The organism is Pseudomonas sp. UF-293, from assembly GCF_058245595.1.
The window spans coordinates 1-57671 of sequence record NZ_JBSICA010000026.1; the positions used below are offsets into that span (position 1 = coordinate 1).

The 57671-nt window shown below is 59.5% G+C and carries 45 protein-coding genes, 3 tRNA genes and 1 riboswitch; of the genes, 15 read left to right on the forward strand and 33 right to left on the reverse strand.

Annotated features, from left to right (window positions below; all coding sequences use genetic code 11):
- Positions 1 to 246 precede the first annotated feature (246 nt).
- The 4 genes from flgE to flgB are packed head-to-tail and all read right to left on the reverse strand — an operon-like array spanning position 247 to position 3211.
- On the reverse strand, positions 247 to 1581 hold the full coding sequence (gene flgE / locus AC4IHP_RS21920; protein ID WP_056788088.1) for a flagellar hook protein FlgE: 1335 nt from the start codon (positions 1579 to 1581) through the stop codon (positions 247 to 249).
- Positions 1582 to 1612: 31 nt separating this feature from the next.
- Complete coding sequence (gene flgD / locus AC4IHP_RS21925; protein ID WP_460120834.1) at positions 1613 to 2338, reverse strand: flagellar hook assembly protein FlgD; 726 nt, start codon at positions 2336 to 2338, stop codon at positions 1613 to 1615.
- Positions 2339 to 2353: 15 nt separating this feature from the next.
- Positions 2354 to 2797, reverse strand: a complete 444-nt coding sequence (gene flgC / locus AC4IHP_RS21930) for a flagellar basal body rod protein FlgC (protein ID WP_016773614.1) — start codon at positions 2795 to 2797, stop codon at positions 2354 to 2356.
- A 3-nt stretch (positions 2798 to 2800) separates the two neighbouring features.
- The gene (flgB, locus tag AC4IHP_RS21935; protein WP_016773613.1) at positions 2801 to 3211 is read right to left on the reverse strand and encodes a flagellar basal body rod protein FlgB; all 411 of its coding nucleotides are present in this window, start codon (positions 3209 to 3211) and stop codon (positions 2801 to 2803) included.
- A 15-nt stretch (positions 3212 to 3226) separates the two neighbouring features.
- Here flgB and AC4IHP_RS21940 point away from each other — a divergent pair, with 15 nt between their 5' ends.
- Entirely contained in the window at positions 3227 to 3499 is a 273-nt protein-coding gene (locus AC4IHP_RS21940) for a hypothetical protein (RefSeq protein WP_490832737.1), read from the forward strand.
- Positions 3500 to 3550: 51 nt separating this feature from the next.
- Here the strand turns inward: AC4IHP_RS21940 and cheR are convergent, their stop codons facing one another.
- Both cheR and AC4IHP_RS21950 read right to left on the reverse strand, forming a co-directional pair.
- A complete protein-coding gene (gene cheR, locus AC4IHP_RS21945; protein ID WP_460120836.1) occupies positions 3551 to 4378 on the reverse strand; it encodes a protein-glutamate O-methyltransferase CheR in 828 nt (275 codons plus the stop codon).
- Between the two features lie 46 nt (positions 4379 to 4424).
- Positions 4425 to 5357 (reverse strand): chemotaxis protein CheV, encoded by a 933-nt coding sequence (locus tag AC4IHP_RS21950; protein ID WP_016773611.1) that lies wholly within the window; start codon positions 5355 to 5357, stop codon positions 4425 to 4427.
- Between the two features lie 82 nt (positions 5358 to 5439).
- Here AC4IHP_RS21950 and flgA point away from each other — a divergent pair, with 82 nt between their 5' ends.
- The 4 genes from flgA (at position 5440) to AC4IHP_RS21970 (ending at position 8042) form a co-directional block, all read left to right on the forward strand.
- Entirely contained in the window at positions 5440 to 6201 is a 762-nt protein-coding gene (flgA, locus tag AC4IHP_RS21955) for a flagellar basal body P-ring formation chaperone FlgA (RefSeq protein ID WP_490832760.1), read from the forward strand.
- Between the two features lie 162 nt (positions 6202 to 6363).
- Positions 6364 to 6690: a flagellar biosynthesis anti-sigma factor FlgM gene (gene flgM / locus AC4IHP_RS21960; RefSeq protein ID WP_016773609.1), complete on the forward strand. Its 327-nt coding sequence runs from the start codon at positions 6364 to 6366 to the stop codon at positions 6688 to 6690.
- 48 nt (positions 6691 to 6738) lie between these two features.
- Entirely contained in the window at positions 6739 to 7206 is a 468-nt protein-coding gene (locus AC4IHP_RS21965) for a flagella synthesis protein FlgN (RefSeq protein WP_041479278.1), read from the forward strand.
- A gap of 89 nt (positions 7207 to 7295) precedes the next feature.
- Positions 7296 to 8042, forward strand: a complete 747-nt coding sequence (locus tag AC4IHP_RS21970; protein WP_041479276.1) for a flagellar brake protein — start codon at positions 7296 to 7298, stop codon at positions 8040 to 8042.
- Positions 8043 to 8115: 73 nt separating this feature from the next.
- Here the strand turns inward: AC4IHP_RS21970 and AC4IHP_RS21975 are convergent, their stop codons facing one another.
- The 4 genes from AC4IHP_RS21975 to AC4IHP_RS21990 all read right to left on the reverse strand — a co-directional run bounded on the left by AC4IHP_RS21975 (position 8116) and on the right by AC4IHP_RS21990 (position 13410).
- The gene (locus AC4IHP_RS21975; protein ID WP_490832738.1) at positions 8116 to 9498 is read right to left on the reverse strand and encodes an MFS transporter; all 1383 of its coding nucleotides are present in this window, start codon (positions 9496 to 9498) and stop codon (positions 8116 to 8118) included.
- 69 nt (positions 9499 to 9567) lie between these two features.
- Entirely contained in the window at positions 9568 to 10809 is a 1242-nt protein-coding gene (locus AC4IHP_RS21980) for a glutamine synthetase family protein (protein ID WP_490832761.1), read from the reverse strand.
- A gap of 307 nt (positions 10810 to 11116) precedes the next feature.
- Positions 11117 to 11809 (reverse strand): sensor histidine kinase, encoded by a 693-nt coding sequence (locus AC4IHP_RS21985; protein WP_490832739.1) that lies wholly within the window; start codon positions 11807 to 11809, stop codon positions 11117 to 11119.
- Positions 11806 to 13410 carry a tetratricopeptide repeat-containing response regulator gene (locus AC4IHP_RS21990; RefSeq protein ID WP_042607193.1) on the reverse strand — a complete coding sequence of 535 codons (1605 nt, stop codon included), beginning with the start codon at positions 13408 to 13410 and terminating at the stop codon, positions 11806 to 11808. The genes AC4IHP_RS21985 and AC4IHP_RS21990 overlap by 4 nt, the downstream gene beginning before the upstream one ends.
- A 217-nt stretch (positions 13411 to 13627) precedes the next feature.
- Here AC4IHP_RS21990 and AC4IHP_RS21995 point away from each other — a divergent pair, with 217 nt between their 5' ends.
- Together AC4IHP_RS21995 and AC4IHP_RS22000 are read left to right on the forward strand one after the other, a co-directional pair.
- On the forward strand, positions 13628 to 14980 hold the full coding sequence (locus tag AC4IHP_RS21995; protein ID WP_490832740.1) for a lysozyme inhibitor LprI family protein: 1353 nt from the start codon (positions 13628 to 13630) through the stop codon (positions 14978 to 14980).
- A gap of 184 nt (positions 14981 to 15164) precedes the next feature.
- Positions 15165 to 19301, forward strand: a complete 4137-nt coding sequence (locus AC4IHP_RS22000; RefSeq protein WP_490832741.1) for a CheR family methyltransferase — start codon at positions 15165 to 15167, stop codon at positions 19299 to 19301.
- Positions 19302 to 19375: 74 nt separating this feature from the next.
- On the opposite strand, the gene AC4IHP_RS22005 is transcribed toward AC4IHP_RS22000, so the two are convergent.
- Positions 19376 to 19452: transfer RNA gene (locus tag AC4IHP_RS22005), tRNA-Arg, on the reverse strand.
- A gap of 298 nt (positions 19453 to 19750) precedes the next feature.
- On the opposite strand from AC4IHP_RS22005, the gene AC4IHP_RS22010 reads away from it, so the two are divergent.
- Both AC4IHP_RS22010 and AC4IHP_RS22015 read left to right on the forward strand, forming a co-directional pair.
- A complete protein-coding gene (locus tag AC4IHP_RS22010; protein WP_460120841.1) occupies positions 19751 to 19984 on the forward strand; it encodes a hypothetical protein in 234 nt (77 codons plus the stop codon).
- A 20-nt stretch (positions 19985 to 20004) separates the two neighbouring features.
- The gene (locus AC4IHP_RS22015; protein ID WP_490832742.1) at positions 20005 to 20184 is read left to right on the forward strand and encodes a PA3371 family protein; all 180 of its coding nucleotides are present in this window, start codon (positions 20005 to 20007) and stop codon (positions 20182 to 20184) included.
- Here the strand turns inward: AC4IHP_RS22015 and phnN are convergent.
- Positions 20159 to 20728: a phosphonate metabolism protein/1,5-bisphosphokinase (PRPP-forming) PhnN gene (phnN, locus tag AC4IHP_RS22020; RefSeq protein ID WP_490832743.1), complete on the reverse strand. Its 570-nt coding sequence runs from the start codon at positions 20726 to 20728 to the stop codon at positions 20159 to 20161. The two genes, AC4IHP_RS22015 and phnN, sit on opposite strands and share 26 nt — an antisense overlap.
- A gap of 388 nt (positions 20729 to 21116) precedes the next feature.
- Between phnN and AC4IHP_RS22025 the strand changes: the two genes are divergently transcribed.
- On the forward strand, positions 21117 to 21443 hold the full coding sequence (locus AC4IHP_RS22025) for an Arc family DNA-binding protein (protein WP_003178899.1): 327 nt from the start codon (positions 21117 to 21119) through the stop codon (positions 21441 to 21443).
- Positions 21444 to 21558: 115 nt separating this feature from the next.
- Here the strand turns inward: AC4IHP_RS22025 and mgtE are convergent, their stop codons facing one another.
- The gene (gene mgtE, locus AC4IHP_RS22030; RefSeq protein ID WP_016773597.1) at positions 21559 to 23001 is read right to left on the reverse strand and encodes a magnesium transporter; all 1443 of its coding nucleotides are present in this window, start codon (positions 22999 to 23001) and stop codon (positions 21559 to 21561) included.
- A gap of 321 nt (positions 23002 to 23322) precedes the next feature.
- Here mgtE and AC4IHP_RS22035 point away from each other — a divergent pair, with 321 nt between their 5' ends.
- Positions 23323 to 23835 (forward strand): cell envelope protein SmpA, encoded by a 513-nt coding sequence (locus tag AC4IHP_RS22035; RefSeq protein WP_490832744.1) that lies wholly within the window; start codon positions 23323 to 23325, stop codon positions 23833 to 23835.
- A gap of 19 nt (positions 23836 to 23854) precedes the next feature.
- Here AC4IHP_RS22035 and AC4IHP_RS22040 read toward each other — a convergent pair.
- The 6 genes from AC4IHP_RS22040 to ltaE form a co-directional block, all read right to left on the reverse strand.
- Positions 23855 to 23931: transfer RNA gene (locus tag AC4IHP_RS22040), tRNA-Arg, on the reverse strand.
- A 107-nt stretch (positions 23932 to 24038) separates the two neighbouring features.
- Positions 24039 to 24129 (reverse strand) — tRNA-Ser (locus AC4IHP_RS22045).
- Positions 24130 to 24191: 62 nt separating this feature from the next.
- Entirely contained in the window at positions 24192 to 24380 is a 189-nt protein-coding gene (gene csrA / locus AC4IHP_RS22050) for a carbon storage regulator CsrA (RefSeq protein ID WP_002554426.1), read from the reverse strand.
- A 187-nt stretch (positions 24381 to 24567) separates the two neighbouring features.
- On the reverse strand, positions 24568 to 25809 hold the full coding sequence (locus AC4IHP_RS22055) for an aspartate kinase (RefSeq protein ID WP_016773595.1): 1242 nt from the start codon (positions 25807 to 25809) through the stop codon (positions 24568 to 24570).
- 90 nt (positions 25810 to 25899) lie between these two features.
- On the reverse strand, positions 25900 to 28515 hold the full coding sequence (alaS, locus tag AC4IHP_RS22060) for an alanine--tRNA ligase (RefSeq protein ID WP_490832745.1): 2616 nt from the start codon (positions 28513 to 28515) through the stop codon (positions 25900 to 25902).
- 146 nt (positions 28516 to 28661) lie between these two features.
- Entirely contained in the window at positions 28662 to 29666 is a 1005-nt protein-coding gene (gene ltaE, locus AC4IHP_RS22065; protein ID WP_460120847.1) for a low-specificity L-threonine aldolase, read from the reverse strand.
- Positions 29667 to 29944: 278 nt separating this feature from the next.
- A riboswitch (FMN riboswitch) is annotated at positions 29945 to 30117 on the forward strand.
- A 103-nt stretch (positions 30118 to 30220) separates the two neighbouring features.
- On the opposite strand from ltaE, the gene AC4IHP_RS22070 reads away from it, so the two are divergent.
- Entirely contained in the window at positions 30221 to 30730 is a 510-nt protein-coding gene (locus AC4IHP_RS22070) for a 6,7-dimethyl-8-ribityllumazine synthase (protein WP_016773593.1), read from the forward strand.
- A gap of 381 nt (positions 30731 to 31111) precedes the next feature.
- On the opposite strand, the gene astE is transcribed toward AC4IHP_RS22070, so the two are convergent.
- The 7 genes from astE to AC4IHP_RS22105 all read right to left on the reverse strand — a co-directional run bounded on the left by astE (position 31112) and on the right by AC4IHP_RS22105 (position 38998).
- Positions 31112 to 32119: a succinylglutamate desuccinylase gene (astE, locus tag AC4IHP_RS22075; RefSeq protein ID WP_490832746.1), complete on the reverse strand. Its 1008-nt coding sequence runs from the start codon at positions 32117 to 32119 to the stop codon at positions 31112 to 31114.
- A gap of 12 nt (positions 32120 to 32131) precedes the next feature.
- Complete coding sequence (locus AC4IHP_RS22080) at positions 32132 to 32422, reverse strand: hypothetical protein (RefSeq protein ID WP_016773591.1); 291 nt, start codon at positions 32420 to 32422, stop codon at positions 32132 to 32134.
- A 57-nt stretch (positions 32423 to 32479) separates the two neighbouring features.
- Positions 32480 to 33826: an N-succinylarginine dihydrolase gene (gene astB / locus AC4IHP_RS22085; RefSeq protein ID WP_236168357.1), complete on the reverse strand. Its 1347-nt coding sequence runs from the start codon at positions 33824 to 33826 to the stop codon at positions 32480 to 32482.
- Positions 33827 to 33989: 163 nt separating this feature from the next.
- On the reverse strand, positions 33990 to 35459 hold the full coding sequence (astD, locus tag AC4IHP_RS22090; protein ID WP_490832762.1) for a succinylglutamate-semialdehyde dehydrogenase: 1470 nt from the start codon (positions 35457 to 35459) through the stop codon (positions 33990 to 33992).
- Positions 35456 to 36481, reverse strand: coding sequence for an arginine N-succinyltransferase (gene astA, locus AC4IHP_RS22095; protein WP_460120853.1), 1026 nt, complete (start codon positions 36479 to 36481; stop codon positions 35456 to 35458). Before astA ends, astD begins: the two co-directional genes overlap by 4 nt.
- A 51-nt stretch (positions 36482 to 36532) precedes the next feature.
- Positions 36533 to 37552, reverse strand: a complete 1020-nt coding sequence (gene aruF, locus AC4IHP_RS22100) for an arginine/ornithine succinyltransferase subunit alpha (RefSeq protein ID WP_016773587.1) — start codon at positions 37550 to 37552, stop codon at positions 36533 to 36535.
- Positions 37553 to 37777: 225 nt separating this feature from the next.
- Positions 37778 to 38998, reverse strand: coding sequence for an aspartate aminotransferase family protein (locus AC4IHP_RS22105; RefSeq protein WP_460120855.1), 1221 nt, complete (start codon positions 38996 to 38998; stop codon positions 37778 to 37780).
- 303 nt (positions 38999 to 39301) lie between these two features.
- Here AC4IHP_RS22105 and AC4IHP_RS22110 point away from each other — a divergent pair, with 303 nt between their 5' ends.
- The gene (locus AC4IHP_RS22110; protein WP_490832747.1) at positions 39302 to 47074 is read left to right on the forward strand and encodes a dermonecrotic toxin domain-containing protein; all 7773 of its coding nucleotides are present in this window, start codon (positions 39302 to 39304) and stop codon (positions 47072 to 47074) included.
- A gap of 7 nt (positions 47075 to 47081) precedes the next feature.
- On the opposite strand, the gene argR is transcribed toward AC4IHP_RS22110, so the two are convergent.
- From argR to acs, 7 genes are all read right to left on the reverse strand, one after another.
- On the reverse strand, positions 47082 to 48062 hold the full coding sequence (argR, locus tag AC4IHP_RS22115) for a transcriptional regulator ArgR (protein ID WP_041479242.1): 981 nt from the start codon (positions 48060 to 48062) through the stop codon (positions 47082 to 47084).
- Between the two features lie 246 nt (positions 48063 to 48308).
- Positions 48309 to 49073 (reverse strand): ABC transporter ATP-binding protein, encoded by a 765-nt coding sequence (locus AC4IHP_RS22120; RefSeq protein WP_460120859.1) that lies wholly within the window; start codon positions 49071 to 49073, stop codon positions 48309 to 48311.
- A gap of 27 nt (positions 49074 to 49100) precedes the next feature.
- The gene (locus AC4IHP_RS22125) at positions 49101 to 50213 is read right to left on the reverse strand and encodes a succinylglutamate desuccinylase/aspartoacylase family protein (RefSeq protein ID WP_490832748.1); all 1113 of its coding nucleotides are present in this window, start codon (positions 50211 to 50213) and stop codon (positions 49101 to 49103) included.
- Positions 50213 to 50911: an ABC transporter permease gene (locus tag AC4IHP_RS22130; RefSeq protein WP_016773584.1), complete on the reverse strand. Its 699-nt coding sequence runs from the start codon at positions 50909 to 50911 to the stop codon at positions 50213 to 50215. Before AC4IHP_RS22130 ends, AC4IHP_RS22125 begins: the two co-directional genes overlap by 1 nt.
- On the reverse strand, positions 50908 to 51597 hold the full coding sequence (locus AC4IHP_RS22135) for an ABC transporter permease (RefSeq protein ID WP_016773583.1): 690 nt from the start codon (positions 51595 to 51597) through the stop codon (positions 50908 to 50910). Before AC4IHP_RS22135 ends, AC4IHP_RS22130 begins: the two co-directional genes overlap by 4 nt.
- A gap of 91 nt (positions 51598 to 51688) precedes the next feature.
- Positions 51689 to 52462: an ABC transporter substrate-binding protein gene (locus tag AC4IHP_RS22140; protein ID WP_024014020.1), complete on the reverse strand. Its 774-nt coding sequence runs from the start codon at positions 52460 to 52462 to the stop codon at positions 51689 to 51691.
- A gap of 715 nt (positions 52463 to 53177) precedes the next feature.
- Positions 53178 to 55133 (reverse strand): acetate--CoA ligase, encoded by a 1956-nt coding sequence (gene acs, locus AC4IHP_RS22145; RefSeq protein WP_039757973.1) that lies wholly within the window; start codon positions 55131 to 55133, stop codon positions 53178 to 53180.
- Positions 55134 to 55542: 409 nt separating this feature from the next.
- On the opposite strand from acs, the gene AC4IHP_RS22150 reads away from it, so the two are divergent.
- Both AC4IHP_RS22150 and AC4IHP_RS22155 read left to right on the forward strand, forming a co-directional pair.
- Entirely contained in the window at positions 55543 to 55803 is a 261-nt protein-coding gene (locus AC4IHP_RS22150) for a DUF2790 domain-containing protein (RefSeq protein WP_016773580.1), read from the forward strand.
- 550 nt (positions 55804 to 56353) lie between these two features.
- Positions 56354 to 57604 carry a ribonucleotide-diphosphate reductase subunit beta gene (locus AC4IHP_RS22155; protein WP_016773579.1) on the forward strand — a complete coding sequence of 417 codons (1251 nt, stop codon included), beginning with the start codon at positions 56354 to 56356 and terminating at the stop codon, positions 57602 to 57604.
- The last annotated feature ends 67 nt before the right edge of the window (positions 57605 to 57671 follow it).

Below are 57671 nucleotides of genomic sequence, written 5' to 3' on the forward strand. Positions count from 1 at the left end.
CCTGAGCGCTCTGAAATTAAGGGCGCAATGGACTAGCAACCGCAAGACCAAGGCGACAGTTACCTTGACACGTACCGCGCTTGTAAAAAAGTAAGTCGCCGTAAGGGCGAAACCGTAATCAGCAACACCCGCAGAAACGGATATACACCCAAAACCCCAACAGCCTGGTCGGCCCAAAGGCCGCCACGGCCCAAAAAAAAGCCCCTCAAAACCGAGGGGCCCAAAAAAACCAGTCAGAAACCCGAATCAGGTCATCTGAATAATGGTCTGCATAATCGTGCTCTGCGTCGAAATGGTCTTGGCGTTCGCCTGATAGTTGCTCTGACCCTTGATCAGATCAACCAGCTCATTGGTCAGGTTAACGTTCGACTCTTCCAGCGAGTTCGACACCACCTCACCCAACGTACCGGTCTTCGGCGCGTCGTAGCCCGGAATGCCCGAAGCGAAAGTCTCTTTCCAGCTAGTGCCACCGACAGCCTGCAAGCCCTGTTCGTTGGTGAAGCTGGCCAGCGCAACCTGACCGATCGCCTTGCTCTGGTTGTTGCTGAAGTTGGCGAACAGCGTACCGGTGCCGTCGATGGTCAGGTTAGTGATCTGGCCAGTGGCGTAACCATCCTGAGTCGGGATCGTACGCGAGGTATCAGCGTTGTACTGCGTGGTGTTGGCCATCGAGATGGTCACGCCATTCGGGTTCGCTGCCGCGCCGTTAGGCGTAAACACGCCATTGGTCACAGTGCCCGGCACCCAGCCGGTCATTTTCAGATCGCTGCTGATGATCGGGTTGGCCGGATCCGCCGGGTTAGGCGTGCTCACCTGAACCAGCTTGCCGGAGCTGTCGAACGACAATGTCGAAGCGACCGGCGCAGTGGTCACAGGGTTGCTGCCGGTAGCGTCCGGGTTACGGCCATCGACCAGGGTGTAAACCTTCCAGGTGTTCCCGCCAGTCTTGACCATGTACTGGTCCATGACGTGGGCGTTGCCCTGGGTGTCATAGATCGGTGTGCTGAACGACTTGGTGTACGTTTCCGGCTTCGACGGGTCGAACGTCACGGCGCTGGCGCCGGTATCGACGATCACTGGCGAAGACGAATTGAGGTTGATGCTCGAGGTCACCGCAGAAGACGACTTCGGCGCCAGGTTCGAGGTGTCGATCTTCAGATCGGTCAACACGCCGTTGATGATCTTGCCGTTGGCATCCACACCGTAACCCTGCAGACGCGAGGTGTAGTCGGTGTTGGTGATGTAACCGGCGTTGTCGACCTTGAACGTACCGGCACGGGTGTACGAGATCGAGCCGTTGTTGCTCATGGTGAAGAAGCCGGAACCGTTGATGCCCATGTCCAGCACGTTGCCAGTGTTGTTGATGTCACCCTGGGTGAACTGCTGGGAAACGTTGGCCAGGCGTACGCCGTTACCGATGACTTTGCTGCCGCTGCCCAGACGAGTTGACGAATAGACGTCTTCGAATTCTGCGCGCGAGGATTTGAAACCGGCGGTGGCGACGTTGGCGATGTTGTTGCCGGTTACGTCGAGTTGTTTGTTGGCGGCATAGAGACCGCTAAGGCCGATGTTAAAAGACATGTTCCACTCCTTCGTGCCGGGTTAGTCGGCTCTATATACCAATGGTTTGTACTTTGGACAGGGCAACGGTGCCCTTGCCGGCCAGGTTGAGCATCAGCTCGCCACCGGTCTGGCTGATCGTCACGCTGTTGACGGTCGCTGGCAGGTAAGTCGCCAGGTCGGTCGCGGTGCCGTTGATCGGTGCGTTGGCCTTGAACGTGTAAGTGCCGACCGGAACCACGGTGCCGGCGGTGTCCTTGCCGTCCCAAGTGAAACTGGCATCGCCGGCAGCGCGGCTGCCCAGGTCGATGGTGCGCACGGTCTTGCCGTCCTTGTCGGTAATGGTCACGGTGCCGCCGGCAATCGACGAAGGCACGGTGACCGAACCGGTCAGGCCTTTGCTCGGGTCATCGAGCTGCGCGGTGTTGGTCTGCACGATCACGTTGCGACCGACCAGCGACGACGCTTGCAGCGCCTGCGACGAGTTGTAGTTGCCGGCCAGGCCACTGACAGTGGAGTTCAGCGTGGTGATGCCTTCAAGGCTGCTGAACTGCGCCAACTGCGCGACGAAGGCGCTGTTGTCCTGCGGGTCGAGCGGGTTCTGGTTTTTCAGCTGGGTGACCAGCAACTGCAGGAATGCATCCTTGCCCAGCGCTTGACCGCCGGTGGCACTGTTGGTCGCCGAAGCAATGCCACCCGACGTAGTGCTACTCGTCTTCGACGAGTTGGCCAGGATGTCATTCATGCTCAGGCTGCTGGTGGTATCCGTAACGCTCATGGCAGTCGCCCCTTATTACTGACCGAGGGTCAGTACCTTCTGCATCATGGTTTTGGCGGTGTTCATCATTTCGGCGTTGGTCTGGAACGACCGGCTCGCGGAAATCATGTCAGCCATTTCTTCCACCACGTTGACGTTCGGGTAGTAGACGTAGCCCTTGGCGTCGGCAGCCGGATGGTTCGGCTCGTAGCGCGCTTCGAGGTTGCTCTGGTCTTCGACAACGCCGAGTACCTGCACGCCCTGCCCGGCCGCGTCCTGGTTCTGGAACAGCGAGTTGCTGCCGCCGGCCTGGCCGCCCTGGAACATGGTGGCGAACACCGGGTGACGGGCGCGGTAGGTCTGGTCGATGCTCGACGAGACGGTTTCGGCGTTGGCGATGTTCGAGGCCACGGTGTTCAGACGCGTGGTCTGCGCGCTCATGCCGCTGCCGGCAATGTTGAAAACGCTGGACAGGGACATGGATTATTCTCCGCGCAGGGCTGACACCAGCCCTTTGAATTTGCTGTTGAGCAAGGTGAAGCTGGCCTGGAAGCCGACGGCGTTTTCCGCGTAGTTGGACTGTTCCAGTTGAGCGTCGACGGTGTTCTGGTCGATAGAAGGCTGCATCGGCGTGCGATACATCAGCGACTCGTCGCCGTTGCCCAGCCCTTCAGCCTCGATGTGCCGGCTGTTGGTCATGTTCAGGGCAAAGTGGCCGCCGGTCTTGGTCTTCTCGGTCTGTGCTTCGAGCACTTTGGAGAAATCCAGATCCCGCGCCTTGTAGTTCGGGGTGTCGGCGTTGGCGATGTTGTTGGCCAGCACTTCGGCACGCTGGGCGCGGAAGCCCAATGCCTTTTCGTGAATGCCCAGCGCTTTGTCGAAGCTGATGCTCATGTCGGGAACCTTCAGGTGACCGGTTTTTCGTATCTGAGCTTTAGCAAGCGCCGTGCCAAATGGAAGAACCCCCGTATTCCGGGGCTTTGCGCCGAACAGGCAAAGCGGCAATGCCAGAAAAGCGGCAACCGGTTACCGCCGGATGCCGCTTTTCTGCCGCTGTCGCCTGCCAACACCGAACCTGTAGGAGCTGCCGAAGGCTGCGATCTTTTGATCTTGGTCTTCAAAAAGCAACATCAAAAGATCGCAGCCTTCGGCAGCTCCTACACGGGGTGCGGTGTCAGGTAAAAAAACGGAAGGCTTTGAAGGCCTCCCGTTTTTTGTATTGCCGCAAACCGCTTATTTCGCCTTGTAGATAATCCCCGGGCTGCACTGAACCATCTGGTAATGATCCGGCAAACCGTTCAGCGCTTCCGAAGCGCCAAGGAACAGGTACCCGCCCGGCTTCAACGTGCTGTGAATGCGCAACAGGATGTCCTTCTTCACTTCGGCAGAGAAGTAGATCAACACGTTGCGGCAGAACACGATGTCGAACTTGCCCAGCGCTGCGTAGCTGTCGAGCAGGTTAAAGGAGCGGAATTCCACCCGGCTCTTGATCGGCGCCTTGACCACCCAGCGCCCCGGCCCCTTCGGGTCGAAGTAGCGCTGCAGGCGATCCGGCGACAAACCTCGACCGATCGCCAGGCTGTCGTACTCGCCGGTCTTGCAGTTATTGAGCATCAGCCCCGACAGATCAGTGGCAACGATCTGCACGCCCATCTTCAACTGGCCAAGGTTGCTGCGCTCGAACTCGTCGATCGACATCGACAGCGAGTACGGTTCCTGACCCGACGAGCAGGCCGCCGACCAGATCCGCAGACGCTGGTTGGGGCTGGCCTTGATCGCTTCCGGCAGCACCTTGTTCTTCAAGACTTCAAACGGATATGTGTCGCGAAACCACAGGGTTTCGTTGGTCGTCATGGCATCGACCACCTGCTCGCGCAAACCGCTGCGCGGCTGGGTCTGGATGCGCTGTACCAGCTCACCCAGGGACTTGATGCCTTGCTGCTCCATCAGTTTGTTGAGACGGCTCGAGACCAGATACTGCTTGTTTTCACCGAGCAGAATGCCACAGGCTTTTTCCAGGAAGACCCGGAACTGTTCGAAATCCAAATTACCCGTAGACAATGATGCCGCCTCTTAAATCGTGTTGAACGCCAGGGACAGAAGGTCCCTAGCTGATATCTGCAGCTTTGATCCGGTCGACTACCCGGGATGCGAGGTCATCAGGACGGAATTTGGCCAGAAAGTCATCAGCACCGACTTTCTTCACCATCGCCTGATTGAATACCCCCGACAACGAAGTATGCAGGATGATATGGAGCTTTTGCATGCGCGCGTCGCCGCGGATTTCCGCCGTCAGGGTGTACCCGTCCATCTCCGGCATCTCGATGTCGGAAATCATCATCAGAAACTCTTCTTCCGGCTTCTTGCCCTCGTCGACCAGCTTGCGCAGGTAATCCAACGCCTGCTTGCCGTCGTTCAGCGCCACCACTTCGACACCGATGGTCTGCAGACAACGCGTGACCTGCTTGCGCGCCACCGACGAGTCATCGACCGTCAGTACCCGCAGCGACAGCGCCTTGGTCTGCGTCTCGACATCGACCACGCCCACCGAAATCGCTTCCGGGGTCGGCGCCACTTCAGCCAGCACCTTCTCGACGTCGATGATTTCGACCAACTGGTTGTCGACCCGCGTCACAGCGGTCAGGTAGTGATCGCGACCGGTGCCCTTGGGTGGCGGATGGATCTCTTCCCAGTTCATGTTGACGATGCGCTCCACCGAGCGGACCAGGAAACCCTGGGTCTTGGTGTTGTACTCCGTGATGATCACGAACGGGCTGTTCTTGTCTTTCAACGCACCGGAGCCCGTTGCCATTGCCAGATCCAGGATCGGAATGGTCGCTCCCCGTATATTCGCTACCCCGCACACGACAGGACTGGATTTGGGCATCAAGGTCAGGGACGGGCACTGCAACACTTCCCGTACCTTGAACACGTTGATCCCGTAGAGCTGCGGCCCGTCGAGACGGAACAACAGCAGCTCGAGGCGATTCTGCCCTACCAGTTGCGTGCGCTGGTTCACCGAATCCATTACACCAGCCATGCCCAGACTCCTACATCAACGCCAAGTGTTGTTGCGACGCACATTCATTGCTAAACGGCACGGCGCTTGCTTTTTAACTCGTATGAACGCTCAAACGACATTTTCCCGACGCCTGACCTCTACCCTTCGCAAAGGGCTTTGCGCGGTGGCCGCCGTTTGCTGCTCGCTTGCTGGCAGTCCTGCCAATGCAGATGCGGTTACCTTGCCTGATATGCTTATCGGCGTGACTCAGGGCTTTCTTGAATTCACCGTAGAAGACTATTTGGCTTCCAGTCAAACCGAAGGCCGCTACGAAATCGAAGTCAACCAGCTCGACCCGCGCATGCGCATGCCCATCTGCGACAAGGAATTGACAGCGACTCTGGAGAGCCCGGCACGCCCGCTGGGCCGCGTTACGGTGAAGGTTCGCTGCGAAGGCAGTTCGCCCTGGACGGTGTTCGTACCCGCTCAAGTCCGCCTGTTTCGCGAGATCGTAACGACCACTCGTCCGCTGAAACGCGCCGGCATTATCGAGCCGCAGGATGTGACTTTGCGCGAGCGCGATGTCAGCACGATCAATCAGGGTTTCCTGACCTCCGTCGACGAAGCGATCGGGCAGAAACTTACCCGACCAACGGTCGCCGATCAGGTCATCACACTGGTGCATCTGGAACAGGCCGAAGTCGTGCGCAAGGGTGACCAAGTGGTGATCACTGCGCGCAGTGGCACCCTTGCCGTACGCATGCCGGGCGAAGCGCTCTCCAATGGCGGCATGAAAGAACAGATTCGAGTAAAAAACCTTAATTCTCAAAGAGTTATCAAGGCGCAGGTGATCGCGCCGGGACAGGTCGAAGTAGCCATGTAAAAGCCTCGAGGAGAAAACTGGCGCCGACCCCGTCGCTTCCCTAAACTGTGCCGCAGCAGGTCTCGCAACGGCGCATGCAAGCTTATGGTTGATTGGGCCTAAAGTTTTTCAGGGGATAGCCGAAAACATGGCAAGCGTCCAAATTCCCAGAGGTTTTTTATCATGGTTATCGATTTCAACCGATTGAACAGTTCCTCGTCACTAACCGGCAGCACACGTACCAGCAACGCCAAGGAAAGCGCTGAAAACAGCCCCTCCGCGCCGCTGAATACCCAGGCCGAACAGGCCAATGTCGCCAAAAGCGGGGAGTCGGTACACCTCAGCAATGAGGCTCAACAGTTGCAGAAGGTCACTGACAAGCTGCGCGATCAGCCTGCTGTCGACAAAGCCCGTGTGGCCGAGTTGAAAGCCGCGATTGCCGATGGCAGCTATAAAGTCGACAGCAACCGTGTAGCCAGCAAACTGCTCAACTTCGAAGCCCAGCGCTAGGCTTTTGCCGGCGCCAGGCTTTTGGACGCTTAAACCCCAAGGCCAGCCATGCACGACACTAACTTATTGCAACTGATCAACGACGACTTTGCTCCAGCGCAACAATTGCTGGAGTTATTGCAAACCGAATCCCTCGCTTTGCATGGTCGTGACATGCCGTTGCTGGAAGAAATTCTGGCGACCAAGCAAGCGTTGATCATTCTGCTCGAGCAGCATGGCCGCAAGCGCAGCGAAATCCTCGCCAGCCTCAACCTGCCGACCGATCGCACAGGTCTTGAGCAACTGGCCAGCCAGTCGAGCATTGGCGACCAGTTGCTGACTCAGGGTGATGCCCTGACCGCGCTGATCGCCCAATGCCAGGCTGCCAACGTCAAGAACGGCCAGTCGATCCAGATCCAGCAGGCGACCACCGCCAATCAGCTGAAGATCCTCACCGGTGGTGAGCCGCCAGCGCTGTACGACGCCAGCGGGACCTTTGCCAAACCGGTCAAGCCGCGAACGCTCAGCCAGGCATGAGCCATTCGCTGGCCCTGCACTATCCACTTGCGCAACATGCTGGCAAAATACTGGCCAGTCGTCTTATTTTGTCTGGAGATTGAAGAACCGTGTCCAACACCCTAAGCGCGGATGATGCTCCGCAGCCTCCGAAGGTGCTCACCACGCCACTGGAAATCTCCAGCAACCTGCGCCAGCTGCAAGACAGCCACGATCCGCTGATCATCACTTTCCATGAACGTAGCCAGCGCTTTCAGAGTTACCTGATCAAGGTCGACCGCGAAACCGCAACGATCGCACTGGACGAAATGATCCCGCGCGATGGCGAGCGCTTCCTCCAGGCTGGCGAACCGTTCAAGGTCGAAGGCTTTCACGACGGCGTGCGCATCGCCTGGGAATGCAACGGCACGCTGAACATCGAAGAATCCGACGGCGACCGTTTCTACACCGGCGACCTGCCGAGCGAAGTGGTCTACCACCAGCGCCGCAACGCCTTCCGCGCTGCGTTGAAACTCACCGACCTGGTCAGCGTTGAACTGGGCGGCGAAAAGCTCAAGGTTCCTCTGCACGGCAAGCTGCTGGATATCTCCGCCACTGGCTGCAAGTTCCGCTTCGAAGGCGACATCACTGATCGCCTGCAACTGGGCCAGGTCTACGATCGCCTGATCGCCCCGCCGCTGTTCGGCAACCAGCCAACATCGGTCGAACTGCGCTATCTGCATTTCGAAGAAAAACTCAACATCACCTTCGCCGGGCTGCGCTTCCACAACATCAGTGGCCAGGCTGCGCGTAACGTCGAGCGTTTTGTTTACCAGTTGCAACGTGAAGCACGGCGTTTCGACAAAGACGATCTCTGAGTCGCAGCGATCAATAAAAAGGGCAGTCCTGTGCGGGACTGCCCTTTTTCATGCGCGGACGTTTATCTTCGGCTCAGGGCCTGCCGCCACTGATATCCGGCGCAGGCTTGTCGTCATCGCCGCTGTCCGGTTCGGTTTCAACGACCGCTTCCGGCTGAGCTTCGGGCTCCGGTTCGGGATTGCTCGGCGCCGGGTCCTGGACCATCTGCTCCTGCACCACCTGCTCATCGACACGCGGGTCAAGCGCCGCCACCAGCGGCGAGCTCGACATGCTGTCCGGCATTGCCACGTGATGCAGCGGTGCGTCGTCGACCTGGTGCAGGTTGGTGACCGCTTTCGGACGAATCCGCCAGACCAGCACCAGCGCGAAGAAACTGAAGAACGCATACAGGCTCTGACTGCCGAGAAACTTCATCAGCACGCCCGCCAGCAGCGGCCCGATGCTCGCGCCGACGCCGTAAGTCACCAGCAACATGGCGGTCAGCGACACCCGGCGATCGCCTTCGACGTGGTCGTTGGAAAACGCCACCGCCAGCGGATACAGGCAGAATTGCACCAGCGAACAGAAGAAGCCGACGACGAACAGCACCTCCAGCGGCACCTGCGGCATGATCGCCAACGGCAACGCCGCCACCGCCAGAAACCCGGCAAAGCAGCGAATCAGCAGCGCACGGTCATAACGGTCGGACAACCAGCCCAACGGCCACTGCACCAGCAAACCGGCAAAAATGCAGCTACCCATGAACAGACCGACCTGCTCGGTCGACAGCCCCTGCTGCGAGGCATACAGCGGCGCCAGACCGTAGAACGAACCGATGATCAGACCGGCGCCGAGCACCGTGCTCAGCGATTGCGGCACGCGTTTGATGAAGAAGCGCGGCTCCATCGGCGCGGGGTGCAGAGGCGCCGGGTGAATCCGTCGGGTCAACGTTACCGGCACCAGACACAGGGCAAAGCACAGCGCCACCAGCATCAGCAGTTCCAGACCGAGGCCGGGGTGCATGACCAGAATCAGCTGGCCCAGCACCAGGCCCAAATACGAGGCGATCATGTAACCGCTGAACACCAGGCCGCGCTGATTGGCATCGGCCTGCTCGTTGAGCCAGCTCTCGATGACCATGTACTGACACATCATGCCGAGACCGACGATGGTCCGCAGCACCAGCCACGCCGGCAGCCAGTCCACCAGACCATGGCCGAGCACCGCCGCGCCGACGATCCCGGCACACGCCGAGTACGCACGGATATGCCCGACTCGGGCAATCAGGCGATGGCCGATCTTGCCGCCCAGCACCAGACCGAAATAGTTGGCCGCCATCAGCGCACCGACCCACAGCCCGTCGACGTTGTCGGCGGCCAGACGCAAAGCCAGATAAGTAGAAAGAAGGCCTGAGCCGATCAACATCATCAGCGAGGCGAAATACAGCGCTCGAAAGGATTTCCAGATTTGGCGCATCGGCGTTCCGAGCGGCTCCTTGCAGTAAATACCGAGCAGTCAGAACGACTGCCCGGCAGCAGCGATACGTCAGGCCTGGGCGGCCAGCACACGGCGCTCCCAGGGAGTGATTTCATCAAAGAAGCTGGTCAACTCCATGGTCTTCGAAGCGATGTAGCCTTCGATGAACTCCGACCCGAACAGTTCCCTCGCCAACTGGCTACGTTTCAGACGCTCAAGCGCGGCGTGCAAGGTACACGGCAAGGCCAGATTATCCGGCACGGTGAATTCACCCTGGATTGCCGCGCTCGGCTCCAGTTCCTGCTCGATGCCATGCAAACCCGCAGCCAGACTGGCGGCGATCGCCAGATACGGATTGGCGTCGGCGCCCGGCAGACGATTTTCGACCCGACGTGCGACCGGCGAGCTGGCGGGAATACGCAAGCCGGCGGCGCGATTGTCATGGGACCAGCAGGCATTGTTCGGCGACGCGTACGGATGACACAGGCGCTGATAGGAATTCACGTTGGGCGCAAACAGTGCGGTGAAATCGGCGAGGCCTGCCTGTTGCCCGCCGATGAAGTGGCGGAACATCGACGTCGGCTCGCCGTTCGAGTCAGTAAAGACATTCTTGCCGCTGCCGATTTCAACGATGCTCTGGTGAATATGCATCGAACTGCCCGGTGTGTGCGCCAGCGGTTTGGCCATGCACACCACGCTCAGGCCATGCTTGAGCGCGACCTCTTTGAGCAGGTGCTTGAACAAGAACGTCTGATCGGCCAGCAGCAGCGGGTCGCCGTGCAGCAGATTGATCTCGAACTGGCTGACGCCCATTTCATGCATGAAGGTGTCGCGCGGCAGGCCGAGGGCCGCCATGCATTTATACACTTCGCTGAAGAACGGCCGCAGACCGTTGTTGGAACTGACGCTGAACGCCGACTGGCCATCCTCGCGGCGGCCGTCGAGGCCAACCGGCGGACGGAACGGCTGAGTCGGATCGGTATTGGGTGCGAAGACAAAAAATTCCAGTTCGGTCGCCACCACCGGCGCCAGACCGTGCGCGGCGTAACGGGCGATGACCGCTTTGAGCTGGCCACGGGTCGAGAGGCTGGAGCTCTCCCCGCTCAGTTCGTCGGCGTCGCAAATCGCCATGGCGCGCGGCTCGTCGCTCCAGGGCAAACGGTGAATCTGCGCAGGATCGGCGACCAGCGCCAGATCGCCGTCATCGCTGCCGTAGAACCGCGCCGGCGGATAGCCGCCCATGATGCATTGCAGCAGCACACCCCGCGCCAACTGCAAACGCCGCCCCTCGAGAAAACCCTCGGCGGTCATCACCTTGCCCCGTGGCACACCGTTCAGATCCGGGGTGACACATTCAATCTCATCAATGCCGGTCAATCGCTGCGCGAGTGAACCCTGGCCATCGGTTGTCATGACGCAATCCTTGTTGTTGTGCGAGCCGCGAACGGCGACCCGGACAAAATAGGCTGCGGCTGTTCGGAATATCAAGCAGCGCCCACAAAAATCCCGATCTTGTGCAGGAGCCGTAGGAGCTGACGAGTGCAACGAGGCTGCGATCTTTTGATCTTGCTTTTTAAAATCAAAAGATCGCAGCCTTCGGCAGCTCCTACACCAGACCTCAGGGCAAGTAGAGGCTGAACACCCCACCACCCAACGGCCCGCCATTGCTGATTTCGGTGCGCCCTTCCACGCCGTTGCGCTGGTGCAGCGCGGCGATGCGATTGGCGAAATACAGACCCAGCCCGGTGCTGCCGCTGCTGTGATTGATGCCCTGGACATAATCGGCCTGACGCTCGAGCATCTCTGCCGGATAGCCGTCGCCATCGTCATTGATGCTCAGCACCAATTGCCCGGCTTCATCGCTGACGGTAATCAGCAGCGACTCGCGGGCGTAACGGATCGCATTGTTGATGCAGTTGCCGAGCACCGAAGCGATCAGCTCGCGATCAAAGAAACCCAGCGGGCTCAACGGATCGACTTCATAAGTGGCGATGATGCCGCGACTGGCGAACACTTCCTGATGCGCGGCCAGTTGCGCCTCGATGAAATCGTCGAGTTCGTGATAGGCCGGCTGTAGCGGCAACTGGTTGACGCCGAGTTTGTACAGCCCGAGCAACTGCACCAGCATGCCGTTGAGGTGGGCGAATTCGAAGTCGATCACGCCCTGTTCCGAGCCGTCGCGCAGCTCTTTCGGCAGACGCGCCAGCCATTGGCTGTGCGCCTGCATCAGCATGGCCAGGGAGTTCTTCATGTCGTGAACGGTGGAGGCAATCACCGTGGAAAAATCCAGCGCCGGATCAATTGGGCTCATTCGCCAAACGCCTTGCTTTTCAGCTTCTGATAACGCGCAAACCGCGCGTCGGTGTCGGGCATCAGGCCCACCAGTTTCAGGCAGGCCCGACATTCTTCCAGCTCCGCCGACGGCACACTGGTGTCGGTGCCGTGCAGCAGCGACTGGGCCAGGTTCAGCGCAATACTGATGTTTTTCGGTTGCAGCTTGAGCGCCTTGCGGAACACCTCGCGGGCCTCGACCAGATTGCCGGTCTTGTACACGCGCACGCCCTGGCGGTTGAGATCGGCCGCAGCGTTACTCGAACTGAGAATCGTCGGATCGTCGGTGAGCTTGGCAATGTCTTTCATCACGGCCGGGTCATCACCGTAAATCTCCGCGCAGCTCTTGAGCATCGAAGTGCCCGCCTCGGCCTGACCGAGCATCTGCAACTGCTTGGCCACCAGCAATGCCGCCTCGGGGCTCATGAATTGTTCCATGCCATCGAGGCGCATCAGCGCCTGTTCGGTGAGCTTGTCGGCGGTTTCAGCGTCGTTGAGCAACAGGCTGGTGGCCTTCATCAGCCGCGCGCGAATTTGCAGGCCGGGATCGCTCGGGTTCTCCTTGGCCACGGCACTGAGCGTAGTGTTGATCTCCAGCCGCGTGCGCGTGTCCAGGCCGCGATCGCTGCCCTTGCTGATCAGCGCGTGCGCCAGGCCGAGATTGCTTTCCGGGTCCTTGAAACGCGACTGCGCGCCCTGCGCCACGGCCTGACGATAAGCACGCGAGGCGGTTTCGAAATCTTCGTTGGCCATCGCCAGTTTGCCCAGCAGAGCCTGACGGCGCACCGCCAGCGGCGACAGACGAATCGCTTCTTCCAGCACCCGCTGCGCGCCTTTGCTGTCGCCTTCGGCCACCAGCACATCGGCCATGCCGTCATACAGCGCCGGCATCATCGGGAAGACTTTCAGGGCTTTTTCATAAACTTCTTTGGCCTGCGTTACCTGCCCGCGTTTGAACAGCAACTTGCCCAATCCGGCGAAGGCCCACGGCAACGGGCGGTCGGCAATGATGCCGTCGTAGAGTCGCTCCAGCGCTTCGTTCTGGTTCATGTCGCGCAGCGCATCGGCGCGGTAACGCAGGCACAGCGGCGAATAGCGGATGTCCTGTTTGCACAGGGCGATACAGGCATTGAGCACCTCGACCGGTTTACCGCGATCGAGGGCCTGCAGAATCGGTTTGAGCAACGTCTTGCGTTGCTCCAGACGCTCAAGACGCTGGGCCAGTCCGGAACGGTTGAACGGCTTGGTCAGGTAGGCATCCGGCTCGTGCTCCAGCGCACTGAGCACCATCGCCTGACTGGTCTCGGCGGTGACCATGACGAAAACGGCTTCGTGGCTGATGAGCTTTTCCGACATCAGGTCTTCGAGCACCTGCTGGCCGTTCTTCTTGCCGTCGCCGAGATGGAAGTCCTGAAGAATGAAATCGTAGGACTTCTGCGAGCACATCTTCAGCGCCTGCTCGCCAGTGTCGGCAGTATCGACATCCTTGACGCCGAGCTCACGCAACATCGAACGCACGGAACTGCGGAAATCGGAAAAATCATCGACGATCAGAAAGCTTTTTTGGTGATACGACGACATCGAAGATTTCCAGGCAATTGAAGAAAACGAACCGAGGCGATTTCAGGCGCGCAGATGATAGCTGGAGGCCATGCGCCATCAAGCGATTTCGCTGGAGTCTGAACTCACCGTTCGGGTTATCGGCCAAAAATGCCCGGGCCTGAGGGTGGTGCTTCAAGAATGTTGCCTGGAGTATTACTCTGCGCGCCTGCTCAAGGATTTTCATAGGGACTGAATCGTGTACATCAAGGGACGCTACATCCTGTCGGCCTTTTTGCTGCTGTTTATCCAGCCAATGAGTGCGGCGGCAATGGACTGCACCAAAGCGGCGAACGACGTGGAAAACACGATTTGCGCGAACAAACCGCTTTATGAGCTCGACGCGCAGATGGGCACGCTGTATCGCCAACTGATGACAACTGCCACAGCGACGCAACCTGAGCTCAAGCGCACCCAGCGCGCCTGGCTAAAAACCCGCAATGCCTGCGCAGTCGATGTCGCTTGCCTGGATGGCAGCTACCGCCAGCGCCTGCAAGCATTGCAGGCACAATGGACGCAAGCCGCAATGTGGCAGCCGGACGCCGTGGATCTTCAGGCGATGAACGATCTGCAGGAAAGCATTCGTGCCGAGAGCAAAAACCACCCGGAATTTGCGCTGGAACATGCCTTGGCCGCACGGGCTTTCGAGTCTTCGCAGACATCGTTCGCGGGCGATCCAGTCGACAGTTACGGCGAGCAAACAAACTTCCCCATGTCGCGTCCCAAAGGCGTAAGCGAGGATGAGTGGCAAGCATTGAAAGCCTCAAGCATCGGAGGCGCCGCCGAGACCGGACGGACTTCTTACGCACTGCTGGATCTGGACAGTGATGGCCAGCGCGACCTTATCGTCGACACATACGCAGGCGGCACCGGCTTGTTCACCTACGTGGAAACCTGGCGCCGCACGGGCGAGCGGTTCGTCAAAAGATCGGTCGAGCCGGAAAGTTCGCTGTTCTACACCAACGACCGTGGCGCCAATCAGGCAATCAGCTGGATCAGGCTTCACGACAGAATTTATGCCGCTTACCGAAACGGCGCTTATGGTGTCGACAATCTGTACCTGCTCAATCCGCTGAAGATCAACCGTCAGGTACCGACGGTGTCCGTGCGTTACGCTTACTCCCTGCAAGTGCCAACCACGCAACATAAAGAAGACGGCACCAGCACCTATGAGCTCGAAGCGGATTTGCACGCGGCACTCGACCACGCCGTCACTCAGGCAATGAAAGTCGCATCGGGCTCAAACCCTGACACGCCCCTTTGCCCCATTCCTCCGACGGGCGCCGGCGAAGACGATTACTACAGCTACGGTCCAGGGCACTACACCATCGAAAAGATCGCCGATTTGCCGGTAATGATCGGCGGCGAATGCTACATCGGGGCGCTGATTGACTGGTTCGGCAGTTACAGCGAAAAGACTGGGTTATTCGCCCAACTGGCCGTGCGCAAGCCGGGCGTCGAGGCGAGCGGGACTACTTACGAAGTCCACGGCCGTCGGCATGTAACCGAGGTCAGCGGGAGCCTTGGCAAAGTCGAAATCAACGACGACTGACCACCGATCATCACGCGGTAAATTAATCGGCACGGTTGCCAATCACCGGATGTCAAAAACACAGGCAGCACATTTGTCCTTCAAAAGAGCAGGCAGATCCGCAAATGAGGTTTATTCTGCTCAATTACCTGCGCCCCCGGACGTCCGCGATACGCTTGTACCGCCACAAAAAAAGGCCGAAGTGATGACCTCGAAACCCCCTGCCTCGCCCTCTGCGCCCGAACGCAAGGACCTGACCCCCAGTCACCTGAATTTCCCGGTGGTGGGCATCGGCGCCTCAGCAGGCGGCCTGCAAGCGATCAAGCTGTTTTTCGAGCATATGCCGAAGGACAGTGGCATGGCGTTCGTGATCATTCTGCACCTGTCGCCCGATCACCAGAGCATCGCCGACCAGATCATTCAGGAATCGACGCGCATGCCGGTGCTGCAAGTGACGCAGCCGGTGCCGATCGAAAAGAACTGCGTGTACGTGATCTCGCCAGCACATTCGCTGTCGATGAACGACGGCTATCTGCGGGTCAGCACGGCCGGTTCGCCGCAGGCGCGCCACACTGCCATCGACCTGTTCTTTCGCGATCTGGCCGACGTGCATCGCGAGCGGGCTTTTTGCCTGGTGCTTTCAGGCACCGGTTCCGATGGTGCGGTGGGCTTGTCGCGAATCAAGGAACAGGGTGGCGTGACGCTGGTACAAGTGCCGGAAGACGCCGAGTTCGACGGCATGCCGCGCGCCGCCATCGAGACGCGCATGGTCGATCTGATACTGCCAGTGGTCGAGATGCCGCAGAAACTGATGGAGCTCTGGCGCAACTCTCAGAACATCAAATTACCCAGCGCCAATGATCCCGACTTGAAAGCCTTGAAGCCTGCAAACGAACACGAGGCGTCGATCGCCGAACAACGCCTGCATGAAATCCTGTTGTACCTGCGCAGCAGCACCGGCCATGACTTCAAACATTACAAGCGCGCCACCGTGCTGCGCCGCATCGAGCGGCGCATGCAGGTCACCAGCCAGTCTGACCTCGGCGCCTATTACGACTACCTGCAAAACACCCCGGAAGAATCCAAGGCCCTGCTCGGCGACATGCTGATCGGCGTGACCAACTTCTTCCGTGACCGCGAAGCCTTCGAAGCCCTTGAGCGCGATGTGCTGCCGCAACTGGTGCAATCGGTTGCCGACTCGTCGGAAAAAGAAGAACTGCGCGTCTGGTCTGCCGGCTGCTCGACCGGCGAGGAAGCCTACAGCCTGGCGATCCTGCTCGATGATCAGATGCAGGTACAAAGCAGCAAGGCCAACCTGCAAGTGTTCGCCACCGATATCGACGAACGCGCGATCACCACTGGCCGCGCCGGCACCTATCCGCAAGCCATCGTCACCGACGTACCGCCAACACGCCTTCGGCATTATTTCGTCAAAGACGATGACCACTACCGGATTCGCAAGGAAATCCGCGAGAAAGTGCTGTTCGCCAAGCACAGCCTGTTGTCCGATCCGCCGTTCTCGCAGATCGACCTGATCGTTTGCCGCAATCTGCTGATTTACCTGGATCGCGAGGTGCAGCGGGAAATCCTGCAGATGTTCCACTTCGCCCTGCGACCGGGTGGTTTCCTGTTTCTCGGCACCTCGGAAAGCGCCGATGCCTGCCATGAACTGTTCGCGCCCGTGGACAAGCGCAACCGCATCTTCCGCGCCAAGACCGGTACCGCGAACAGCCGCCGCACCCCGACCATGCCGCGTGGCGGTTATATGCGCACCAGCGTTTCCCGACCGCCATCGAAAGCCATCGAGCCCGTCAAACTGTCGTTTGCCGATATCCACCGCCGCGCCATAGAACGCTTCGCCCCGCCGAGCATCATCGTCGACACCAATGCCGATATCCTTCACATGAGCGAATCCGCCGGGCGCTTCCTGCGGCATGTCGGCGGCGAGCTGTCACGCAACTTGCTGACGCTGATCCTGCCGGAGTTGCGCCTGGAAATCCGCACGACGCTGTTCCAGGTGCAGCAAAGCAACCTCACCGTGCGCTCGCGTGAGGTGCTGCTCAAGCGCGAGGAGCGTCAGTACCGCATCACGCTGATTGCGCAGCCGTACAAGGACGACGACTTCGACAGCGAGTGCGTGCTGGTGACCTTCGAAGAAACGGAGATCGACGCGCACGAGCAGGCGCTGACCACGGTGCTGCAGACTGAAAGCCAAGTGCTCTCCAACCTCGAACGTGAGCTGCAACGCACCAAATTGCATTTGCAGGACACCATCGAACAGTCGGAAATCTCCAGCGAAGAGCTCAAGGCTTCCAACGAGGAGATGCAGGCGATCAACGAAGAACTGCGCTCGGCCACCGAAGAGCTCGAGACCAGCAAGGAAGAGTTGCAGTCAATCAATGAAGAGCTGTTGACGGTCAACTACGAGCTGAAGACCAAAGTCGAAGAAACCGACAAGATCAACGATTATCTGACCAATCTGATCGCTTCTACCGACATTGCTACCGTGTTCGTCGATCGCAGCATGCGCATCAAATGGTTCACGCCGCGCGCTACCGACATCTTCAGCATGCTGCCGGTAGACACCGGCCGTTCACTGCTGGACATCACCCATCGCCTGAATTACCCGGCGATGACCGAGGATGCGGCGCAAGTGTTCGAATCGCTGAACATGATCGAACGCGAGGTCAACAGCACCGATAACCGCTGGTACATCGCCCGCTTGCTGCCCTATCGCTCCAGCGAAGACCATATCGACGGCACCGTGCTGACCTTCATCGACATCAGCAAACGCCGCGAAGCCGAGGAAGAGCTGCGCCTGGGCGAAGAGCGCATGCGCCTGGTCGCCGAAAGCACCCGCGATTACGCAATCATCATTCTTGACGAGATGGGCCTGATCACCAGCTGGAACAAAGGCGCTGAACTGATCTTTGGCCATAGCAAAAACGAGGCCGAAGGTCAGTACTACGATTTCATCTTCACAGCCGAAGACCGTGCTGCCGGCATGGCTGAAAGTGAACTATCCACCGCCCGCCAGCACGGCCGCTCGGAGGATGAGCGCTGGCATGTGCGCAAGGATGGCAGCCGTTTCTTCTGCAGCGGCGAGGTCACCCGGCTCAGCGGCGACCGCTTGCAGGGCTATGTAAAAATCGCCCGCGACCTGACCGGGCACAAGCGCCAGCAGGACCAACAGTCTCAGGAACTGGCGCAGACGCGCAATACGGTGTCCCTGCGTGACGAGTTCTTTGCGGTCATGTCTCACGAGCTAAAGCACCCGCTCAACCTGATCCAGCTCAACGCCGAACTGTTGCGCCGACTGCCAATGATCCGCACCGCCGGGCCGGCGACCAAAGCGGTCAACACCATTTGCGATGCCGTGAACAGCCAGGCGCGGATCATCGACGACCTGCTTGACGTAGCGAGGGTACGCACCGGCAAGCTCAAGCTGCAATTGGCGCGTGTCGATCTGAGCGCGGTTCTGCGTGACATCCACACGGTAGTGCTCAATGAGCAGCACGCCACGCGCATCGACCTGCAATTGCCTGAAGCACCGTTGATCATCCATGCCGACCCGACCCGGGTCGAGCAAGTCATCTGGAATCTGGTCAACAATGCCTTGAAGTTCACACCACCGAGCGGCCGCATCGAGCTGATCGCCAGTAAGAGCGGGAAAACGGCGCAATTGGACGTCAAGGATAACGGCGTCGGTATCGCTGCCGAGAACCTAGAACACGTCTTCGACCTGTTCGGCCAGGCGGAAAAACAGCACACCAACCATCAACGTGAAGGCTTGGGCATCGGCCTGTCACTGGTGCGACAACTGACCGAAGCCCAGCACGGCACGGTCAAGGTTGCTTCGCCGGGGCTGGGCGCCGGTTGTACCTTTACCGTTCGCCTGCCACTGTCGACTGATGTCGAAGAAACCGCTGCAGCAGCCGAGATTGAACCGGCCTCCGGCAAGCTCGATGGCTTGAGCATCCTGCTGGTCGACGACTCGCCGGAAGTGCTGGAGACCTTGAAAATGCTCCTGGAAATGGAAGATGCCGAAGTGACGGCCTTCGACCATCCCGTAGCAGCGCTGAAAGACGCTGAGAACACGCGCTACGATCTGATCATCTCCGACCTCGGCATGCCGGTCATGACCGGCTATGAACTGATGGCTGCACTGCGCAAGCTGCCGCTGGCGAAAAACGTACCGGCGATCGCCCTCACCGGTTATGGCACTCAGAGCGACATGCAGAAGTCCCGTGAAGCCGGGTTCGATCAGCATCTGGGTAAACCGGTGGCGTACGACGACCTGATTGAAACCATCGAGGCATTGCGCCGCTCGGAGTTGCTGTAGAGCTCGCCAGCGCTACAACGCAAAAAGCCCCGCCACACGATTAAGTGAGGCGGGGCTTTTCGTTTTTGAAGAAATGGTGTCCCAGGCGGGGTTCGAACCTGCAACCTTCCCCTTAGGAGGGGGATGCTCTATCCAATTGAGCTACTGAGACACTGATTGACGCGCGCTGGACGCGGCGCGATAGACGGCGTGCATGTTAACGGCCAGCCCCTGTTTTGTCATGTCGTCCGTAGGGCTTTTTAAGTGTAGGCAAGCGCCCTGGAAGATTGCGGGAACTTTTACCGGGCAAATTGCACTGCGCGAAAATGCAGTCATTGCAGATTGCAATCAGTGTTGCGCCAAAAAACCTACCAAACCATTGTTTTTAAAGGACTTATCAGCCGTTACACTGTTGGCACGGCGACTGCTATGCCTGTTCTATCAAAAAGAACAATTTGGAGCGTCGTGCCATGAACAGCACCCTCTTGCTTGCAAACGCAGCGGCTTTGGCTTTCTTGCTCGGATCGCACTTTTTTCCCAAGGCTGACGTCGAGCAGCCGGTAGCGCAGCGCATGCCGCATTACCTGCAAGTGCAGAAAGCGCCGCAATGGGCAGTTTTGAGTGAACGCAGCGACGCTTCTCCGCAAATGGTCAGCGAACCTGAGCAAGCCTCGGCGCCAGCCACCGAACGTCTGGTTTTTTGAAATATCTTCAGGAGTACAACATGTCCAAATCGGCGACCGGGTTTCTGATCCTCGCTTTACTGAGTGGCGTTACCCACCTGGCGCTGTTCGAGGAGACGGAAATCACCTTGCCTCTGGTTGGCTGTGGCGTGTTTGCGGTGCTGTTTGTGTTGGCGCTGATTGCGGGGCGCAAGATCAAGTTCGATCCGGTTCTGCGTTGAGCCGAATCAATTCCAGTAACGAAGAGACCGCGACAGCAAGGTCACCGGAATTGTCGATCTGATGAACGGGGCTGTCGCTGGATCTTCGGTCTTTGAACAGCGAATTGCGAGCCAGCCTCGCATCGATCTGCTCAGGAGTTTCCCGGCCACGCCTGAGCAGGCGCGCACGCAAGACCTCATCGTTGACTGTCAGCAGAATCGGCACCAGCGCTGGATACTTCTCCAGTGCTTGGCGCAGGTTCGCTCTCGACCCGTTAACCAGCACATGCCGGCCCGCTTGCAACCGTTCGTCCATTTCCCTTGGAATGCCGTATGAAAGACCGTTGGCTTGCCAGGCCAAGGCAAACGCCCCGGCCTGTTGTCGCCGGCCGAACTCTTCAGGCGTCACGCCAATTGCATCTTCGCCGACGGACTCCGCCGATCGGGTAATCACCCGACGCATCACTTCACAGTTCAACGCCCGCAGCGGCTCACGCGATGCTTCGATCAGGCTGTCCTTGCCCGAGCCGGACGGTCCCATCAGGTAAAAAAGCTTGCCATCCATCCTGAAAACGCCCTCCGACGGGTGCTGCCTCTAGTAAATCGGCAAATTGCCACTATCCTGTACGCATAGGGATCAAGAATAGCGAGCCGCATAGCATGCACGTTCCGAGGTCTGCGGACATCAACGAATGTGCATTCAAAATCGGGTGGTGATACGTAAGGATGGAAAGTTTTCCAACCAGTCCGCATTTCTGACAACTGGTGCTGGCATTACGCCTTTACCCGGCTCAATATTTGTCACAGAATTGACGCCAATGATCTGGCAATTTTGAGGCATGATGCCGGCCTCTTAACAATTCAGGTTGAACCAATTGGTCCGGATGCTTGTCCTACCACACATCCTGCGGCCAATCCCGAGAACCGCTCCCCTGAACTAACCGGTTAAATATATGCGCCCATTGAAACAGGCAATTTATTCCAGCCGTACGGCTGACAAGTTTGTCGTACGTCTGCCAGACGGAATGCGTGAACGCATTGCCGAGGTGGCTCGCAATCATCATCGCAGCATGAACTCCGAGATCATTGCGCGCCTTGAGCAGAGTCTTATTCAGGAAGGCGCACTGGGCGAAGAGCTGAGCATGCGCCTGGACAGCCCTGAGCTGTCGCTGCACGAGCGCGAGCTGCTGCAACGCTTCCGTCAGCTGTCGCACCGTCAGCAAAACGCCCTGGTGTCGCTGATCGCCCATGACGCCGAGATGGCCGCAGACGCGTCCTGAGTGATACCGAACACATTAAAGCCAGCTTGATTGCTGGCTTTTTTTTGCCTCGGTTTTGAGATTTCGCAGGCGTAAAAAAGCCCGTCGATTTGACGGGCTTTTCATTCACTACAGATCAGAGCAGGAAGATGGTCGCCAGCCCGAGGAAGATGAAGAACCCCCCGCTGTCGGTCATTGCCGTGATCATCACACTGGCGCCCATCGCCGGATCGCGGCCCATTTTGGCCAGCGTCATCGGGATCAACACGCCCATCAACGCCGCCAGCAACAGATTGAGCGTCATCGCTGCCGTCATCACCACGCCGAGCGACCAACTGCCGTAGAGCATGTAAGCGACCACACCGATCACCCCGCCCCAGACCAGACCGTTGATCAAACCGACCGCCAGCTCTTTGCGCATCAAGCGCGAGGTGTTGCCGGTGCTGACCTGATCCAGCGCCATGGCGCGCACGATCATGGTGATGGTCTGGTTACCGGAGTTGCCGCCGATACCTGCGACGATCGGCATGAGCGCCGCCAGTGCCACCAATTTCTCGATCGAACCTTCGAACAGGCCAATCACCCGCGATGCCACAAATGCAGTGATCAGGTTCACCGCCAGCCACGCCCAACGGTTGCGCAGGGATTTCCACACCGAGGCGAAGATATCTTCCTCTTCGCGCAGACCGGCCATGTTGAGGACTTCGCTTTCGCTTTCCTCACGAATCAGGTCGACCATTTCGTCGATGGTCAGACGACCGATCAGCTTGCCGTTCTTGTCGACCACCGGGGCGGAGATCAAGTCGTAACGCTCGAATGCCTGAGCGGCATCGTAAGCGTCTTCATCCGGGTGGAAGCTCACCGGATCGCTGGCCATTACTTCGGCCACCTGTTTTTCCGGATCGTTGACCAGCAGCCGCTTGATCGGCAGCACGCCTTTGAGCACGCCGTCGTAATCGACCACGAACAGTTTGTCGGTATGCCCAGGAAGCTCTTTGAGGCGACGCAGATAGCGCAGAACCACTTCAAGGCTGACGTCCTCACGGATCGTCACCATCTCGAAGTCCATCAGCGCACCGACCTGATCTTCGTCGTAGGACAGAGCCGAGCGCACGCGTTCGCGCTGCTGGTTATCCAGACTCTCCATCAGCTCATGGACAACGTCTCGCGGCAGCTCGGAGGCCAGGTCAGCGAGTTCGTCGGCGTCCATGTCCTTGGCCGCAGCCAGGAGCTCGTGATCGTCCATGTCGGCGATTAGCGTTTCTCGGACGGAATCGGATACTTCGAGAAGAATGTCGCCGTCGCGATCGGCCTTGACCAGTTGCCAGAGCGTCAGACGATCGTCCAGCGGCAAGGCTTCGAGGATGTAGGCGACGTCGGCGGAGTGCAGGTCATCGAGCTTGCGTTGCAGCTCGACGAGATTTTGCCGGTGAACCAGGTTTTCCACACGGTCGTGGTGCGGACCTTCCTGGCGATGAGTCAGGTCTTCAACGACACGCTGGCGCTGCAGCAACTCGACGACCTGAGCCAGGCGGTCCTGCAGGCTTTCCTGTGTTTTCTTTACTTCGATTTCGGACATAGGCGAACTCCACTCCCAGCAGCGGGGCACGCCGGAAGGATCAATCAGTCAATTCATGATTGGTGAAACGGTTTACTGAACAACTACTGGGTAAGTCCATGGAGGTTTTCCATAAGCCCCGGCGGGGCTGACGGGCGCAATGATACACGCCTGACGGTTTAAAACGTTGAAAAAATCACGGCTGAAACAAGCGCTTGCGAAACATACCTGAGCGCTTGCGTGATCCGTGCAAATGCGACGACTCATCTTGAAAAGAAAACACACCGGCAATGCAAAAAGCAGCGACTACCCTTGAGCGTAGATCGTCAAGGAGGACATCGAATGCCATCAAAACCCGCGCTTTTTCTACTGACCGCCCTGCTCCCTGTCATCCCCTCCAAAGCCGCCACGCTTCATCGCTGCGAGGCCACTGACGGCGCAGTCACCTTTACATCGATGAGCTGCGCAGCCGGCGAACAGTTTTCGATTCAGGAGGTTCATCCCTATTCTCCCGGCTGGGTGGCAATCATGCCGGAGTCCAACCACGAAGCTGTGACAGGCCTGAATGACACGGGGCGCGAACCGGGGATCGTCGGCGGCGCCGAACACCAATGTGGAAACCTGATCGACAACAGGCAGCGGCGCGAAGCAATCATCAACCGGCGGGTGATTGCCGGCATGAGCCAGCGTGATGTCGAAAGCGCACTGGGCAAGCCGGACAAGGTCAACACGCGCACGTCGACCACGAGCTATCGTTACGACCTCAAGCGAGGCCGCAGTGCTCAAATTGATTTTGATGAAAGAGGCTGCGTGAAGGGAAAAGCCAAATCCCGGACAGCAAAAAGCCCGCGTTAAACGCGGGCTTCTTGGTATATGGTGCACTCGACAGGATTCGAACCTGTGACCGCTCGGTTCGTAGCCGAGTACTCTATCCAGCTGAGCTACGAGTGCATTTGTTGCCGCGCATTATAGGCCGTCTAATCTCTATGTCAAACACTTTTTCTAGTAATTTCAACAACTTACAGAAAAAGCCAGATTACGACGTACTAAGCAAATAATGGCGGAGAACGGGGGATTCGAACCCCCGACACCCTTTTGAGGTGTACTCCCTTAGCAGGGGAGCGCCTTCGGCCACTCGGCCAGCTCTCCGCAACACGGGGCGTATATTAACCAGCTTCTTCCCCGTTTGCAAACATAAAAATCGATAAAAATTAATGGCTTGGTTCTTCGTCCTTCTCTTTCTTTATACGCAGGTAAATTTCCTCACGGTGCACCGCAACCTCTTTCGGAGCGTTGACGCCGATACGCACCTGGTTTCCTTTGACGCCGAGCACGGTCACAGTGATTTCGCCGTCACCGATAATCAGGCTTTCCGCGCACCGACGAGTCAGAATCAGCATACCTTTCTCCTTACGCCATTCATTTCAGGGACAACAGTCTGCAAAAAAAAGGCACCCGACCTACAACCGCAGCGATCGTAGCCCTACATGCCTGAGTATTGACCAGCGCGAGCAAAAGAACAGTTCCGGGGCTCGCGCCATTCAAAAATAAAGGGCGCGGTCAGACCGCGCCCTTCACAGAAGCGGATTACTCGCCCTGACGGGCCGGAGCATCCAGTTCGAAAGCCGTGTGCAGCGCGCGCACGGCCAGTTCCAGGTATTTCTCTTCGATCACTACGGAAACCTTGATTTCCGAAGTCGAGATCATCTGGATGTTGATGCTTTCCTTGGCCAGGGATTCGAACATGCGACTGGCCACGCCCGCGTGGGAACGCATGCCGACGCCGACGATCGAGACCTTGGCAATCTTGGTATCGCCAACCACTTCACGGGCACCGATCTCGCGAGCGGTGTTTTCCAGCACGGTCTGTGCGGCCTGATAGTCGTTGCGGTGCACGGTGAAGGTGAAGTCGGTGGTGTTATCGTGCGCGACGTTCTGCACGATCATGTCGACTTCGATGTTCGCGGCACTGATCGGGCCGAGAATCTTGAACGCCACGCCCGGGGTGTCTGGCACGCCACGGATGGTCAGCTTGGCTTCATCGCGGTTGAAAGCGATGCCGGAAATGATCGGCTGTTCCATGGTTTCCTCTTCATCAATAGTAATGAGGGTGCCCGGACCCTCCTTGAAGCTGTGCAGTACGCGCAGCGGAACGTTGTACTTGCCGGCGAATTCCACCGCACGGATCTGCAGCACCTTGGAACCAAGGCTGGCCATTTCCAGCATCTCTTCGAAGGTGATCTTGTCCAGACGCTGAGCGACCGGCACCACACGCGGGTCGGTGGTGTAGACACCGTCGACGTCGGTGTAGATCTGGCATTCATCAGCCTTCAAGGCAGCTGCCAGGGCCACGCCCGTGGTATCGGAACCGCCGCGGCCGAGGGTGGTGATGTTGCCGTGCTCGTCGACACCCTGGAAACCGGCGACAACCACCACGCGACCAGCCTTCAGATCACCGCGAATCTTTTGGTCATCAATCTGCAAGATACGCGCTTTATTGTGCGCACTGTCAGTCAGGATCCGCACCTGATTACCGGTGTACGACACCGCCGGCACACCGCGCTTGATCAGCGCCATGGCCAACAAGGCAATCGTCACCTGCTCACCGGTCGACACGATCACGTCCAGCTCGCGCGGAACCGGTTGCGCCTCGCCACTGATTTGCTTGGCCAGATCGATCAGACGGTTGGTTTCGCCGCTCATTGCAGACAGCACAACCACCAGGTCATCGCCGGCATCGCGGAATTTCTTAACCTTGTCGGCGACCTGCTCGATTCTCTCGACAGTGCCGACCGAGGTGCCTCCAAATTTCTGTACGATCAAAGCCATTTCAAAGCCGCCTCTGCCCATGAAGGGCGCCCAATAATCTTTCGAACAGTCGCCGGGCCCGCCACTAGACTGCGGGCCCGGCGAGCCGTCTTATAAAGCCTGCTCGACGAATGGAACGGTCAGCGCCAGTGCGCCATCCAGCGCAGCGGCATCGACACCACCGCCCTGCGCCATGTCCGGACGACCACCGCCCTTCCCGCCCACTGCCGCAGCAGCCTGTTTCATCAAATCACCGGCTTTGAGTTGGCCAGTCAGGTCCTTGGTTACGCCTGCAACCAGTACGACCTTTTCCTCATGGACACCGCCGAGCAGGATCACTGCGCGGCCGAGTTTGTTTTTCAGCTGATCGACCAGCGCCAGCAGCGCCTTGCCATCCTGACCGTCCAGACGGGCAGCCAGCACCTTCACATCCTTGACGTCCACCGCCGAGGCCGACAGATCGTCGCCCGCTGCGCTGGCTGCCTTGGCCTGCAACTGCTCGAGTTGTTTCTCCAGCAGACGGTTGCGCTCCAGTACCGCCAAGAGCTTGTCGATCAGGTTGTCGCGGCTGCCCTTGACCAGGCTGGCCGCTTCCTTGAGTTGTTCTTCTGCCGCGTTCAAGTAGGCCAGCGCCGCAGCACCAGTGACCGCCTCGATACGACGCACGCCCGATGCCACACCGCCTTCGCTGATGATTTTCAGCAGGCCGATGTCGCCGGTACGGTTGGCGTGGATACCGCCGCACAATTCAACCGAGAAGTCGCCCATGCTCAGCACGCGCACGCTGTCGCCGTACTTCTCGCCGAACAGCGCCATGGCGCCTTTGTTCTTCGCGGTTTCGATGTCGGTTTCTTCGGTTTCAACGGCGGAGTTCTTGCGAATCTCGGCGTTGACGATGTCTTCCAGCTGCTTGATCTGCTCTGGCTTGATCGCTTCGAAGTGGCTGAAGTCGAAACGCAGGCGCTGACTGTCGACCAACGAACCTTTCTGCTGCACATGCTCACCGAGCACCTGACGCAGCGCGGCGTGCAGCAAGTGCGTAGCCGAGTGGTTCAGCGCGGTGGCGTGACGCACTTCGGCGTCGACGTGTGTTTCCACCGGTGCGCCAATGGTCAGGCTGCCCGAGGCCAACACACCGTGGTGCAGGAATGCGCCGCCGGTCTTGGTGGTGTCGCGCACGTCGAAGCGGCTGCTGCCGGCCTGAATGAAACCGCAGTCGCCGATCTGGCCACCGGACTCGGCGTAGAACGGCGTCTGGTTAAGCACGATCACGCCTTCCTGGCCTTCGCTGAGCACGTCGACCGATTGACCATCCTTATAGATGGCAACGATTTTCGCCGAGCCGCTGGTGGCGGCGTAACCGGTGAACTCGGTGGCCACATCAACCTTGACCAGGGTGTTGTAGTCCAGACCGAACGAGCTGGCCGAACGCGCGCGCACACGCTGCGCTTCCATCTCGCGCTCGAAGCCGGCTTCGTCGACGGTCAGGCCGCGTTCGCGGGCGATGTCGGCGGTCAGGTCCATCGGGAAACCGTAGGTGTCGTAGAGTTTGAACACCACGTCGCCCGGCACCACGGTGCCTTTGAGTTCGGCCAGATCCTGCTCGAGGATTTTCAAGCCGTGCTCCAGGGTCTTCGAGAACTGCTCTTCTTCAGCCTTGAGCACGCGCTCGATGTTGCTTTGCTGCTTCTTCAGTTCCGGGAAGGCTTCGCCCATTTCGGCGACCAGTGCCGCGACGATCTTGTAGAAGAAGCTGCCGGTGGCGCCGAGCTTGTTGCCGTGACGGCAGGCGCGACGGATGATCCGGCGCAGCACGTAACCGCGACCTTCGTTGGACGGCAGCACGCCATCGGCAATCAGGAAACCGCACGAACGAATGTGGTCGGAGACGACCTTGAGCGACGACTGATCGCCGTTTTCGCAGCCGATCGCTTCAGCCGAAGCCTTGAGCAGGTTCTTGAACAGGTCGATGTCGTAGTTGGAGTTGACGTGCTGCATCACCGCACTGATCCGCTCCAGGCCCATGCCGGTGTCCACCGACGGCGCTGGCAACGGATGCAATACGCCATCGGCGGTGCGGTTGAACTGCATGAACACGTTGTTCCAGATTTCGATGTAGCGGTCGCCATCTTCTTCCGGCGAGCCCGGCGGGCCGCCCCAGATGTGCTCGCCGTGATCGTAGAAAATCTCGGTGCACGGGCCGCACGGGCCGGTATCGCCCATGGTCCAGAAGTTATCGGAAGCGTACGGAGCGCCCTTGTTGTCGCCGATGCGGATCATGCGCTCGGCCGGCACACCGATTTTCTGTGTCCAGATGTCATACGCTTCGTCGTCGGTGGCGTAGACAGTGACCCAGAGCTTTTCCTTCGGCAGCTTGAGCACGCCGGTGAGGAAGGTCCAGGCAAAGGTGATCGCGTCGTGCTTGAAGTAGTCGCCGAAGCTGAAGTTGCCGAGCATTTCGAAGAACGTGTGGTGACGCGCGGTATAACCGACGTTTTCCAGGTCACTGTTCTTGCCGCCGGCGCGCACGCATTTCTGGCTGCTGGTGGCACGGGTGTACGCACGTTTTTCCTGGCCCAGGAAGCAGTCCTTGAACTGGTTCATCCCCGCGTTGGTGAACAGCAGGGTTGGGTCGTTGCCCGGAATCAAAGAGCTGGAGGCTACACGGGTGTGGCCTTGCTCTTCGAAGAAGCGAAGGAAGGCTTCACGGATTTCTGCGCTTTTCATTAGGTTCTTCCACGGAGGCTGCGGCCAAAGGCCTGTTCGAAACGTCATGAGACGAAGCGACGGCAAAGGGCCGCATTATATCGGCCCTGCGCGCGGGGTACAGCGTGTTTATACGATAGAAACGGTCAATTGGACGGCTGACGCTGTCACTTGCGTGAAAACTCGACGAATGTCGCGATCACTTGTTCGATTTGCGCGCGGCTGACGTCCATGTGCGTGACCATGCGCAACCGCGCAGCGGCGCTGAGTTTGATACCGCGTTCGCCGGCAAAGGTCTTGAGTGCTTGGGCTCTGTCGCCCATTTGCACATAAACCATGTTGGTTTGTACGGGTTCGACAACGAAACCGGCCTCACGCAGACCCTCGGCGAGCAACTGCGCGTTGGCATGGTCATCCGCCAGCCGTTCGACGTGATGATCCAGTGCGTACAAGCCAGCCGCCGCGAGCAACCCGGCCTGACGCATGCCGCCACCGACCATTTTGCGCAAACGCCGCGCCTTGCCGATCAGTTGCTCGGAGCCGCACAGCACCGAACCGACCGGCGCGCCAAGGCCTTTGGACAGGCACACCGACACCGAATCGAAGTGCTGGGTGATCTCCCGGGCATCGACGCCGAGCTTGACCGCGGCGTTGTACAACCGCGCGCCGTCGAGGTGCAGTTGCAAGCCGTGCTCCTGCGTAAAGCGTCGGGCGCGCGCCAGATATTCCAGCGGTAGGACCTTGCCCTGCATGGTGTTTTCCAGCGCCAGCAAACGCGTGCGGGCGAAATGGAAATCGTCCGGTTTGATCGCGGCAGCAACCTGATCCAGATCCAGCGAACCGTCGGCCTGCACTTCCAGCGGCTGCGGTTGAATCGAGCCAAGCACCGCCGCCCCGCCACCTTCGTACTTATAGGTGTGCGCCTGTTGACCGACGATGTACTCGTCGCCCCGCTCGCAGTGCGCCATCAGGCCGAGCAGGTTGCTCATGGTTCCGGTCGGCACGAAGAGCGCGGCGGCAAAGCCCAGGCGTTTGGCCAGTTCGGCCTCGAGGCGATTGACCGTCGGATCTTCGCCGTACACATCGTCTCCGGTGTCCGCTGCGGTCATCGCATCGAGCATGGCGGGAGTCGGTTGGGTGACGGTGTCGCTGCGAAGATCGATAACGCTCATGAACCTGGCCTCTGGTCAGCAGGGGAAATCTCGTTGTGAAGTGCGATTACTGCGGTCATCGCGCCGATTAATCAACCCTTGACCGAGGAAAAAATCCCATTCTTCCTTGAGAAGACAAAGCCCATGTGGGAGCGAGCCTGCTCGCGAAAGCGGAGTAACAGTCAGCATATTCGTTGAATGTGAAGCCGCTTTCGCGAGCAGGCTCGCTCCCACAGTGTCATGTGCATGGCCGGGAAATATGTGTTACAAACTTGCCGCCGCCCGCCTATGGGCGGCACAAACGTTCTCAGGGCGGGGTGCAATTCCCCACCGGCGGTAATTGCGCGCAATGCGCATAGCCCGCGAGCGCTTGGCGTTGCACACGACTTGAGTCGGGGGGCATCGGCAAGGTCAGCAGACCCGGTGTGATTCCGGGGCCGACGGTCATAGTCCGGATGAAGAGAGAACGGGATCGACGCCAAAGGGCCGTCCGCGTGCATCCGTGCCTGCGCTCGCACCCTTGCATCCCTTTCGATTCATAACGCCCTGTTTTTCACACAAACAGGAGTCAGAACATGCAACCCACCGCTATCGACAGCAAAAGCAAACACCCACAGGGCGAGCGCGTCGCGTTCATCCAGGCCTGCTGGCACAAGGAAATCGTCGACCAGAGCCGTAAAGGCTTCGTCGCTGAAATGCTGGTGCAGGGTTATCAGGAATCGGACATCGATTTCTTCGAAGTCGGCGGCGCTTTTGAAATGCCGCTGCACGCCAAGCTGTTGGCCAAATCCGGCCGTTACGCCGGCATCGTCGCCGCCGCTCTGGTGGTGGACGGCGGCATTTATCGCCACGAATTCGTCGCGCAATCGGTGGTCAGTGGCCTGATGCAGGTGCAGCTGGAAACCGAAGTGCCTGTGTTCTCGGTGTCGCTGACCCCGCACCACTTCCATTCGGGCGAGGAGCACCAGAAGTTCTTCTTCGAGCACTTTGTGCACAAGGGTCAGGAAGCAGCGCGGACGTGCGCCGATACGTTGCAGAAGATTCGCGCATTGCGCCGTACCGAGCCGCGCGCTGTAGCGGTGTAACGAACGACACCGAACGAAAATGTGGGAGCGGGCTTGCTCGCGAAGACGGTGTATCAGTCAGCATATAAGGTGCTGATTAGACCGCCTTCGCGGGCAAGCCCGCTCCCACAGTGGTTGGTGTTGACCGGAAAATCAGCCGAGGTTTTCGTCGATGGCCGGTACGATCAGGATACCGGCGCGGACGTGCGCCGATACGTTGCAGAAGATTCGCGCGTTGCGCCGTACCGAGCCGCGCGCTGTAGCGGTGTAACGAACGACACCAAACGAAAATGTGGGAGCGGGCTTGCTCGCGAAGACGGTGTATCAGTCAGCATATAAGGTGCTGATAGACCGCCTTCGCGGGCAAGCCCGCTCCCACAGTGGTTGGTGTTGACCGGAAAATCAGCCGAGGTTTTCGTCGGTGGCCGGTACGATCAGGATACCGGCGCGCAGGCCGTTCTTGACCTTGGGGTTGGGGAAGATGATTCGTGCGCCCTGCTCTTCGATCACCCAGCGGGTATTGGCAAGGTCTTCGGCCAGCACATAACCCGGTTCCAGCTCGGAAAAGTTCTCGATGTCCGCCGGCAGATTCAGGCGGAACGCATCGCTGTGCTTGATGATTTCCCGCGCCACGCTGAACAGCTGCAAGCCGTCCAGCCCTTCTTCTGTCTCCGGCTCAGTGCCTTCGATGATCTGCTTCAGGCGGGTTTCCAGCAGTGAGACGTTGACGCCATCGTTCTGCCCGAACGGCCGCGCCTTGCCCAGTTCCAGGGTGAAAGCTTCGGCGTCGAGCTTGTCGTAGGTGTACGAGCTGAAGACGATGGATGGCTTGTTCTGCAACAGCACTGCTTCCATGCCGGCGGCGCGCAGGCGCGCCAGTTCGCGACGGGAATGCTGGCGCCCTTCCTTCCACGGGTACAAGGCGAACTGTTCGATCTTCGAACCGCGAATTGCCGTATGCAGGTCGTAGTGCAGACGCTGGCGCTCGGGCTTGCTGAAGAAACTCGCCGCCAGCCGTTCCAGCTCACAGGCGCGCAACGCTTCCGAGCCGCTGCTTTGTTCGTGGCGACCGTTGAACAGTCGATTGACGTCCTGCTCGACGAAACGCTCACCCTTGCGGATGGCTTCCGGGTTGCCGAACAGGAACAGAATGCGTGCGCGCGGCTTCAAGTCGCCGCGTGCGATGTCGTGCAGCAGCCGATCGAGCAACTCGATCGGTGCCGTTTCGTTGCCGTGGATACCTGCCGACAGCAGCAGGTCCAGGCCATTGTCGCGCGCTTCCGGGGGCCGGACTTCCAGCGCCCCTTCGCTCATCCAGCGCATGCGCACGCCTTCGACAGTCAGTTGAGTCTTCTCCGCCGGTTCACGGCCGGCGAGGGTCAGTTCAAGCAGTTTGCCGAGGGCGAGCATAGAGCGGTTTCCTTAGTGGTCGTGGTTGCAATCCGGGCCGTGTACGTGATCCTCGTCAGCGCCGAGGTCAGCCGGTTCCATTTCCAGTTGCAGACTTACCAGATTAGTCGCCAATGGGCGCAACAGCAGGTTGGCGTACTCTTCGTCACCTTCCTCGACGTCCACGCCGATCAGCAGCTGGCCACGGCCGTCCTGCTGAATCCACAGCTCTTTGCCTTGCCACATGACCGCAACGCGGGTGCACGAGGTTTGCAGTTGCGTGCCGTCGGTGTCTTCAAGGATCAGCTGCAGGGAATCGCTCATGTTTTTACTCTCTTGGGGTGACACGCCGCGCGCCACGTTCAGGCAGCGCGCCGACGATCAATTGATCTGGAAGGGATAAACCGCGCCCAGTTTAAGGATTTGCGTCAGTTCATCCAGTGCCGTCCGGCATTCAAGCAGCAACTGCGGATCCGCCAGGTCGGTTTCGCTCAGGCGGTCGCGGTAGTGCTTTTCAACCCATGCGGTCAACGAACCGTACAACGGGGCCGTCATGATAACCCCTGGATTGACCGCCGCCAGTTCGGTTTCATTCAGCGCCACGCGCAGACGCAGACACGCCGGGCCACCGCCGTTCTGCATGCTTTGCTTGAGATCGAAGACCTTCACTTCGCGGATCATTCCACCCGAGCTGGTCAGGCTTTGCAGATAAGCCCAGACACGTTCGTTCGCCTGGCATTCCTGCGGCACGATCAGCAGCATCGAACCATCGGCACGCGACAGCAACTGGCTGTTGAACAGGTAGGAACGCACCGCGTCATCCACGGTGACCGCCGAACGCGGCACGCACACGGACTGGAAGTTACCGCCGACCTTGGCCAGTTTGCCTTGCAGCTCGGCGAGCATCTTGTCGGTCTCGAGGAAGGCGTCCTCGTGATAGAACAGCACCTCACCGTTGCCCACGGCGATCACATCATTGTGGAACACGCCCTGATCGATGACGTTGGGGTTCTGCTGCGCGTAGACCACGCCTTCGTCACGCAAACCATGCAGACGCGCGACGGCTTGCGAGGCTTCGAGGGTCTGGCGTGCAGGGTATTTCTGCGGCGCCGGAAACCGGTTGTCGAATGCACTGCGGCCGAACACGAAGAATTCGACGCCCGCTTCGCCGTACTCACGGCAGAAACGCGTGTGGTTGGCCGCGCCTTCGTCGCCAAACTGCGCCACTGCCGGCAATGCGGCGTGATGGGCGAAGTGCTGCTGATTGGCGAACATCGCGCCGAGCACGCGACTGGTGGTCGGGTGTTCGATGCTGCGGTGGTATTTGCAATTGAGGTTGGCGGCGGTGAAGTGCACGCGGCCGTCAGCGGTGTCGGCGCTCGGGCTGACCGTGGCGGCGTTGGCCACCCACATGCTCGACGCCGAGCAACTGGCGACCAACAGCGGCATGGCTTCTTTGGCGGCGCGCTCGATCACTTGCGCGTCCGTGCCACTGAAGCCCAGGCGGCGCAGCGCGGCGACATCAGGACGTTCCTGCGGAGCCAGTACGCCTTGCTGAAAGCCCATGTCCATCAGCGCTTTCATCTTTGCCAGACCTTGCAGCGCCGCTTCCTTCGGATTCGAGGATTGCTGACTGTTGCTCTGCGAGGCGACGTTGCCGTAGGACAGACCACCGTAGTTATGGGTCGGCCCCACTAGACCGTCAAAATTGACTTCATAGGATTTCATCAGCGAGGCTCCACGAGAATCTGTTGTTATAGGCTTCAGTAACTATTCTTTGCGACCGAGGCGCGGCCTTCGCGAGCAGGCTCGCTCCCACAGGATTTAGGTTGGACACAAAATGTGTGAACACCACTGAACCTGTGGGAGCGAGCCTGCTCGCGAATGGGCGCTACGCCATTTTCACGCCGGGTGTCAGCGAGGCAGGCAGCACCAGGCTCGGGGTTTCCAGCGACGCCACCGGGTACGCGCAGTAATCCGCTGCGTAGTAGGCACTGGCGCGATGGTTGCCCGAGGCGCCGACGCCACCGAACGGCGCGCTGCTGGCGGCACCGGTCAGTTGTTTGTTCCAGTTGACGATGCCGGCGCGGCTTTCCAGCCAGAACTGCTGGTAACGCGCTTCAGAATCCGAGAGCAAACCGGCGGCCAGCCCATAAGCGGTGTCGTTGGCTTCACTGATCGCCGCAGCGAAATCGGCGTAGCGAATCACTTGCAGCAGCGGCCCGAACAGTTCTTCGTCCGGACGCTCGGCCACGGCCGTCACATCGACAATGCCCGGGGTCAGCAAGGCCGATTGCGCTTGCGGCTGAGTCATTTCCAGCAGCGCCACCGCGCCGTTGGCCAGCAGTTGTTCCTGCGCATCCATCAGCGCTTTCGCCGCACCGAGGGAAATTACCGAGCCCATGAACGGCGCCGGTTGCTGATCGAACGCACCGACTTCAATGGTCGAACTGACTTGCACCAGGCGCTTGAGCAGGCTATCGCCCCACGCGCCTTGCGGCACCAGCAGACGGCGGGCGCAAGTGCAGCGCTGGCCAGCGGAAATGAACGCCGACTGAATGATCGTGTACACCGCCGCGTCGAGATCAGCGACCTGATCGACCACCAGCGGGTTGTTGCCGCCCATCTCCAGCGCAAGAATCTTGTCCGGACGCCCGGCGAATTGCTGGTGCAGGTGATTGCCGGTGCGGCTCGAACCAGTGAAGAACAGACCGTCGATACCCGGGTTCGCCGCCAGCGCGATACCGGTTTCCCGCGCCCCTTGCAGCAGGTTCAACACGCCTGCCGGCAGACCGGCTTCGATCCAGCACTTGACCGTCAGCTCGGCGACTTTCGGCGTCAGTTCGCTGGGCTTGAACAGCACCGTGTTACCGGCCAGCAATGCCGGGACGATGTGGCCGTTAGGCAAATGACCGGGGAAGTTGTAAGGGCCGAACACCGCAACCACGCCGTGCGGCTTGTGGCGCAATACGGCGGTGGCGTCGCCCAATGGGCCGCTCTTCTCGCCGGTCCGCTCACGGTAGCTCTGCAGCGAAATCGCGATCTTGTTGACCATGCTGGTCACTTCAGTGGCGGACTCCCACAGCGGTTTGCCGGTTTCTTCACCAATGGTGCGAGCCAATTCGTCAGCGTGATTTTTCAACGCAGCAGCGAAGGCTTCGAGGATGCTGACGCGCTCTTCGAGTGTACGACGCGCCCATTCAGGAAACGCCTGACGGGCAGCCTGCACCGCCGATTCGACCTGCGCGGCAGTCGCGCCCTCTCCCGCCCACAGCACTTGCTGGGTCACCGGGTTCAGCGATTGAAAAGCTTCGCCCTGACCGGCCAGCCACTCACCTGCGATGTATAGCGAATTCATTATTTCGACTCCCGTGCAGCGGACAGCGCCACGGCGCGAACTTGGTCGCCGGCGCTGAGTTGAAGACGTTTCGCGGTCTGCGGATCGACCACCAGGGTCCCCGCCGCCAGACGCGCCGGCGCAGCGGTGATGCGGCAATCCTCACGCTTGCGGTTGTGGATGATGAACGGCGTGGCGTCATCGCCCGGCGTACCCACGGCCAGCACCAGCGCTTCACTGTCACGCACCGCGCGGATCTTGGCGGTTTCGCATTCGATGGCCGGGCCGGCGTCGAAGATGTCGACGTAACCCTGATAGCTGAAACCTTCGCTTTTGAGCATGGCCAGTGCCGGCTCGGTGTCCGGGTGCACCTGGCCGATGACATTGCGCGCATCCGGCGAGAGGAAGCAGGTGTACAGCGGGAATTTCGGCATCAGTTCGGCGATGAACGCCTTGTTGCCGACGCCGGTCAGGTAGTCGGCCTGGCTGAATTCCATCTTGAAGAAGTGTCGGCCGAGGCTTTCCCAGAACGGCGAGCGCCCGGCGTCATCGGACACGCCGCGCATTTCGGCGATGATCTTGTTGCCGAACAGTTCCGGGAACTCAGCGATGAACAGCATGCGCGCCTTGGACAACATCCGGCCGTTGAGACCGTTGCGGTAATCGGCGTGCAGGAACAGCGAGCACAGCTCGGAATTGCCGGTCAGGTCGTTGGCCAGAAACAGCGTCGGAATTTCGCGATAGATATTCAGCTCTTGCGAAGCGCTGACGGTCAGACCGACGCGAAAGTTGTACCACGGCTCACGCAGACCGACCGCGCCGGCGATGGCGGAAATCCCTACCACGCGGCCGTCATCGTCTTCGAGCACGAACAGATAGTCCGCATCACCCCGCCCGGCTTCGCCGCGAAAGGTCTTCTCGGCCCAGCCGACCCGGTGGGTCAGGCGCTCTTCGTTGGCCGGCAAAGTGGTCAGGCCGGTGCCGGTGCTGCGGGCCAGGTCGATCAGCGCGGATAAATCGCTGCTGCGTACGGGACGAACAATCATGCTATCTCCTCAAACGGGCCGCTCGCGCCACCCGTGAAACTCGCTAAGGCGTTAAACCGCCACCAGGCGCACGCTGGCACCTTCACCGACGCCCAGGGCTTCGGCCGCTTCCATATCCAGCGTCACCGGTTTGCCCGGCGCGTAGTCCAGCTCAAGCAACACCGCGCGGTAGTCCTGCAACTGCGCGTTGGCTACCAGATACTGACGCCCGGCGCCTTTGACCGGCTCGCCGATCTTCACCGGCACCACGCGGCTCTGGGCGATCGAACGGATCCCGGAAACCCGCGCATGCAGGGTCGGGCCGCCGTCGAAGATGTCGATGTAGTGATCGGTCTCGAAGCCTTCGCGCATCAGGATGTCGAAGGTGATCTGCGCACGCGGGTGTACCTGGCCCATCGCCTCTTGGGCGGAATCCGGCAGCAGCGGCACGTAGATCGGGTAATGCGGCATCAGCTCGGCGAGGAAGGTGCGGCTTTTCAGCCCGCACAAGCGCTCGGCTTCGGCGTAGTTGAGGTCGAAGAAGTTACGCCCGATCGCGTCCCAGAACGGCGAGTCGCCATTCTCGTCGCTGTAACCGACGATCTCGGTCACCACCGAATCGGCAAAACGCTCCGGGTGGCTGGCGACGAACAGCAGACGGCCACGGGAATTAAGCTCGGCCCACGGCGATCCGACCAGTTCGCGCTGCACGTAGAAACTGGTCAGCAAGCTGTTGCCGGTCAGGTCGTGGCACTGCGAGAGCACGTGGATCTTGTTGTGGATCTTCAGCTCGCGGGAGGCGTGAACGAAGGTCTCGTTGCGGAAGCTGTAGAACGGCTCCGAGTAACCGGCGGAAGCGACAATGGCCGAGCAGCCGACCAGTTTGCCGGTGGTGGAATCTTCAAGGACAAAGAAATAACTTTCTTCACCGTTGAAGCTCACTTCGGCAGCGAACGAAGCTTCGCTCGCGGCGATCTTGTCGCTCAGACGTTCCACGTCATCCGGCAAGGAAGTGACACCAATCGGGCTGTCCGCAGCCAGACGCTGTACCTCGCCCAGATCAGCCATTTGCGCGGGGCGCATCACCAGCATGGTGTCACTCCTTTACTCTTATAAAAATCACAGAAAAAAACCGGGCTCGCACTGTTTGAACAGCGATCAGTGTGGGAGCGGGCTTGCTCGCGAAAGCGTCGTATCAGTCAACATTTTCGCTGTCTGACCCACCGCTTTCGCGAGCAAGCCCGCTCCCACATTTGATCCAGCCCGGCTTTGCAAATTTGATCGGCGCCTGAAAACCTTCAGGCACCGAAAGGTCCATCAGGCTTGCGTCAACTTCGCAGCAGCACGTTCGAAGCGGTCGAGACCTGCGTCGATATCGGCGTCTTCCACCACCAGGCTCGGGGCGAAACGGATCACGTCCGGGCCAGCCTGGAGAATCATCAGGCCTTCCTGTTCGGCGGCGTTGAAGATGTCCTTGGCCTTGCCTTTCCACGCTTCGCTCAGCACGCAACCGATCAGCAGACCGAGACCACGCACCTGGGTGAACAGGCCGTATTTCTCGCCGATCTGTTGCAGGCGGGTCTTGAACTTGTCGTGCTTGGCGTTCACGCCGCTCAACACTTCAGGGGTGTTGACCACGTCGATCACCGCTTCGGCGACCGCGCAAGCCAGCGGGTTGCCGCCGTAGGTGGTGCCGTGGGTGCCGACGACCAGATGTTTGGCCAGCGCTTCGGTGGTCATCATCGCCGCGATCGGGAAACCGCCGCCCAGGCTCTTGGCGCTGGTGAGGATGTCCGGGGTCACGCCGTAATGCTGGTAGGCGAACAGCTTGCCGCTGCGGCCCATGCCGGTCTGCACTTCGTCGAACACCAGCAGCGCGTTGTTCGCGTCGCACAGTTCGCGGGCACCTTGCAGGTAAGCCAGCTCGGCCGGCAGCACGCCGCCCTCGCCCTGGATCGGCTCGAGCACGACCGCGCAGGTCTTCTCGGACACCGCAGCTTTCAGCGCGGCCAGATCGTTGTAGGGAACGTGGGTGATACCGGTGATTTTCGGGCCGAAACCGTCGGAGTACTTCGATTGGCCACCGACGTTGACGGTGAACAGGGTACGGCCGTGGAAGCTGTTCAGCGCAGCGATGATTTCGTATTTCTCGGTGCCGAAACGGTCGAATGCGACGCGACGGGCCAGCTTGAACGCGGCCTCGTTGGCTTCGGCGCCGGAGTTGCAGAAGAACACGCGCTCGGCGAACGTGGCGTCGATCAGCTTGTGCGCCAGGCGCAGGGCCGGTTCGTTGGTGAACACGTTGGACACGTGCCACAGCTTGTTCGCCTGTTCGGTCAACGCGCCGACCAGCGCCGGATGCGCGTGGCCCAATACGTTGACGGCGATCCCGCCGGCGAAGTCGATCAGCTCGCGGCCGGCCTGATCCCAGACCCGGGAACCGGCGCCACGCACCGGAATGAAAGCGGCAGGCGCGTAGTTGGGAACCATTACCTGGTCGAAATCGGCGCGTTGTACCGCAGCGTGCTCAACGGACATCGGAGTCTCCTGAAGAGGAACACCCGCCTGGAACTGGCGAGCGATGAGGGGATTGTAAGGACAGTTGGGTGCCCGGCCTTGTCGCCAAGCGACAACTTCTTATAGCGCAAACCCCGGATTTTCCCGGGTTTACGGCAATGCGACATATAGCGTCGCAAAGGCGCAGTTTACCGGGCGCGGCCGATTTGCGGCAGGCCGCGCAGAATACCAAGTCAGCCTCGCGGCAGAGACATAAATATGTACCGCACGACGAGCGCTTGCTGCTGATTTGCTGAGGGTTCTTCTCAATGCCAAGGAATGCTCATGCACCTGTCTGATGGACCCTCACCGACAACCTCTAGCAAGACGCCCGAACCACGACATCCGGACGAGCATTATCAACCGCTGAAAAACGCGATTCCCCAATGGCTCGGCACTACCTCCGCCTCCCGCCGCGAGGCACTGAAAAACAGCGCGCCTTTAGTGCCTGAGGCGCTCAAGTCCGCTCCCGCCGGGCAACACGCCGTGATGAAAGAACTCACTGCGACGACTATCACCGCGCAGAGCGAGATAGACAAAAACCTGGAACATCTGCAGGACGCCGCCGCTTTCGCCGAGCCTCTGCTCAAAGCGGAACTGAAAAACTGCTTGAACCTCGACGTGGATGTCAGAAAAACCTTTGTGCGCTTGTACATTCCGGTGACGACACCATGGTTTGCCATCAGCACCGGTGCCCGCGTGTGGACGGTGTCGTTGCTGGATGCCGCACTCCACAACTTCGAAGAGCGCGAAACCCATGAATACGCCTTCGAAGCCGCATCGACCTTCACCACTGCACCGTCGGCGAGCGGTCAGTTCGAGGCATTGCCAGAGGTAAAGGCCAGACTGAGTATCCCGGCGTTCACCCAACTGTGCCGCCGACTGGATATCGGTGCGCAGTACAAGGCCAGCCTGGAAAAAAATCTCGGTTACTCCGACCCCGCGCTCGCCTCGAGCCTGCGCGCCAGACTGGACGCCAGCGAAAAAGCGGCGATGAAAGCCGCGCTGCAGTGGGCGCGAATGAACCGGGACGTATCGGAGAATCACTTTCGCCTGATCGACGACATGCTGGACGGCCTGACAGGCATCTACGTCGACGGTGCCCCCATGCTGTGTCATGACGTGACGATGCTCTGCGCTTCGCTCACCGGCATCGTGGTGTTCGCTCCGGATCTGTACATGACGCGCAACGCAGCGCGCGTCGTGGCTTATGTGCCGAACGACCCCGAGCACCCGTTCAAGGAATACGCGTCGCCGACGGCGATGCTCGTCGAGCTGACGCGCCAGTTGCGCTCCAAGGAGTACCAACAGTTCTTCAGCCGCTTCGTCAACCACGAGCAGCGCGGCAATTTTTTCGGCCTGCTCAATAGCCGCCTGAGCGAAATCAAATGGCATCGGCCCGAGCCCGGCAGCGCCCTGCCCGCCTGGCGCGAAGCGCCTGTGGAGCGGCCCGATCTGCAGAGTGCGCTTGTGCCGTTTTACGATGGTCTGTGGCAACACCTGCACCAGGCCAAACTGAACAAAGTCTTCAACGATGCCCGAGTCATCGCCGTCCCGACGGCCTGGGTCGATCAACGCGCGCGCTGGGCCTTCTGGGATTCGGTGGTGAATATCCTTTCCAGCATCGCCCAGACCGCTGCCCTGATCGTCGCGCCCTTCGTGCCGGTGCTGGGCGAAGCGATGATGGCGTACATGGCTTATCAACTGCTCGACGAAACCTTCGAAGGCATCGTCGAATGGGCACAAGGGCGCAACACCGAAGCCATCGAACACCTGATGGGCACCGTCGAATCGATGATTCAGCTGGGCCTGTTTGCGGTGGGTGGCGCGATTGGCGCGGGCGAATTTCGCAAGGCATTGCCCAAGGAAGTCGTGGCGTTCATCGACCGTTTCAAACCGGTGAAGCTGGCCAAAGGCGAAACCCGCTACTGGCAGCCCGCTCTTGAGCGTTACAAGCACCCACTGCGTCCACCCGCCGATTCGCAACCCGACGCGCTCGGTCTGCACGCCCATCAGGACAAGCAACTGCTGGCCGTCGACGATGCGCATTTTTCGGTGAAAGCCGACGCGGTACCCGGGCAGTACCGCATCGAACACCCCAGCCGACCCGACGCCTACCAACCGCTGGTCCGCCACAACGGAGAGGGTGCCTGGCACACCGAGCTCGAACAACCGCTCGAGTGGGACGGCGAAACCGCACTGCGCCGCCTCGGCCCATCGGTGGAAAGCTTTTCGCCGGCCGAGCGGGAAACCATTCTGCAGGTCAGTGGTACCAGCGAAGACGTCCTGCGCAAAATGCATGTCAATCAGGAACGCGTCCCGCCGCTGCTCGCCGATAGCATTCAGCGCTTCAAGATCGACCAGCAGCTGCAGCGCTTCATCGATCAGATGGACAGCGAAACGTCTGAAGATTTTTTGCGTGCCGATCCGGTCACCCAGTTGCAACTGCTTACCGACCATGGCCGTTGGCCGAACAATCGGCGGCTGCGTCTGGTTGATCGCAAGGGTGAACTGCTCTGGCAATCCTCCGCAGACGAAAGCCTGCCCCTGACCGAGTTGAGGCAGGATCGGCTGATCGGCGGCGACCTGCTCAAATCCTTGCTCGCGGTCCTCGACGAAGCGCAAATCAAGGCCTTGCTCGCCGAACCCTTTGCGCTGACGCTATCACTGGACGTTCGCAGCCGGACCCTGCGCAAGCAACTGGCCGGCCTTGCGCAAACCCACAGAAGCACGCTGTTCGAATCGCGCTATCAGGCGCTGCAGCGCATCGACGATCCATTGGCGCAGCCGCTCCAGGCCTACGCTCCCGAGCTACCGGACAGTGTGACCCGCGAACTGCTCGACACCGCCACCGGAAGCGAAATGTTGCAGCTGCACCGGGGCCTGATTTCGCCGCATCAACAGGAGCTGCTGCAACTGGCCCGTCAGGAAGTGCGCGTGACCCGCGCCTACGAAGGGCTGGAGCTCAGCTCGGTGAGCAATCCCGATTCCGATGCCCTCGCCCTGCACAGCCTTAAACTATTGCCCGGCTGGAGCGGCGACGTGCGCATCGAAATCCGCGACGGTCGCTACGACGGCCCGCTGCTCGATAGCATCGGACGCGAGGAGGCCCCCAGGCAGAAAGTCCTCGTGCGCAGCGACGATGGTCGTTATCAACCTTATGATGATCGCGGCCAGGCACTGCATTCGTTCAGCGACTTTTACTCCAGCCTGCTCTATGCCCTGCCCGACAGTGAGCGCCAGAGTCTCGACCTGCGCATCGGTCAGGGAGAGTCGCTGAAAATCGCCGTTCGCGAACATACGCTGGCACGCCACGAGCTGCGGCAGGTGCTGTCGGCCGATGCGGTCACGCCACCAGAAGTCGATACGTTACGGCTACTGGGTGTCGAAGGGTACTCCCGTCTTTCCCCGCCGACCGTGCTGGAAGGTATGCAGCCACTGCGCACTCTTGAGGGAGATATACGGTCCCTGTATCCAAGGCTGCCGGACTGGAGAATCGAGGAACTCGCGCAAAGCATGCGTGCCAGTCCGTCCGGCCCGCGCGCGCAAGTGCTGCGCTTGCAGAACGATTACCTGCAACTGCAGAACGACCTGCAGGTCTGGGCCAACAGTCCGCCCGCCCGACACCCCGAGACGGGCAGCGTGCTCACGCCCATTGAGCGAGACGCGGAAATCCGCAACCGCAGATTGCTCAGGGAACAATTGCTTAAGGGCTGGCGACAGGAAAGCGTCATCGGCCAGGGCAGGGCTTCGCACAATGCCGTGCTGCTCACCCACGGTTTCATGGGTGACTTGCCGGTCCTGTCGGCCGATTTCAGTCACATCACCGCACTTGCGATCGATGGCAACACCACCATCGGTTCTCTCGACAGTTTTTTGCGATCTTTCAGCCAGTTGCAGACTCTGGATGCGCGCAATCTCAACCTGCCAAGCCTGCCTCAAGCGCTCACTTCGCTGCCGTCGCTTCGGGAGTTGAAACTGCGCAATTGCCGAATCAGCCTGACAACCACCACCCAATCGGTGTTGGCTTCTCTACCGCAACTTACTCTGCTCGATCTGCAAGGCAATTCGCTGGGCCTGCCCCCCGACTTGCACTCGCTGCCTTCGCTGCGTTACGTCAACTTGTCCAATACCGGACTCTACGCCGTGCCGGATGGCATACTCGATCACCCGCGGCTGATCTCCGCGCAATTCGACGGCAACCGGATCACGCGCGTCCCCGAGGTTTTTTTCAACCTCCCCAGCTCTCTTGGCAATGGCTTCACCTTTGCTGACAATCCGTTGTCGACCGCCTCTCGCGAACGGGTGAAAACCTTCTACAACCACACCGGCAGACACTTTGGCGTGCGCCCCGTGCCGCAAGACCTGCAACGCACCATCGACTTGTTCCCGACGCTCGACGCCGAGCAGGCCACCGCCGTGTTGTACCGGTTACCCGGCACATTGGCAGAGGGCCGCGCCCAGTTGTCGCTCTGGGAAACAGAGCTCGGCCAACTGAAGTCCGAACTGGACCAATGGATCGATCAGGCGTCTGCCGCCGGTCCGGAGTCGGGCACACCTACGCCTGTGGATGAACGCACTCGCGAGGCAAAGGCCAGACGCGCCTTTGCCCAGGTGCTTGAGCAATTGTGGCGCGGCCGGACCGCACTTGGTCGCACTGAAGAGTTGAACACACTCGCGCAGTTCAGCGGCGCGATGCCCGTCATCAGCGCCAATTTCGAGCACATTTCCCAGCTGAACCTGAGCGGCAATCGGAACATCACGGCCGTCGCGCGTTTCGTGGAATGCTTTCCCAACCTGACTGCTCTACGCCTGGACAACGTCGAACTGGATCCACAGGCGGTCACAGGGATCGGCCTGCCCAGGCTGATCGATCTGGAGCTGAAAAACTGCGGGATCGTCCTCACCCCCGAAAACCAGGCCGCCCTGGTATCCATGACCAGTCTGCGCAGGCTGGACCTGGGCGACAACCCACTGGGGACGTTTCCGGATCTGACCCTGCTGCCTGAACTGGGATATATCGACCTCTCCAACAGCGGCCTTACCAAGGTTCCCGATGGACTGGTCAGCCACCCGAACCAGCCGATTGCGGTTTTGACCGGCAACCGCATTGCCGAACTTCCCGACGCCCTGTTCGAGGTTTCGGCGACTCGCAGCGACGGCATCTATCTTTCCGACAATCCGTTGTCGGCCGCCGCGCGCGACAAGATCAAATCCTATTACCGACTCCATCAAAACGATTTCGATGTGCGTGCCGATACTCAGGATATTGCCCTTGCCCGCCAGCTGTTTCCCGAGCTCGACCAGCAAGAAGCCAGCGATATGATTTATGACCTGCCCGGCAACCTGGCGGATAGCCGTACCCAGCTCGAACAATGGCGTGCAGAGCTGGAGCAGATGCAACTCGATCTCACGCGGTGGACACAGCAAATCCCGACCACACACCCGGTTACCGGTCAGTTGCTGTCCGTCGTTGATGTACAGGCGCAGACGGTGGCGCGTACCGAGTTCAAACTGAATCTGGAAGCATTATGGCGACAGCGGTCGAGCGAGACTGGAGAACGAGGAGCGTTTTTTTCAGCCGACCTGAAGTTTATTGGCGACCTACCACGGTTGACGGCGGATTTCAGCCACGTTGCAAACCTGAAACTCAGCGGAAACGCTGCAATCCGTAACATCGGGGCGTTAGTTGAACAATTTCCGAACCTTGAGGTTCTAGAGCTCAAAGCCATCGCTCTGAACGAAATTCCAGCTTTTGTCGCAGACCTGCAGACACTCAAGGAACTGCGCCTGCCTCATTGCGCCGTGAGGCTCACGAGCGCCGGACAGAATGTGCTCAATTCGCGGCCTGCCCTGAAGCTGGTGGATCTGAGCAATAACCCGTTGGCCACGGCCCCGGATCTGCGGGCAATGCCGGCGTTGGAGGATATCTTCCTGATGAATACGGGCCTGACCGCCCTGCCCGAAGGCATTGTCGATCACCCGCTTTTGCGACACGCGTACCTTAATGACAACCTCATCACAGAACTGCCCGAGGCTTTATTCCAAGCGAATTCACAACGCGCTGAAGGTATGTTCCTGCGTGACAACCCACTGTCCCGCGCCACCCGCGAGCTCATCAAGCAATACCATGCCAGACACGGTCGCAACTTTGGGGTCAGACCCGATCCAGAAGATATAGCCCTGGCGCAAAGGCTGTTTCCGCTGCTGGACAATTACTCGGCCAGCAACATGATCTACCGTCTCCCCGGTACGTTGCAGGCCAGCACCGCGCAATTGCTGCGCTGGGAAGCGGAAATCGCCGGAATGATCAGCGACCTCAACACCTGGTGCGAGCAAGTGCCTGTCAGCAACCCTTCCACAGGACAACTCTGGAACACCGAAGAGCGAGCGGCGGAGCTTGTCGCCAGACGGCAATTCGGTACGCGACTCGAAGGGCTCTGGCGCGGCAGACGCACCGGGAACTCGGCATTACGCCTGGACAGGTTCGAAGCGAACGCAAGGTTTGCCGGCGAACTGCCGCCGTTGAGCGCGGATTTCAGCCACGTCACCCATCTGCAAATCAAAGGCAACTCGGGACTGACAGCTCCTGACAGTTTCCTTAGAAGTTTCAGCGGATTGAATGGTCTGGAACTGACAGACATGCCCCTGGGCCGGATCCCGAAAGCGCTGGAGAGGATACCGTCGCTGGAAACCCTGATGCTGAGCAGATGCCAGATTACGCTCGATGCGGCGGGGCAAGCGACGCTGTCCACGCTTGACCGTTTGAAGTCGCTGGACTTGTTCGGCAATTCTTTACAGGTCACCCCCGACGTCTCAGCGTTGACCAGCCTGAGGTTCCTCGACCTGATCCGTACCGGAATCGACCGCGTGCCTGCAGGGCTTGAGCAGCTACCGCAGCTGAACACCGCGCTATTGAACGACAATAACATTACCGAGTTGCCGGACGACCTCGTTCCTTACTCCGGTCATGGCATGGACATCGGCGCCAATCCGCTGTCAGCGGCATCCAGAGACCGCATCAAGGCGACCTTTCAGACCACGGGGGACAATTTTGGCGTGTGGGGCGAACAGGCTGACCTGAGCCTGATTCAATCGCTGTATCCATCGTTGACTGGCCTGAAAGCCAATGACCTGCTGTATCGCCTACCGGGCACGCTGGCTGACGGACGTATCGAGCTGGCGCGCCGGCAGACCGAGATGATGCGCCTGATCACCCGGCTTGATACGTGGAGCAACGAGACTGCGCACGACCCGGTTTTGCGCACGCCACTGACCGGCGAAGCGTTGCGCCGGGAGTCAGCCAGCCGGCAACGCTTCAAGAAAGATCTCGAAGCACGCCTGCGCCGCTATCCGAAATCGCCGCAGGACAAAGCCTTTGTCTGCGATTTGTCATTCACTGGCGAGCTGCCGCCGTTGATCGGGCGTTTCGACTATATCGAACAGCTGCAGCTGTCCAGCACAGCCATTCCGCCACCCGGCGTCAATCGGCTGGTGGAACTCTTTCCGAAGCTGAGCGTGGTGGATATTCGCAATTACCCGTTGCGGGAAATCCCGCCCGCAATCCTCGGTCTGGACTCCCTGGTGAACCTGAGCTTGCCCGACTGCCAGATCACGCTTTCACGGCAAACCGCAGACGCCATCGCCGGCATGAACAATCTCGTCTCGCTGGATTTGGGCAATAACCCGCTCGGCAATACGCCTGACCTGCGCCGACTGGGCAATTTACGCGTGTTGCGTCTGAACAACGTCGGGCTGAGCGAAACGCCCGCCGGGCTGTTCGACCTCACTGGTCTGAGGTCGGTAAATCTGGCCGATAACATCATCAGCGAGTTGCCCAGCGAGTTTCCAGCCAGCCCCGGCGAGGTGGCGACACACTACGACTTCAGCGGCAATATCTTGAATCCGCAGAGTCGGCAACGCCTGACCGATTACAACACAGCACGGCAAATGCGTTTGCTTGAAGAGCAGGCAGGTCGGGTCAACCTGAATCCGTCGCTCGATGACAGCGACGGGTCGGATATTTCCGTCGGCGTGGAGTTCAACCGTTATCACTGATCGGCGGTCAGCCACGCTCCGGTGGCACTGACGACAATTCGAACGGACTGCTGCTGCGACGCTGGTTGCGATCTTCCCGTGGCGTGGCACCGAAGAAATTGCGATAGGCGCTGGAGAAATGCGGCCCCGAAGAAAAACCACACGACAGGCCGATCTGGATGATCGACTTGCTGGTCTGCATCAACATCTGCCGGGCCTTGTTCAGGCGTAGTTCGAGGTAGTACTGGCTCGGCACGCGGTTGAGGTATTGCTTGAAGATCCGTTCCAGCTGCCGACGGGATACGCACACATGCTGGGCGATTTCGTCGGTGGTCAGCGGCTCTTCGATGTTGGCTTCCATCAGCAACACCGCTTGGGTCAGCTTCGGATGGCTGGAGCCGAGGCGATTCTGCAACGGAATGCGCTGACGCTCACCGCCCTCGCGAATGCGCTCGACCACCAGTTCTTCGGACACCGCTCCGGCCAGCTCCGCACCGTGATCACGGGCCAATACTGCCAGCAGCAGATCGAGCACCGACATGCCACCGCAAGCGGTCAGGCGATCGCGATCCCAGTCGAACAGGTGACTGGTGGCAATGACTTTGGGGAAGCGCTCGGCAAAATCGTCCTGCCAGCGCCAGTGCACGGCGGCGCGATAACCGTCGAGCAAACCGAGCTGGGCCAGTGGATAGACACCGGCGGACAGACCACCGATCACGCAACCGGCGCGCACCAGTTGCTTGAGCGCACTGCTCAGCGCCGGAGCCAAAGTGGTCGGCGGCTCATCAGCGAGCAGAAAGAGTTTCTGAAAGTTCTCAAGCTTGCCGGCCCAAGGCTCGCCGGGCAGCTGCCAGGCGCCTTCGGTCTGCGGCTCGGCCTGCAAGAACGACAGTTCGTAAACCACGTCCGGGTGCACCCGCTGCGCAACACGCAAGGCCTCCTCAGCCAGCGCCAGCGTCAACGCTTTAGTGCTGGGCCAAATCAGGAAACCAATACGATGGGCAGTCATGGGCGGGCAATCCGAAACGAACAACGGTGATGAAGGCATGGGCCAATGCTAGCCCGGAAATGAACACAAATCCTGAGTCCGACGCAGATCCATGTAGGAGCTGCCGAAGGCTGCGATCTTTTGATTTTCGAAAAACAAGATCAAAAGATCGCAGCCTCGTTGCACTCGGCAGCTCCTACAGGGAATCTGAGCCAGCCAGAAGGTCGCGAAGCATGACCTAATCTGGTGCACAACGGCAGCCCTGATTTATTTCAGGCTGCCCGAGAGGAACTGCTGCAAGCGCTCCGACTGCGGGTTGACCAGCACTTCGCGCGGGTTGCCGCTTTCTTCGACGACGCCTTTGTGCAGGAACACCAACTGGTTCGACACTTCACGGGCGAAGCCCATTTCGTGGGTCACGACGACCATGGTGCGGCCTTCCTGCGCCAGCGCTTGCATGACTTTCAGCACGTCGCCAACCAGTTCCGGGTCGAGGGCCGAGGTCGGCTCGTCGAACAGCATCACTTCCGGTTCCATCGCCAGCGCCCGGGCAATCGCCACGCGCTGCTGCTCGCCGCCGGACATGTGCCCCGGGAAGGCGTCTTTGCGATGGGCCACGCCAACCTTGTTCAGGTAGTACTCGGCTTTTTCGCGCGCTTCGTACTTGGGTACGCCGAGCACGTGAACCGGCGCTTCCATGATGTTTTCCAGCGCGGTCATGTGCGACCACAGGTTGAAATGCTGGAACACCATCGACAGGCGCGAACGCATGCGTTGCAGCTGCTTCGGATCAGCAGCTTTCAGCGCGCCGTCCTTGTTCGCCACCAGTTTCAGCTCTTCGTTGTTGAGCAGAATCTTGCCGGCGTGCGGCTGCTCGAGCAGGTTGATGCAGCGCAGGAAAGTACTTTTGCCGGAGCCACTGGAGCCGATGATGCTGATCACATCGCCGGCGGCGGCTTTCAGGGACACGCCCTTGAGCACTTCGTGACTGCCATAGCGTTTATGCAGGTCTTGGACTTCAAGTTTGTACATGCGGTCGGTTCTCACAAAAACAGTCAGTCAGTCGTTGAGCAAATGCCCGTGGCGCAGCGCCACGCGCCCCGCCACCTTGGCCAGCCATAAACCGGATTGGGCGTAACGCAGTCGTTCGATGGCAAACAGCACCCCGGACGTGCCGGCACACACAGTGCTGACGCGATCCGCCAGCGGATCGATCACCTCGAACAGCGCCTCGCCGGCTTCGATCCACTCACCGGGCCTGCGCAAAAAGCTCACCACGCCCGGATGCGGCGCGAATAGCATTTCGGTGCCTTCGAACGGCATGCCCTCGCACGGTTCATTCGCCGGTTTCGGCCACTCCCCCTTGATCAGGCCCTGCTCGGCCAGAAACGCCAGAATGCCTTCAGCCCAGGCCTGCGTCTGCACAGGATCGGTATCAGCCTGACCGCCGAGCTCGATGGTCGTTGCCATACAGGCCAACGGAATCTGCGCCTGCGGGAACAGACGCGACAACCGCAGCCATGGCGCCGAACAGGCCTCATCGAACGAGCTGCCGCCGGAATCTTCCGCGAGCAAGCCGACTTTCACATCCAGATGGGCCGCCAGTGAACGCCACTGTGGCCAGTGCTGAGGCAGCGCATACAAGTGCAGCGCGGCTTCACAGTCGCAATGCAGATCCAGCACGATGTCGGCGCTGCAGGCATGGCTGAGCAACAGACGCTGCATGCCTTGCAACTGACTTTCAGCGGCCGGCAGCGCCGCCAGATGGTCGCTCATTGCCTGACGAATCAAGCGAATGTTGGCATGCGGATCATCACCGAGCTTGTCGCCCAGTGCTGCCGCGACCGGCGCACTGAGCTCGACGAAGTCACGGTTGAAGTTCTTGCCGCTGCCCGCTTCGAAACGGCCCTGGAAATTGCCTTGCAGCAATTGCCCCAGCCCCAGCGGATTGGCCACCGGCACCAGCTCGATCACACCGTTGAGCAAGCCTTGGGCCTCAAGTTCGCCGAGGCGTTTTTTCAGCTCCCAGGCGGTGCGCATGCCCGGCAATTCGTCGGCGTGCAGGCTGGCCTGAATGTAGGCCTTGCGTTCGCCACTGCCGAAACGAAATACCGACAGCTTGCGCTCGCTGCCCAGATGGCTCCATGGAAGTTCGTGGTCGATACGTTCCATCAGTGCTTCCTCGGGGCCAGATAGCTCAACCAGCGACGCTCAGCCAGTTTGAACAGCTTGACCAGAATGAAGGTCAGGCACAGGTAGAACACGCCAGCGGTGATGTACGCCTCGAACGGCAGGTAGAACTGCGCGTTGACGGTACGTGCCGCGCCAGTGATGTCGATCAGGGTCACGATCGACGCCAGACTGGTGGTCTGCAGCATCATGATCACTTCGTTGCTGTACTGCGGCAGCGCGCGGCGCAGGGCCGACGGCAGCAGAATGCGCTTGTACAGTTTGAAGCGCGACATGCCCATGGCCTTGGCTGCTTCGATCTCGCCGTTCGGCGTGGCCTTGAGGCTGCCGGCGATGATTTCCGCGGTGTAGGCGCTGGTATTGATCGCAAAGGCAAGGCACGCACAGAACGTCGCGCTCGACAGCCATGGCCACAAGAAGCTTTCGCGCACTGCTTCGAACTGGGCCAGACCGTAGTAGATCAGGAACAGCTGAACCAGCATCGGCGTGCCACGGATCACGTAGGTGTACAGCCACGCCGCGCCATTGACTAACGGGTTTTTCGAGACGCGCATCAGCCCCAGCGGCAACGCCGCGAGCAAGCCGAAAAACAGCGACAGCGCGAGCAGTTTGAGGGTGGTCAGCAGGCCGCCGAAGTACAGCGGCAGTGCCTCCCAGATGACGTTGTAGTCGAAGATCATAGATCAGCCGCCCTTACGCCTACCGAGTAGCGCTTCTCAAGGTGACGCAATGCCAGCAACGAGACACTGGTGATCACCAGGTACATCGCTGCCACTGCGAGGAAGAAGGTGAAAGGCTCGCGCGTGGCATCCGCCGCCTGCTTGGCCTTGAACATCATGTCTTGCAGACCGACCACGGAAATCAGCGCGGTGGCCTTGGTCAGTACCAGCCAGTTGTTGGTGAAACCCGGAATCGCCAGACGGATCATCTGCGGCACCATCACCCGGAAGAACACCTGAAAACTGCTCATGCCGTACGCCATGCCCGCTTCGGCCTGGCCTTTGGGGATCGCCATGAACGCGCCCCGGAACGTCTCCGAGAGGTACGCACCGAAGATGAAACCGAGGGTGCCGATGCCGGCAGCCAATGGATTCAGATCGATGTAGTCGTCATAGCCAAGCATTGGCGCAACGCGGTTGAGCAGGTCCTGACCGCCGTAGAAGATCAGCAGGATCAGCACCAGGTCGGGAATGCCGCGGATCACCGTCGAATACAGGTCGCCCAGCCACGCCAGCCAGCGCACTGGCGACAGGCGCAACGCGACACCGATCAGCCCGAGAACGATGGCCAGAGCCATGGACGACAAGGCGAGCTGAAGCGTCAGCCATGCGCCATCGAGGATGACAGCCCCGTAGCCTTTCAACATGATTCAGGTCCTCGAAAGTTGGGATGAAAAAATGGCGCAAACCGCAGAGATTCTGTTGCTTGCGCCATTTCGAACTTGTCGCAGAGACGTCTTACTTGCCGTAGATGTCGAAGGCGAAGTACTTGTCCTGGATTGCTTTGTATTTGCCGTTTTCGCGGATGGCCGCGATGGCAGTGTTGATCTTGTCTTTCAGGGCGTCGCCCTTGCGCACCGCGATACCTACGCCGTCGCCGAAGTATTTGACGTCGGTGAAGGCCGGGCCGACGAACGCGAAGCCTTTGCCGGCGTCGGTTTTCAGGAAACCGTCATCGAGCAGAGTTGCGTCAGCCACGGTACCGTCGAGGCGACCGGCGGCCACGTCGAGGTAGATTTCGTTCTGCGAGCCGTACGGCTTGATCTCGGCGCCCAGTGGAGCCAGGACTTCGCGGGCGAAACGCTCGTGGATCGAACCACGCTGTACGCCGATGTTCTTGCCCTTGAGCTCAGCCAGACCTTCGCTGACCTGAGTGCCGGCCTTCATGACCAGACGCGCCGGGGTGTTGTAGTACTTGTTGGTGAAGTCGACCGACTTCTTGCGATCTTCGGTGATCGACATCGACGACAGGATCGCGTCGATCTTGCGTACTTTCAGTGCCGGGATCAGGCCGTCGAACTCTTGCTCGACCCACACGCACTTGACCTTCATTTCTTCGCACAGCGCGTTGCCGATGTCGTAGTCGAAACCGACGATGCTGCCGTCCGGTGCTTTCGAAGCGAATGGAGGGTAAGCCGCTTCGATGCCGATCTTCACAGGTTTTTCGTCAGCGACGGCATTCAGCGACAGCACTGACAGTGCCAGGGCGCCAAGCAGCACAAGTTTCTTCATCTTGGGACTCCATCGGTAAAGGGCAAAAACGGCAGAGTGAGCGACAGCCCAATATGCGAATGGGTGAATCGGAAATCGGTTGCGCATCGGCGGAAATTTCCCATTGAAACCGCAGGCGATTTCAACGTCAGCCACGATGAGCGAGTGATCGGCATTCTAACGACAGGCCCGAAGCCGATATTTCTTCAATGCGACAACTAATTACAGATGCACCGAGAAAGCGGTTTGAGCTCATTGACAGCCCTGCAATTTCATGCAAGAGCGAAAGACAGTGAACCGATACATATTGCAAGTTGCGGGCCCATTATTCGCAAACCCTTCTAATCCGGCAAGCGCAGCGTTATGTCTTATTTTTCAGCGAGGCTTTTGAGGCTCTAAAACGGGGCGCAGCGTTTCCCTTCGCCCCGTCGCGGGGCGGGCGGTTACACATTGGGTTGTGGTGGGTAACAGCGGGAAATGTCCGACGGCGCAGATCGATAATTATTGGTTGGGGTGTTGCAGTTTCCTACAGATGACTACCGCGGTGTCTGACAGATCGCCTTCGCGAGCAGGCTCGCTCCCACAGGGATCTGCATTTGTCTGACGGTACTCGGTCAAACTGTGGGAGCGAGCCTGCTCGCGAAGGGGCCAGTCCGCTCGACACAAATCCACCAGACACAAAAAAGCCCCGCCCGGCATTCACCGAACAGGGCTTTTCAGCACAGCAACCTGCTACTTAAGCAACATTCATCGTCTTGTGCGTATCAATCAAATGCTGCACCACCCCCGGATCCGCCAAGGTCGAGATATCCCCCAACCCGTCGTATTCCGCCGTGGCGATCTTGCGCAGGATGCGGCGCATGATCTTGCCCGAACGGGTCTTCGGCAATCCCGGTGCCCACTGGATCACGTCCGGCGAAGCAATCGGACCGATCTCCTTGCGCACCCAGTTCTTCAGCTCCAGGCGCAATTGCTCGGTCGGCTCCTCGCCGTTCTTCAAGGTCACATAGACATAGATGCCCTGCCCCTTGATGTCATGCGGCACACCGACCACCGCTGCTTCAGCGACTTTCGGATGCGCAACCATCGCGCTCTCGATCTCGGCCGTGCCCATACGGTGGCCGGACACGTTGAGCACGTCGTCCACGCGCCCGGTGATCCAGTAGTAACCATCGGCATCGCGACGCGCGCCGTCACCGGTGAAGTACATGCCACGGAAGGTCTTGAAGTAGGTATCGACGAAACGATCGTGATCGCCGTACAGCGTACGCGCCTGGCCCGGCCACGAATCGAGAATCACCAGATTGCCTTCGGCCTCCCCCTCGATGATGTTGCCGAGGTTGTCGACCAGCGCTGGCACCACACCAAAGAACGGACGCGCCGCCGAACCCGGCTTCAGCGCGTGGGCACCCGGCAACGGGCTCATCATGTTGCCGCCGGTTTCGGTCTGCCACCAGGTATCGACGATCGGGCAACGCGACTTGCCGACATTCTTGTAGTACCAGTCCCAGGCTTCCGGGTTGATCGGCTCACCGACCGATCCGAGCAGGCGCAGGCTGCTGCCGTCAGCGCCTTCCACGGCGGCCTGACCCGAAGCCATCATCGCGCGGATCGCGGTCGGCGCGGTGTAGAGGATGTTGACCTTGTGCTTGTCGATGATCTTCGCCACCCGGGTGATGTCCGGGTAGTTCGGCACGCCCTCGAACAGCACGGTGGTCGCGCCGTTGGCCAGCGGGCCGTAGACGATGTAGCTGTGGCCGGTGACCCAGCCGACGTCGGCGGTGCACCAGTAGATTTCGCCCGGACGGTAGTCGAACACGCGCTCGTGGGTCATCGCCGCATACAGCAGATAACCGCCAGTGGTGTGCTGCACGCCCTTCGGCTTGCCGGTGGAGCCGGAGGTATAAAGGATGAACAACGCTTCTTCAGCGCCCATCTCTTTCGGCGCGCAGACGGTGCCCGCGACTTTCATCAGGTCTTCGTACCAGATGTCGCGATGCTGGTTCCACTTGATGTCGCCACCGGTGCGCTTGCACACGATGACTTTCTGGATGCTGCTGGTTTCCGGGTTGGTCAGGGCGTCGTCGACGTTGGCCTTGAGGGAAATCTTCTTGCCGGCACGGATGCCTTCGTCAGCGGTGATCACCACTTTCGAGCGGCAGTCGATGATGCGACCGGCCAGGGCTTCCGGCGAGAAACCGCCGAACACCACCGAGTGAATCGCGCCGATCCGGGTGCAGGCCAGCATGGCGACCACGGCTTCGGGAATCATCGGCATGTAAATGGTCACCACGTCGCCACGGTGCACGTCCTGGCCACGCAGGGCGTTGGCCAGTTTGCACACTTGCTCGTGCAGTTCGCGGTAGGTGATGTTGCGGCTTTCGGAAGGATCGTCGCCTTCCCAGATGATTGCGACTTGATCGCCGCGCTCGGCCAGATGACGGTCGAGGCAGTTGTAGGAAACGTTCAGGGTGCCGTCGGCAAACCACTTGATGTCGACATGGTGATCGTCGAAGGACGTCTGTTTCACCGTGGTGAAAGGCTTGATCCAGTCGAGACGCTGGGCTTGCTCGCGCCAGAAGCCGTCCGGGTTGACGACCGACTGCTGGTACATGGCTTTGTAGGTCGCCTCGTCAGTCAGCGTGTTTGCCAGAACCTCGGGACGAACGGGATACAGAGAAGCCGCACTCATCTTTCCTACCTCGGTGTAATAGTTGTTTTTGTATGACCCCGTTGTAGCCGGGTGGGGCCCATAGAACCATTCGACGATGGTTGTAGGAGCTGCCGCAGGCTGCGATCTTTTGATCTTCAAAGCAAGATCAAAAGATCGCAGCCTCGTTGCACTCGACAGCTCCTGCATGGGCCGTGCGAGGGATTGTTACCAAATATGCCAAAAGTGTTTATCAAAACCTGCTCTGTTTACCCCGGCCCCACCGCCCTAAAATTCACCTCGCCAACAAGGCAACCGCGATTAACAACGTTACAGCCCCCACGAAGGCCGTTAATCCAGCTCTCCAAGTAACGCATCAAATACCCAAGCTCCACACGCAACCCTAAAAAGGTTGCGTGACCCCACTCGACCTCAAAAAGGTGAATTAGCAATGAAAGCTTTATTGGTTCTGGCCCTCAGCAGTCTGTGCGCAACCGCCATGGCAGACGAGGTCCCGACTGATGTCGCACAGCAACAACCGGTGATCGAGGAATACACTTACTCCACACACCTGGACATCGCCAAAGTTGTATCGATGAGCGAAATTCCAAATGTCTGTGAAGTAGTACCGGCAAAAATGGAATACGACGACTCCAAAGGCCAACGCCACATCCTGCGCTACAGCATCATGGGCAATGGCTGCACAAACTGAATCAGACTGCACCGAATCGGTTCGCTCAGCGCTACATTGAGGGTCGATTCCAGCCCGGCTTCGGTCGGGCTCAGTTGTGTCTGGAGCCGTTAAAAACGCTTGCAAAACACTAGATATAGTGAAAAACCCGATTTTCTGGCTATTTTTTAAACAAAAAAACACCTGCCAAAAAATTAACGAAAAAAAATCTGCCAGGGTCGACTCCGCGCAAAGCCCTGTAATCCCTCGGTCGGATCGAAATCCGCCCCCTCCTCGGCCTCGCCATGAGCCGATTCGCCGCACCACGCCGGTAAAAATTTCCCTATAATGCCGCCCCATACGGGTCAGCAATATTCCCTTACAGGGAGCAAAAGCCATTCTGAAGCCCCGCAACAGTGCCAGACGCTGATTGCGCCCATCAGAGGCTCTCGGAACCCGTCAAAATTTCTGTTTATTTGCCTGCGTGCAGCGCTGCAAAAAACGACATCCAACGCGGCTTGTTTGGCCGTGTGAAAAACCAACCCATCAGGTTTCACACGGGCACAAGCCCTCACGCAGGAGACGACACGTCATGCTGAGCTGGGACGAATTCGATAAAGAAGACAGTGAAGTCGCAACCGTGAAAGGCGCCAACGCCGGTCACGCAAGCGAAGCCAACATGGACCGCCTCGACAACGCTGGCGGCGCCGCTGCGCTCGAAGCCCGCGCCGTCACCGCCGACGACTCGGCCGCCGTGGCCCGCGCCAAGGCTGCACTGAACTCCCTCGACGTCGCCGAAGGCCTCGCCGAACTCGAAGGCGCCTCCGCCCGTGTCGCCGTTGACGAAAAGCGCATGATCAACTGCCGCGCCGACCTCAACCAACTCGTGCCATTCAAGTACGACTGGGCCTGGCAGAAGTACCTGGACGGTTGCGCAAACCACTGGATGCCGCAAGAAGTCAACATGACCGCCGACATCGCCCTCTGGAAAAACCCGGAAGGCCTGACCGACGACGAGCGCCGCATCGTCATGCGCAACCTCGGCTTCTTCTCCACAGCCGACTCCCTGGTAGCCAATAACCTGGTCCTGGCCGTGTACCGCCTGATCACCAACCCGGAATGCCGCCAGTACATCCTGCGCCAGGCGTTCGAAGAGGCGATCCACACCCACGCCTACCAGTACTGCATCGAATCGCTGGCCATGGATGAAGGCGAAATCTTCAACATGTACCACGAGATCCCATCGGTCGCGAAAAAGGCAGCCTGGGGCCTGAAGTACACCCGTTCGATCTCCGATCCGAAGTTCGAAACCGGCACCCCGGAAACCGACAAAGAGTTGCTGCGCAACCTGATCGCCTACTACTGCGTTCTGGAAGGCATCTTCTTCTACTGCGGCTTCACCCAAATCCTCTCCATGGGCCGCCGCAACAAAATGACCGGCGTCGCCGAGCAGTTCCAATACATCCTGCGCGACGAATCCATGCACCTGAACTTCGGCATCGACGTGATCAACCAGATCAAAATCGAAAACCCACATTTGTGGGATGCTGAGATGAAGGAAGAAGCGACCCAGATGATTCTGCAGGGTACGCAGCTGGAGATCGAATACGCTCGCGATACCATGCCTCGCGGGGTGTTGGGTATGAATGCGGCGATGATGGAGGATTATCTGAAGTTCATCGCTAACCGTCGTTTGTCGCAGATTGGTTTGAAAGAAGAGTATCCAGGGACGACTAACCCGTTCCCTTGGATGAGCGAGATTATGGACTTGAAGAAAGAGAAGAATTTCTTTGAGACTCGTGTGATCGAATACCAAACTGGTGGTGCGTTGAGCTGGGACTAATAGTCTCGGTTGGCATGATTTGACGATTGCTGCCTGAGTCGACAAGTCGAGAAAGCAAAAAGCCCCG

What these genes read in the sequence shown, in the direction of transcription:
- flgE (WP_056788088.1), bottom strand. Translation starts at nt 1,581, where the DNA reads ATGTCTTTTAACATCGGCCTTAGCGGTCTCTATGCCGCCAACAAACAA.
- flgD (WP_460120834.1), bottom strand. Translation starts at nt 2,338, where the DNA reads ATGAGCGTTACGGATACCACCAGCAGCCTGAGCATGAATGACATCCTG.
- flgC (WP_016773614.1), bottom strand. Translation starts at nt 2,797, where the DNA reads ATGTCCCTGTCCAGCGTTTTCAACATTGCCGGCAGCGGCATGAGCGCG.
- flgB (WP_016773613.1), bottom strand. Translation starts at nt 3,211, where the DNA reads ATGAGCATCAGCTTCGACAAAGCGCTGGGCATTCACGAAAAGGCATTG.
- AC4IHP_RS21950 (WP_016773611.1), bottom strand. Translation starts at nt 5,357, where the DNA reads ATGGCTGGTGTAATGGATTCGGTGAACCAGCGCACGCAACTGGTAGGG.
- flgA (WP_490832760.1), top strand. Translation starts at nt 5,440, where the DNA reads ATGAACGCTCAAACGACATTTTCCCGACGCCTGACCTCTACCCTTCGC.
- flgM (WP_016773609.1), top strand. Translation starts at nt 6,364, where the DNA reads ATGGTTATCGATTTCAACCGATTGAACAGTTCCTCGTCACTAACCGGC.
- AC4IHP_RS21965 (WP_041479278.1), top strand. Translation starts at nt 6,739, where the DNA reads ATGCACGACACTAACTTATTGCAACTGATCAACGACGACTTTGCTCCA.
- AC4IHP_RS21975 (WP_490832738.1), bottom strand. Translation starts at nt 9,498, where the DNA reads ATGCGCCAAATCTGGAAATCCTTTCGAGCGCTGTATTTCGCCTCGCTG.
- AC4IHP_RS21980 (WP_490832761.1), bottom strand. Translation starts at nt 10,809, where the DNA reads ATGACCGCCGAGGGTTTTCTCGAGGGGCGGCGTTTGCAGTTGGCGCGG.
- AC4IHP_RS21985 (WP_490832739.1), bottom strand. Translation starts at nt 11,809, where the DNA reads ATGAGCCCAATTGATCCGGCGCTGGATTTTTCCACGGTGATTGCCTCC.
- AC4IHP_RS21990 (WP_042607193.1), bottom strand. Translation starts at nt 13,410, where the DNA reads ATGTCGTCGTATCACCAAAAAAGCTTTCTGATCGTCGATGATTTTTCC.
- AC4IHP_RS22000 (WP_490832741.1), top strand. Translation starts at nt 15,165, where the DNA reads ATGACCTCGAAACCCCCTGCCTCGCCCTCTGCGCCCGAACGCAAGGAC.
- AC4IHP_RS22010 (WP_460120841.1), top strand. Translation starts at nt 19,751, where the DNA reads ATGAACAGCACCCTCTTGCTTGCAAACGCAGCGGCTTTGGCTTTCTTG.
- AC4IHP_RS22015 (WP_490832742.1), top strand. Translation starts at nt 20,005, where the DNA reads ATGTCCAAATCGGCGACCGGGTTTCTGATCCTCGCTTTACTGAGTGGC.
- phnN (WP_490832743.1), bottom strand. Translation starts at nt 20,728, where the DNA reads ATGGATGGCAAGCTTTTTTACCTGATGGGACCGTCCGGCTCGGGCAAG.
- AC4IHP_RS22025 (WP_003178899.1), top strand. Translation starts at nt 21,117, where the DNA reads ATGCGCCCATTGAAACAGGCAATTTATTCCAGCCGTACGGCTGACAAG.
- mgtE (WP_016773597.1), bottom strand. Translation starts at nt 23,001, where the DNA reads ATGTCCGAAATCGAAGTAAAGAAAACACAGGAAAGCCTGCAGGACCGC.
- AC4IHP_RS22035 (WP_490832744.1), top strand. Translation starts at nt 23,323, where the DNA reads ATGCCATCAAAACCCGCGCTTTTTCTACTGACCGCCCTGCTCCCTGTC.
- csrA (WP_002554426.1), bottom strand. Translation starts at nt 24,380, where the DNA reads ATGCTGATTCTGACTCGTCGGTGCGCGGAAAGCCTGATTATCGGTGAC.
- AC4IHP_RS22055 (WP_016773595.1), bottom strand. Translation starts at nt 25,809, where the DNA reads ATGGCTTTGATCGTACAGAAATTTGGAGGCACCTCGGTCGGCACTGTC.
- alaS (WP_490832745.1), bottom strand. Translation starts at nt 28,515, where the DNA reads ATGAAAAGCGCAGAAATCCGTGAAGCCTTCCTTCGCTTCTTCGAAGAG.
- ltaE (WP_460120847.1), bottom strand. Translation starts at nt 29,666, where the DNA reads ATGAGCGTTATCGATCTTCGCAGCGACACCGTCACCCAACCGACTCCC.
- AC4IHP_RS22070 (WP_016773593.1), top strand. Translation starts at nt 30,221, where the DNA reads ATGCAACCCACCGCTATCGACAGCAAAAGCAAACACCCACAGGGCGAG.
- astE (WP_490832746.1), bottom strand. Translation starts at nt 32,119, where the DNA reads ATGCTCGCCCTCGGCAAACTGCTTGAACTGACCCTCGCCGGCCGTGAA.
- AC4IHP_RS22080 (WP_016773591.1), bottom strand. Translation starts at nt 32,422, where the DNA reads ATGAGCGATTCCCTGCAGCTGATCCTTGAAGACACCGACGGCACGCAA.
- astB (WP_236168357.1), bottom strand. Translation starts at nt 33,826, where the DNA reads ATGAAATCCTATGAAGTCAATTTTGACGGTCTAGTGGGGCCGACCCAT.
- astA (WP_460120853.1), bottom strand. Translation starts at nt 36,481, where the DNA reads ATGATTGTTCGTCCCGTACGCAGCAGCGATTTATCCGCGCTGATCGAC.
- aruF (WP_016773587.1), bottom strand. Translation starts at nt 37,552, where the DNA reads ATGCTGGTGATGCGCCCCGCGCAAATGGCTGATCTGGGCGAGGTACAG.
- AC4IHP_RS22105 (WP_460120855.1), bottom strand. Translation starts at nt 38,998, where the DNA reads ATGTCCGTTGAGCACGCTGCGGTACAACGCGCCGATTTCGACCAGGTA.
- AC4IHP_RS22110 (WP_490832747.1), top strand. Translation starts at nt 39,302, where the DNA reads ATGCACCTGTCTGATGGACCCTCACCGACAACCTCTAGCAAGACGCCC.
- argR (WP_041479242.1), bottom strand. Translation starts at nt 48,062, where the DNA reads ATGACTGCCCATCGTATTGGTTTCCTGATTTGGCCCAGCACTAAAGCG.
- AC4IHP_RS22120 (WP_460120859.1), bottom strand. Translation starts at nt 49,073, where the DNA reads ATGTACAAACTTGAAGTCCAAGACCTGCATAAACGCTATGGCAGTCAC.
- AC4IHP_RS22125 (WP_490832748.1), bottom strand. Translation starts at nt 50,213, where the DNA reads ATGGAACGTATCGACCACGAACTTCCATGGAGCCATCTGGGCAGCGAG.
- AC4IHP_RS22130 (WP_016773584.1), bottom strand. Translation starts at nt 50,911, where the DNA reads ATGATCTTCGACTACAACGTCATCTGGGAGGCACTGCCGCTGTACTTC.
- AC4IHP_RS22135 (WP_016773583.1), bottom strand. Translation starts at nt 51,597, where the DNA reads ATGTTGAAAGGCTACGGGGCTGTCATCCTCGATGGCGCATGGCTGACG.
- AC4IHP_RS22140 (WP_024014020.1), bottom strand. Translation starts at nt 52,462, where the DNA reads ATGAAGAAACTTGTGCTGCTTGGCGCCCTGGCACTGTCAGTGCTGTCG.
- acs (WP_039757973.1), bottom strand. Translation starts at nt 55,133, where the DNA reads ATGAGTGCGGCTTCTCTGTATCCCGTTCGTCCCGAGGTTCTGGCAAAC.
- AC4IHP_RS22150 (WP_016773580.1), top strand. Translation starts at nt 55,543, where the DNA reads ATGAAAGCTTTATTGGTTCTGGCCCTCAGCAGTCTGTGCGCAACCGCC.
- AC4IHP_RS22155 (WP_016773579.1), top strand. Translation starts at nt 56,354, where the DNA reads ATGCTGAGCTGGGACGAATTCGATAAAGAAGACAGTGAAGTCGCAACC.